This window comes from Halorubrum pallidum (assembly GCF_055380345.1).
This window is the reverse complement of sequence record NZ_AP043945.1, coordinates 1,330,729-1,386,298: the sequence shown is the minus strand read 5'-3', so window position 1 is coordinate 1,386,298 and position 55,570 is coordinate 1,330,729. Positions and strand designations below refer to the sequence as shown.

The window sequence follows — 55,570 nt, the reverse complement described above, 5'->3', positions numbered from 1 at the left end:
AAAGGTTTCGGCGGCGTCCGATATCGCAACGAGACGCCGCGACGGTGGTATTTAAGCGCAGTGACGCACAGTCGATAGTATGCGCATTGCGCTCATTGCTCACGACGAGCTGAAAGACGAGATGGTCGCGTTCGTCACCGCTCACGCAGACGTGCTCGGCGAGTGCGAGCTGGTGACGACGGGGACGACGGGGAAGCGGATCGAAGACGAGACGGGACTCGCGGTGAATCGGCAGGCCTCGGGCCCGTACGGCGGCGACCTCCAGATCGGCGGGATGATCGCGGACGAGTCCATCGACGGCGTCGTGTTCCTTCGAGATCCGCTCACCGCGCAGGCGCACGAGCCGGACATCTCGGCGCTGTTGCGCGTGTGCGACGTGAAAGACGTTCCGCTGGCGACGAACGTCGCCTCCGCCGATCTCCTCGTCGACGGACTCCTCGGCGGCGACTGAACCCGGTCGGCAGAGGACGGTCGATCGAGCGCGTTCGGTCGATACGCGAGAGTTTCGGAATCAGATCTGATACTCTGTCCGGCGGTGTTTTATCAGCGCCAGACGTACGGTCCGGTAATGAACCGCCGGAACCGGGTCCGCGTCGCGCTCGCGGTCGCGCTGGTCCTCGCGCTGGTCCTCGCGTCGAGCCTCGCCGCGAGCGGTGCGGTCCTCGCGGAGCCGACCACGGAATCCGCGGAGCGATCGGAGCCTGCCGCAGTCCCGTCGACCGCGGCCGCCCTCGACGGTGACGCCGGACCGACGCAGATCGGGGGCGATGGGGCCGGCGGCGAACCGTCCGGTGAAACAGACGGTGAATCGGCCGACGGGTCGGCGGCGCAGCGATCGTCGAACGGATCGGTCGAGCCGATGACGGCGTGTTTCACCGGTGACGGTTACCCGATATCGATCGGCGAGACGGGCGCGACGCTGGACGCGCTCGTTCACCTCTCGGTGCTGACGGATCCGTCGGTCGGCAACGAATTCGGAATCGAGGCGGCCGGCACGCTGGAAGACGACTCGATCGTGACGCTCGCGGCCGGCGTCAGACTGACCGCACGAGAGGCGCTCGCCGACGGGATCGATCCGTTCGCGGCGTTCGATATCCTGTACACCTACGAACTCCGACTCCCGATGTTCAGCGGATCGATAGACGACACCGAGTACCGCGACAGCGGCTCCCCGTTCAGGTCGAGCGCGGGCGTCGTTCCGTGCTAACGCGTCTCGCCTCGCGGTCGCTCAGGCCTCGGAATCGCCGGGCGTCACGCCACGGATGAGCCGAAGAAGGTCTCGGCGAGCGCCCGAAGCGTCGCGACCGTCCTGATACGCATCGTCGTCGAGTGAGTAGGCACCGCCAGCCAGAAGGTACCCGTCGGCGGTCAACACCGCGAGGAGCGCCTCGACGGGGACCGGACCGGACCGATCACCACCGCCCGGTTCGTCGGCTCCGTCGCGATCGACACACTGTCCTCGAAACGTCGAGAGCGTGGCTCTCGAGGCATCCGGATCGTCGATCGCGATCTCGCGGTCGCCCCGGTGTTCGATGGGGTCGACGTCGCGCTCCGCGAGGCGATCGCGGAAGCCCGACTTCGCCCGTCGTTCCACGAGCCGCGTGAGTGCGGCGTTCGGTGCCGTCTCAGGCCGGATGCGGAGGCGACTCGCGAAGACGAAGGGACGCGGTGGCGGTCCGTCTCGCTCGTACCGGACCGTGTGCGCTTCGACCGAGACCGGCCCGGCGTCGAACGGTCGTTCGACCGTCTCCGCGACGCGTCGCCACCCGTCGAGGTGCGTCCGCGGCAGCGACGGTGGACCCATACCAGCTCGTCACGGCGCACGTACCTAAAACGGCGCGCCGTCCACGCCGTCTGACGGCGATCAGTGGTCGTCTTCGCGCCACTTGTGCTCGCACTCGGTACAGACGAAAAAGCGCGTCTCGGACTCGTCGGCCGAGCGGATCTGTTGCATGTACCAGTAGGCGCGGTCGTTGCCGCACTCGGGACAGTGCGCGGTGGTCTTCGGGAGTCCCTTGTCTTCGGCGTCGCTCACGTCCACGATCTCCGATTCGACCTGCGACTCCGTGGTCCACTCGTCGTCGTCCTCCTCTCGTCCGATCTCGTAGCCGCAGGAGTCACACACCCAGTGGTCTTCGCCCTCGCCCGACTTCATCATCGAGCCGCACTCGTCGCAGAACTTCATGCCGGAAGCAACCGCGGATCGTATATAAACAGCGGGATCCGTCGAGCGCCGTGGGCGCTCCGAGACGAGACGCGGTGACGGAACGTCAGCTACCGAGTTCGATATCCAATGCGACCCGTGGCGCGTAGATCACGTCGCCCTCTGTGAGTTCCACGACGACCTCGTCGTCGCTCTCATCCGTGACGGTGAAGCCGTCAGTCCGGTCGAAGTACCGGGCCCACGCCTCGGCGTAAGTCGAATTGATCGTGAGTTCGAACGGTCCCGGATCGGTAGCGGCGTAGTTCGGACCGGTCGACGACCGCCGCGACGCGGCGACTTGAACGGTCTCATCGCCGCTCACGGACTGTGATCCGTCGGGTATGAGCATCACGATCGGGATCGTCGTCCGACTGTCGGCGACGACGAACCGCGGCTCCGAGCGCATCACCGCAGCGCCGCCGTCGCTCCGGAACCACGCGCCCGTCTCGTAGGCGATCGTCGTTTCGTCGTTTCGGTACGTCAGCGAGCGATACTCGCGTTCGAGGACCACCCCGCCAGACTCGTTAGCCAGTTCCACCCGTGTGGTCTCGGCGAGTGACAGCGTCCCGCCGCTGAGACGGATCTCCGTCGATCGGCTTGGATCGTCGTACCGCTGGATGTCTCTGACGTTGTCGTCGAACACGTTGAACGCCCGCTCGACGTTCGCGACGCGCGCCGCCTCCTGTCTGTCTTCCACGCCGGCGAGTCCGACCGTGAACACCGTTCCGATCGTGACGGTGACGAGCGAGAACACGAGCACGTACCCCACGACGTTGCTCACGCCGCGGTCGTCGGCCACGAGCCCGGCGAACCCGCCGTCGGCCACCGAAACCGTCGGGACTCGATCGCTCATCGCTCCGTCACCTCCAGCAACTCCGGTCCGGAGTCCCCGTCGGCGACGGTGTAGCTGACGCGGATCGGTCCCCCGCGAACGGTGGTCTCGGACACACTTCGGGTCGCGGCGTGTGGAATCTCGATCCGAACGTCGGGACGGTCGGTCCGGACCACGACCGCGTCCGAGTCGACGTCGATCCGGTACGATCTTCCCGCGACCCGCGACGGGAGGTCGGCCTCGACCGTGACGTTCACTACTCCCTCGCTTCCCGGACGGTCGGCCTCCGCGGCACGAGCGAGCCGGTCCGCGGCCTCCAGGTTCGCGACGGCGGTCTGGCCGGTGACGGAGAGTTCGCTCTCGACGGTCCGCTGGGTCTGTCCGTCGATCACGCCGCCCACGGCGATGACGACTCCGGAGAGCAGCAGCGCGCCGATCGCGAGCGTGAGCACGTAGCCGACGGTGACGCTCACACCCCGGTCGTCGTCAGCGAGTGACCGCCGGCCGCCGGCCGTCGATCCGTTCGAGACCGACCCGCCCTCGCTTTCGGGGCCAGCGTCACTCATCCGGCTCACCCGGGGCGACCCGAACGGTCGTCTCGAACCGGACGTCCGCGGTCCGGTATCGGAGCCGAAGCGTGGCGTCGTACACCGCCGGCGTCGACGCGTCGGCCAGCGAACCGTGCGGCTCCGTCGTCGTGAGCACGGTCGCGGTCATCTCGGCGTCGGTGTCGTTAGTGTTCACGAACTCGATGTCGTACGTGACGGAGCCGTCACGCAGATCCGCCGGCCAGATCCCGGGACACGGTTCGCCGCCGACCGTCCCAGCGGTGAGACCGACCGCCAGGCGGTCGCCGTCGACTGCGTCCAACTGACAGGTCTCCGTCGCGTCCGTGCCGTTGGTCGCGGTTGCGACCGCGGCGTCGGCCGGGCCGTCCGTCGGGTCGTACACGTACGCCTCGTGGGTCCTGTTCGAGTCGCTCTCGTTGAAGACGACAGTGATGGCGTCGCCGGGAGCCGTCGACGCGTTCGCGCTCGGAAGCGACGACGCGTCGATATCGAGGACGAACGCCCGCGTCCGTTCCGCGTCGCGGATCGCCGCCGAGTCGTCGACCGGCCCCGTGACGTACCGACCCTCTCGGAGTTCGTCGCCGGTCAGATTCAGGTGAGAGACGCCGCCCTGTCCGGCCGCGGTCCGCGCGAGCCGACCGTCGAGGTCGGCGATCCCGTCTTCGACGTCGGTCCGCGCGTCGCTGTAGCTGCCGGGCTGCCGGCGGTTCGTCGCGTCGATCAGGGTTCCGGTCCCGTCGACGGCGGCCGCCCGGATTTCGAGGGGTTCGCCGTCGGCGGCCTCGATCCCGCGGGTCGCGAGGTTCTCGCTGTAGATGCTCGCGTTCAACAGGACCACGAGCGCCACGAGCGAGACGGCCATGACCAGCCCCGCGACCAACAGGAGCTGTCCGCGATCCGCCTCACGGAACCCGTCTGCGCCGCGGAGTGCCGCCCCGTCGACGTCGGAGTCGGTACCCTCGGCGGGCGGCGCGTTCACATCCGCCATACGACGATCTGCACCTCCACGTAGTCGTACACGTCGCCGGCGACGACGTCGTCCTCGACGTAGAACGTTCCGTTCTCGGTGTCGTCGGCCAGCCGCCGGAGCGTGGTGTCCTCGTGGCCGGGGGCGGTCAGGTTCGCGTCGTCGGGGAGCGCGACGGTCCGGGTCGCCGTCACGGCGTTGTCGCTCGGCGACCCCATGTCCACCATCTGCGTTCGGTTCTCGTTGCGCTCGCCGTGATAGATAACCACGTTGAACGCGATCGTTCGGTCGAGGAACGTCCGGTTCAGCGCCTCGCCGAAGTCGTTCGGCGGGCCGCCCTCGGTGTGGCTGTCGTACGCTCCGGTTCCGACGAACGCGCCCTCCCCGGCGTCGGCGTCCGGATCCCAGTAGAGCAGCGCCGCGTCGAGATCTCCGTTCTCGGCGCTCGTCGTGAGCAGATCGCCCGCGACCGCGCGCTGCTGATTCTCGATGTGTTGGTTCGACGTGCTGGCCGAAAGCGGAGTCACGGCCGTCGCCTGGAGCGCGAACGTCAGTCCGGCCACGAGCAGGATGGCCGCCGCGAACGCTTCGAGGGTGTGCGCCTGTCCGCGGCCGTCTCGGCCACCGCCGAATCGGTCTCTGCGTCCCCGCATCGTCACCACACCCGCACCGTGAGTCGGTACTGTTCGCCGTGCAGCGAGACGAGTCGCTGTGAGACGGTGACCTCGCCTCCGGGGGTCGGCGACCCACCGGTCGTCCGATCGAGTTCGACTCCCTCGAACGTGCCGTGCCGGGTCGGTATCGTGACGTTCGCCGGGTTCTCACTGGGGGCCGATTCGTTCAGGTGATGGATCACGACCTGCACGTCGCGGTCAAGACCGAACTGCGCGGCGGGGCTCTCGGAGATGTTGTCGGCACAGCCGGCGTCGTCCGCGATTGTGTCGTCCGACTCGAAGAATGCGACGGTGCAGGCCGGCGACAGCACGCCGGGCTCCGCGGGCGAGGCGGCGAGGACGTCGTCTGCGAGCGCGGCGGCGACGCGGTCGCTCACCAGCGGCGAGGCCGTGTCGGCCGCGGCGAAGGGGTCGAAAAGCGACGGGACGAACGCGACCACGAACGCGAGCGTCAACAGGAACACCCCCGCACCGACAGCGAAGTCGATCGGCGTCTGCGCGCGGTCGGCTCGCCCACGGTGGTCACCCCACATATATCCACACCCCCAGCGCGAGTGTCAACAAGACGACAGCGAACTTGACGCCGGAAATGATGTCGGCGTTGCGGATGTACCCGCTAATGAACCCCGACAGAACCGCCTGAAGCGTCACCGCGTGGAAGAACAGAAGCGAGAGGACGTCGGGGTCGACGCCGCCACCGCCGCCGAACCCAGCGCCACCGCCTCCATCGGCCTGCGAGGAGAGCCCACCCATCACGTCGATGAACTGCGTCTGGAGGATCGCCATCACGCCGAGAAGCGTCACGTACGTCATCACGATGATCGCCACCTGCATCCGCGTTCGGGAGCGACGCTCGCGCTCGATGTCGTCCTGATTCTCCGAGGCCTGCGCCGCCGTCGTCAACACGTCTGTGATCTGTGAGGACGCTTCCTGAGCCTCAGATATGAGCTTCACTGTGCGGGCGAGCCGCGGAACCGCGTACGCGTTGTTGAACTCGACGAGGGCGTCCCGGAGGCTCATCCCGTAGTTAACCTTGGCACGGATCACCTCAAACTCCTCGGCGAGCGTCCCGCTCGACGTGTCCGCGACGGTCTCGACCGATTCGAGCAGGGTCTGTCCCGTGTCGTTCGCGGAGGAGAGCTTTCGAAGGCTCTCCGAGAGCTTCCCCGTGATCGCCCGCTTCGACCGCTGGCTCCACTCGTGGAAGACGCCGAGCGGGACCAACACGAAGTACGCGGGGACGTACACCCAGACGAACGTCGCCCACACCGGGCTGGCGACCCACCCGTCGAACGTCGTCGGTGCGCCCCCTGATACCGCCGCGAAGGAGACGATGACGAGAGCGGTCGGCACCGTCAACGCGAGGGTGTACAGCGGGTTGTCACGCAAGAACAGATGGGGCGCGGCGAGGATCTGTTTCGTCTTGTACGTCCCCTCCCGCTCCCGGATTCTATCGAAGACCCCGAAGCGGCCGACGAAGGCCTCGACGAGGCCGAAGTGGAACAGCCCCTCCTTGCTCGTCTGTTGGAGCCGCTCGCTGCCGCCGTCCGGCCGGAGGTAGCCGTCGCCCGGCTCGTCCTGTTTCACGGTCGAGACGAGCACGAGGAATCCCGCACCCGTCAACGGGATGAGCACGTACACAGTCGCGTAGAGCAGGCGATCATCGGCCTCGCCCATCATTCCCATGATGACGAGAATGATGATGAGAAGCAGCGGGAAAAGCGAGAGCGTCATGTACATCTCGCCGAACAGCTCCAGCGTCTCAAGCGTCATCTCGCGCTCCTGTTTCGACGTTCGGAGGTGTTTCTCCTTTTTGTCCTTCAAGAAGCTCTCCATGTCGCCGCCGGAGTTGACGATAGAGAGCATGTCGGCGAGGAACTGCGAGAGCTCGTCGGAGGGGGTCTCCATCGACTGCTGGCGGATCGCGTTCCGGTAGTCCGTGCCGAAGTATTCCGTCTCGTTGACGATGCTCTGGAACTCGCGGGAGACCTCGCCGTAGGTGTCCTCGGCCGTGGCCATCGACTGCAGGATCTCCAGTTGGTTGAGCCCGCCGACCGACAGCGCGTACATGAACGAGACGGAATCGGCCAGCAAGAGGTTTATCTCGCGCTCTCTGGCCGAGGCCCGTGAGTACGGGATCGCGATGAGCCCGCCGAACCCCGTCGCGAATCCCAACGATCCGAAGATGAGTCCGCTGAGGAGGATCGCGGTCGGAACGACGAGCGACAGCAACAACTCCTGAACCGCCGGGTTGGGTGCCGGAACGCCGAGAGAGAGCGCGTTCGGGTCGACGAGCCCCAGCGAGAAGAGCCCGTACCCGACGAGGGTCCCGACGAGCCACAGGACGCCGCCGACCACGACGCCCGCCCCGAGCGAGCGCGAGACGTACATCTCGACCTGGTCCGGCATGCGAGCCTTCGCGAGCGTTCGCTCCACGTCGCCGACGAAGTCTCCGTCAGCGTCGAAGAGGAGTTCGAACGCCGGGTAAAACAGCTCTGCGAGGAGGTCGCCGTCGACGGAGCCGTCGCCGACGCCCGTGTCAACGCTCATCGCGTCCGCCTCGCGGACCACATCGGTTCAGTCCTCCTCCGGGGGATCGACGGTTCCGAACCCCCAGTCGCGGTCCGTCTCCCCGTCGCCGCTATCCTCCCGATCGACGTCTGCGTCCTCGTCGGTGTCTGCGTCTTTGTCGGCATCTGCATCCTTGTCGGCGTCCCCGTCGTCGTCGGCTGCGTCTGCGTCTTTGTCGGCGTCCCCGTCGTCGGCTGCGTCTGCATCCTTGTCGTCGTCTCCGTCCTCGTCGACCCTCGCGTCATCGGCATCCGTGTCCGCGGTATGGTCTGGCACCCCGTCACCTCCGGCCGACGCCGGACCCAGTACGTCTATCCCCTCCTCGAAGGGCTCGTCGAAATCGATCCCGTCGCCTCCGAGGTCACCGTCGCCGTCGCCCTCGATACCGTCTTCGGCGCGGCTACCGTTCGCCGATCGAGGTGTCGCGTCTGCGACGCCTTCGAAGGCGTCGTGATCTGGCGCTTTTGTCGGTCGCGGTGGCGTCGGCGAGCGCTCAGACGAGCGGTCCGCCTCGGGGTCGAGTTCCGCGGACGCGACCGAGTCCGCCCCGCTGACGGAGTCTGCCCCATCGAGGCGGTCCGCATCGAGCGCGTCGGAGTCGACGCCGATGGCGTCGACCGCCTCGGTGTCGAGCGTCGCCGCCTTCCGCGCGGTCGACGCGATCGTCTCGTGGTCCGCGTCCGGGTCGGCCTCCACGTCGCGAGCGGGCGCGACGTCGAGCAGCGCGTCCGCGACGGAGTCGGGTAGCCGGCCACGATACTCGGCGAACAGGGCCTCTGCCTCGTCGAGGATGGTCGTGACCTCCTCGCGGCCCGCCTCGTCCGGCTCCGGCCGCGGGACCATCGCTTCCTTGTCGCGGTCGACGTTGATCAGCACGGACTCCATCTCGCGGAGGTCCTCGAGCGAGCGCTCCAGCTCCTCGTTGGCCATCAGCGCCAGCACCGTCTCGGGGTCGTTGATGAACGCCTGAAACGTCGCGGCCACCTGCGCGTAGCTGTTGAGGCCGCGATCGATCAGATACGCCAACACGATCCGGCGCTTCCGGAGTTCCTCATCGAGCGTCTCGCGACTCCACCCGCGGTCGAACATGATGTCTTCGAGCGTGTTCGAGTCGCCCATCTGGAGGAACTCGTCGGTCTCCGCCTGCCACTGGAACACGTCTTGGACGTTGATCTCGTCGTTCTCGGCGTCGTAGTGGTTGATCTCGGTGAGAGACTTGTTGCGGCGCACCTTTCGTCCCTGCACCCGCGTCGACGTCTGCACGGAGACGAGATCGAGGGCGGTGAACATCGTCTTCGAGACGTTGATCGGGTCGGTGGTGAACCGCTTGAGCACCTCGCCGACGGTGTCCGCGTGGAAGGTCGTGTACGTGGTGTGTCCGGTCGACATCACCTGGAAGGCGGTCCGTCCCTCCTCGCCGCGGATCTCGCCCATCACGATGTAGTCCGGGCGCTGACGGAGCGCGGCCTCGAGCAGGTCGAACTCGTCGATGTCCCCCTTGTCGTCGTCCGAGAAGGAGGGACGAGTAACGGAGGCGATCCAGTTGCGCTGGGGGAGTTCGACCTCTCGGGTGTCTTCGATGGAGACGATCTTGGCGTTCGAAGGAATGAAAAGCGAGACCGCGTTCAGGCTCGTCGTCTTGCCGGAGGCGGTGCCGCCGGCGAAGATCAGGCTCTTGTGGTTCTCGATAGCGAGCCACAGGAAGGCCATCTCGTCGAGCGAGAACGTCTTCCAGTTGATCAGGTCGATCGGGGTGAACGGCACGTCGTTGAACTGCCGGATCGTGTAGTTGGTCCCGTGGTCCGAGACCTCCCGACCGAGCGTAAGCTGCGCGCGAGAACCGTCTGGGAGCGTGGCGTCGACCTGCGGCCGGCGCTTCGAGATCCCCTTGCCGGAGCGCTGGGCGAGCTTCACGACGAAGTCGTCGAGCTCGTCGGTACCGTGGTAGATGTTGGTGATGATCTGCTCGTAGTCGGAGTGGTAGACGAAGACGGGCGAGTCGTAGCCGTCACAGGATATGTCCTCGACGTTGATGTCGTATTTTATCGGGTCGATCCGCTCGTAGCCGATGAAGTCGCGCTTGAGGTAGTACAGCAGCTTCTCGACCTGGTGATCGGTGAGCGTCTCCGGGTCCTCCGCCAGCACCGCGGGCTCGGGACGCGCGAGCACCGGCGTCGCCTCGGCGCTTCCCCCTCTCGGCGGCTCGTAGCCGAGAGACTCCGTGATCCGACCGGCGATCCCGGCCGTGACGTCGAGACCGAACCGGTCGGCGAGGCCGTCGATCAGATCGTCGACGGCTCCGCGACCGCCGTCGGCGCGATCGTAGAGGCCGTACCGATCGAGCAGCGTCAGCGTCTCGTCGACGATGACGCCCTCGCGGAACGGTTCGTCGCCGCCGGCGATCGCCTCGTCCGCGTACTTGATCGACGTGCGGAGCTTCCCGGTGAGGAACTCGACGAGGTCGGTCTCGATCTCGGTCCGATACGGCTGGACGGCGTAGTACTTCACCTCGTTCTCCTTCGTGGACCGGAAGACCATCACGAACGCGTACGGCTTGTTCACCCAGTACCGCTCGATCTCACGGAAGTGCGTCTTCTTCGGCAGCGGGACCGCCTTCTCCAGATCGTATCGGTTCGCGAGGGTGGCCAGACCGTCGTCGGTCGAGAAGAACGCGTCCTCGTCGACATCGGGGTTCACGTTCACCGTACGCTCGTCGACCAGATCCGCGAGATCTTCGGCCGCGCTCTCGCCGGCCCCGAGGAGGGGTTCGGTCCGGTCGGGATCGAACCCGAGCGCCGCCGTCTTGTCGGCGTGCGTGAACTCTCGGGGCGTTCCGTCATCGTCGGTCGGTGGGTCTCCGTCTTCGTCGAGAAAGAACTCCGCCGCGTAGTCGTCCCACGTGTAGCGCCCTTTCGCCACCGGCGTTCCCTCGTCGCCGTCGCCGAGGCCGCCGCGGTCTCGAAGGCGGCGGGCGGCGGTCGCGCCGGCGGCCAGTCGCTCGGTCGTCGCACCGGGATCGAACCCGAGAAGCTCGCTCGGGTCGACGCCCGCGCGCGCCCACTCGTCGGGCGTCGGGGAGCGTCGCGGGGCGAGTTTCACGTCGTCGCCGGCGACGACGACCGTCCCGTCGAAGTCGTCGTGGACGTCCGGAACGACCGCCGCGGCGCTGTAGAGTACGTCGTCCGCCCCGACGACGAGCGTTCCCGGTTCGACGCTCTCGTGTCCGGGGGCCGAGGTCTCACCGTCGCTCGTAACCGGCTCGTCGACGTCGGCATCGCGAATCACGCGGTCGACTCCCTCCGGAACGCGGGCGCGGACGGCGCTCGCCGGAACGACGGGCTCGTCGCCGATATCTGCGTACAGCGTCGCTGCGGCGTCCGCTCTCCCCGTGTCGGTCAGAAACGACCGCCACGAGTACCGCCCGGCCGCGACGGGCGGATCGAACGCCGGCGATCCCGCCGCACCGTCCGGCGACGGAGGTGAGCGCTCGGCGTCCCCTGTGGTCATAGCTTCGAGATCGCTACGAGCATTGAAAAAGGTGTCTCGCAAAACTCCGCGAGTGATAATCTACGCATCAACGGCTAGACACGTGTCGCTACGCGAGGGCGTCACGGCGAACCGTCCTGGAATGCACGCCGAAGAGGGCCGGTTTTAGGTCAGGGGCGCACGGACTTCCCGGTGTGTCACGCCCCGACCGCGACCGTCTAACGGCGATCGGAAAACTGCTCGGACGGCTCCGAGACGCCGCCGTCCGCCGTCGTGTCCGTGCAGTCATCGCGGAGGAGCTTCTGGGGACGCCGCGGAGCCTCGGGGTCGTGCTCGGTTTCACGGCGTTCATGTTCGTCGTGGGCGTCGGCTACTACGCCCCGACGGCCGGGTCGGTCCCCGTCTGGCTGTGGCCGCTGTACGCGGACTCGGCCGTGGCCGTGGCCCTCGGAGGCTCGGTCCTCGTGAGCGTCGTACCGACGGTTCGGGCCGGCGGGAACGTGATTGAAGACGCGCCGACGTCGCGGCCGCTGGCGTACCTCCACACCGTCGGGTTCGTCTGGCTCGTCCAGTTCGGACTCTGGCCGCTCGTCTCGTTGAACCTCGCGGTCGGCGCGTACGTCTCCGCCCCCGACGCGCTGATCTACTACTGGGGCGTGATCGGGACGCACCTCTGTTTCGTCGGGCTCGCGCTGCTGTTCCCGGCGTTCGGTCGGACGACGCGCGGCGCGCTCGCGACGGCGCTCGCGCTCGCCGGTATCAACGCCGTCGTCGACTACGGGTTCGGGTACCACCCGCCGCTGCTGTACGAGCCCGGACCGGTGTTGGCCGGCGCGACGCTCGCGCTCGCGGTTGGCGCCGTCGCGCTCGCGAGTCGGTCGTTCCGTCGGCTGTGAGCGGGTTCTCCCTGTCTCAGAGCGCCGTCAGTCCAGGACGTACGTCTCGTCGCCGTCGAGAACGATCGGCTCCGCGGCGGCCCCCGCGGCCTTCACCTCGCTGACGAACTCCCGCGTGTCGATCTCGATCGGCGGGAAGGTGTCGTAGTGCATCGGAAACACGACGTCCGCACCGATCCAGTCGGCCGCGATCCCCGCGCCGGCCGGACCCATCGTGAAGTGGTCGCCGGCGGGGAGCGCGGCGGCGTCGGGCTCGAGGTACGGCGCGATCACGTCGACCATCTCCGACATCAGCCCCGTGTCGCCGGCGTGGTAGAACGTCGTGCAATCGGAGTCGGACTCCTGTGTCGGCTTCTTGTCACCGATGACGAACCCGGCGGGCATCCCCGCGGAGGTGCCGTAGCCCGTGTCGATCCCGTTCGAGTGGTCCGCGCGCACCATCGTCACCCACGCGTCGCCGCACTCGACGGTGCCGCCGATGTTCATTCCCATCCCGCCGACCGCGCTCTCGTGGCCGAAGGTGTCCTGTACGTAGCCGGTCAGTTCCGGCGTCGCGACCACCGTCGCGCCCTCGTACCGGTCCGCGTCCGAGATATGGTCTGTGTGACCGTGTGTCAAGAGGAGGTAGTCTGGGTCGAGTTCCTCCGGATCGGTATCGGTTTTCGGATTGTCGAAGTGCGGGTCGATGAGCAGTTCCGTGTCGTCCACGACGACGTGCCACGTCGAGTGGCCGTGCCAAGTGAGATCCATGGTCCGCTCAAACCATCTCGGCGAACGCTAATAAAATACGACACCACGACAACTCCGATCGCAGCCGCGAGGCGGCCGCGCGCCGACCGAACCGGGAACGCTTTGTGCCGCGCCCGCTCAATCGCCGACCATGCACCGCGTACGGTTCCGCGACCCGGCCGGATCGATCCGCGAAGGCACGTACGACCCCGCGAGCGACACCGTCGCGTTCGCGGGCGAGGAGTACGCACTCGACGCTCCCGACATCGACGTGCTGCCGCCGACCGACCCCTCGAAGATCGTCTGCATCGGTCGCAACTACGCCGAGCACGCCGCGGAGTTGGGCAACGACGTGCCCGACCGCCCGCTGCTGTTCTTGAAGCCCCCAAACGCGCTTTCGAGCCACGGCGACACCGTGACTGTCCCGGCGGGCAAAGATCGGATCGACTGGGAGGCCGAGATCGCGGTCGTCATCGGCGAGCAGTGCAAAGACGTCGACGCCGACGACGCGATGGACGTGGTGGCGGGGTTCACCTGTATGGACGACATCTCGAACCGCGACGACCAGAACAAAGAGCAGAACTGGGTCCGCGGGAAGGCGTTCGACAACGCCGCTCCCCTCGGACCGGTCCTCGCCACTCCCGACGAGGTGCCCGAGGACGCGAGCGTCGAACTCCGCGTGAACGGCGAGACGAAGCAGTCGAGCGATCGCGCCCATCAGATCTTCGACGTGCCGACGCTGATCGAGGAGATCACGACGTACATGACGCTCGAGGCCGGCGACGTGATCGCGACCGGCACGCCCGAGGGCGTCGGCCCGCTCTCCGACGGCGACACGGTCGAGGTCGAAGTCGAGGGCGTCGGCACCCTCGAACACGACGTGCGGATCCCCTGACGGGACGAATCGCCCTCTCCGCCGTGGCCGACAGGTTTCTTGTGATGACGCGCCTCTGATGGCGTATGACAGGATGGACGGCCGATGAGATGCCGCGGTTGGACGGGAAGACGGTCGTCGTCACCGGGGCGAACAGCGGGCTCGGGTTCGAGGCGACGCGGGCGTTCGTCGCGAAGGGTGCAACGGTCGTGATGGCGTGTCGCAGCGTCGAGCGTGGGACGAACGCCGCCGCCGAGATCCGCGCGGACGCGGGCGGCGTGGACGGCGCGCTCGACGTACGCGAGTGCGACCTCGCCTCGCTGGACTCGGTGGCGTCGTTCGCCGAGGGCGCCACCGACGACTACGACGCCGTCGACGTGCTGTGCAACAACGCGGGCGTGATGGCTATCCCGCGGCGCGAGACCGTCGACGGTTTCGAGACGCAACTCGGCGTCAACCACCTCGGTCACTTCGCGCTCACCTGTCGGCTGTTCCCGCTGCTGGCGGCCGCGGACGGTATCGAAGACGGCGGCGCGGACGAGGTCGGAAGCGAACCCGCCGAACGCTCCGGATCCGGCGACGCTCGCGTCGTTACGCAGTCGTCGGGCGCACACGAGCGCGGCGAGATGGACTTTTCGGATCTCAACTGGGAGGAGTCGTACGACAAGTGGGGCGCGTACGGCCGGAGCAAGCTCGCGAACCTGCTTTTCGCTTACGAACTGCAGCGCCGGATCGACGCGACCGACGACGCAGTCGGGGTCCGCAGCGTTGCCTGTCACCCGGGATACGCCGCCACGAACCTCCAGATGCGGACCGCAGAGGAGAGCGGAACTCCCCTCGCAGCCGCCGTGATGCGCGTCGCGAACTCCGTCTTCGGTCAGGACGCCGCGACCGGCGCGCTTCCGTTGCTGTACGCCGCGACGGCCGACGTGAACGGTGGCGCGTACGTCGAGCCCGACGGCGTCCTGAACATGCGCGGGTCACCGACCGTCGGCCGCTCGAACGACGCGTCTTACGACCTCGACGACGCCCGCCGCCTCTGGGACTACTCCGCGGAGGCGACCGGTGTGGACCTGTCGCTCTGAGACGAGATCCGACGGTCCCGAGCGGCGTGGCTAGCGCTCGCGCCGTAATATACCCGAGACGCGGTTTGCGTGCTGTGCGGTGTCGTCGATCCGGCGTCGCCGTCGGAGAATCTCGAACGTCGCGGCCGGACGAGACGAGCTACAGCCGGGTGAGGTTCGTCGCTCGCGGCCCCTTTTCGGCCTCCTCTATCTCGAATTCTACCTCCTGTCCCTCCTCGAGGTCCGGGCCGCCGACGTCTTCCATGTGGAAGAATACGTCCTCGTCAGCGTCGTCAGTCTCGATGAATCCGTAACCGCCGGTGTCGTTGAAGAAGTCGACCTTGCCTGTCGCCATCGCACGTCGAGAGACACCGGACTGCGTGATAAGTGTTGTGTACCCACAGATGAGTGCCGCGCCGTCCAGCCGACGTCACCGGCTCTGTTTTGCCATCTCGACAGAGATGAAGAAGCCGAAGTACGCCGGGATACCGGCCAGCATGAACATGTACAGGACCCACCGCGGTGCAGTCGGGAACGCGAAGTCGTACAACAGCGACGCGAACGTCACCCAAATGATGGCGAACACCAGATCGCCGACCATACCGGTTCGGTTCTCGCGGACCTGCGATCGCAGGCGGTCGGCGAAGCTCTGATCCGTCTCTGCGTCGTCGGGCGAGTCCGTGTCGGTCATGCGTGTTCGTGGGTGTCGGTGTACGTCGGTGTTGCGGAAGCGAGTCGCGAACGAATGATCCGGGAAGCGGGCGGACCGCCCGCTCGTCGGGCGGTTCAGTCCTCGTCGAGGTAGTCGACGACGAGGACGGGAACGTGCGTCGAGCGCAGAGTGCGCTCGGTGACGCTCCCGAGCAGCGCGCGGCGGACGCCGGCGCGACCGTGGCTCCCCATCACGATCAGGTCCACGTCGTGGTCCTCGGCGTACTCGCCGATCAGCTTGTGCGGTCGGCCGCCCGAGATGTGCTCGACGACCTCGATACCGCGCTCCTCGCCGCGTTCGGCGACAGTCCCCGTCGCCTCGTCCGCCCGCTCTTTCAGCTCTTCCATCTCGCCGAACCGACCCTGTCGCAGCCGGTCGACCTGCTCCGTGCCGAGGCTGAGGTTGACCGAGTCGATGTCGACCACGTACAGCGCGTGGACCTCGGCGTCGTACTTCTCGGCGAGATCGAGCGCGTGATCGACTGCGGCCTCGGCGACGTCGCTTCCGTCCGTCGGGATCAGGATGCGTTCGTACATGATTACTCCTCCGTGGCGTCGTCCGTCGTGCGGTCACCGTCGTCGGTCGCGTCGTCCGCTGTGTGGCCGCCGTCGGTCGCCATCTCCTCGCCGCCGTCGGCGGCGACGACGTCCTCTGCGGTCTGCTGTTGTCCCATCGGTTCGGGGCTGTGACACTGCCTGACGATCTGCTTCGTCTCCATCGGCGGTTCGTCGGTCGCCATCGAGACGACGATGGTGACGGCGAAGACGATTGGCACCGCGACGAGCGCGGAGCCGATCGCGGGAAGCCACGTCGCGAGCGTCGCGTTGAGCGGTGCTTCGAGTCCGCCGACGTAGCCGGGGACGACCTCGTTGACCATCGAAACGCCCCAGATGGCGAGGCCGGTCGTCATGCCGGCGAGCGCGCCCTCGCGGTTCGTGTTCTCCCACCACATGCCGAGGAAGAACATCGGGAACAGCACGGCGCCCGCGAGCGAGAACGCGTACGACACGAGCGCGGCGATGGGTGCCGCGGGGTCGAGCGCGGCCAACGTCGTGATGACGCCGAGCAGGATGATGCTCAGTCGTCCGACGAGCACCTGCTGACGCTGGGTCGCGTCGGGGTTGATGATGGTGGTGTAGATGTCGTGTGAAATCGCCGAGGAACCGGCGATGAACAGCCCGGCGGTGGTCGCGATCGCGGCCGCGATACCGCCCGCGGCGACGAAGCCGACGAACCACGGCGGAAGGTTCGAGAGCTGGGCGGCCAACACGACGATCACGTCAGCCGCGGAACTCGTCATGCCGGGATCGCCGTACACCGCACCGATGTTCTCTCCGTACAGGTCGGTCCCGAACGCCGCGAACGCCGGCGCGCTGAGGTAGAGGATGCAGATGAACCCGAGCCCCCACACGGTCGACCAGCGGGCGGTCCGCTCGTTTTCGACCGTGTAGAAGCGCACAAGCACGTGCGGGAGCCCGCAGGTCCCCACGATCAGCGAGAACGTCGTCGCGATCCAGAGGTAGAAACTGGAGTTCGCGAACGGCTCAGAGAACTCGGAGCTGAGCGAGCTGATGAGCATCCCGTACTCGATCTGCGGGAGCACCGTCGAGTAGCCGTTCGTGAGTCCGACCGCGTACAGGCCGGCGACGAACGCCACGATGAGGATGACGTACTGCGCGACCATGTTCTTCGTCGCCCCCAGCATGCCCGAGAGCGTCAGGTAGCCGACGGTGATAGTCATCATGATCACGACCATCGCCTGGTAGCCGCTCAGGCCGAGGAAGCCGAGATCGCCGAAGATGTACAGCCCGACGAGAGCCATCCCGCGAGCCTGTCCGATCGCGTAGACGAACCCGATGAGGAACGTCGTGATCGCGCCAATCGCGCGAGCGGTGTCGGAGTTGAATCGGTCGCCCACGAAGTCGGCGGCGGTGTACTTCCCGAACCGGCGCAACTGCGCTGCGAGGAAGATGAGCAGGATGAAGTACCCCGTCGTCCAGCCGACGACGAACACGAGCCCGTAGAAACCGGACAGCGCGATCGACGCGGCCATGCCGAGGTACGACGCCGCGGACATCCAGTTGGCACCGATCGCCATTCCGTTCTCGATGTTACCGATCGAGCGGCCGGCGACCCACATGTTCTCCGCGTCCGCGACGCGGAAGATGAAGCCGATGGCGATGAACACCAGCAGCATCCCGATGACGAGGATCGCTGGAAGCGTCTTGAACGAGACGTTGAGTCCCTCCGGGAGCAGTTCGCTCTGGAGCAGCGTCGCGGCGGTAGCGCTCATGCGTCACCCCCTGTGCCGTCGTGGTCGATGCCAAACTCGTCGTCGAGCGCGTCCCGACGCTTCGCGTACCAGCCCGAGAGGATCAGCGCGCCACCGGGCGCACCGATCGCGACGAGGAAGTAATGGAGCGGGAAGCCGATGACCGGCATCTGCTGTGTCATCACACCCGGCGCGAAATACGTCGCGGTCACCGGTCCGAAGACGACGAGCGCCCAGATGATGAACCCGGTCCAAACGACCCTGAGATGCTTTCGCATGTATGCGGTGCTTGGACTGAGGATGTTCACCTCCGAACTGAGATAATCTGTCTGACGGTGCTGCTGAGCCGCGCCGGTCGCGACGCCGCCGTCGGTGGCCGCGTCGTCCGTGTCATGTGAGTTAGTATCTGTCATGTGTCGTGGTGTGCTGTGTCGTGGTCGATTTGTAGTCGTTTTTCGTGATGGTTTGTCGCGGTGTCGTCGTTTCGTTTCGGTTGCGTCTCTCGAAAACGGTGCCGCGGCCGCTACTCGTTCGCTTTCTGCTGGATCTCCTCGACGATCTCCGGGTTCCGCAGCGTGCTGGTGTTACCCAGCTCCTTGCCGTCGGCGATGTTCTCCAGCAGACGGCGCATGATCTTCCCCGAACGGGTCTTCGGGAGGTCGGGAGTGAACACGACCTGCTCGGGACGAGCGATCGGTCCGATGGCGTCCTCGACGCCCGCGACGATCGCGTCGCGAAGTTCGTCGGTGCCCTCGTAGCCGTCTTCGGTCGTCACGTACGCGTAGACCGCCTCGCCTTTGATGTCGTGGTCGCCGCCGACGACGGCGGCCTCGGCGACCCCCTCGACGCCGACGATGGCGGACTCGATCTCCATGGTTCCGAGCCGGTGTCCGGAGACGTTGAGCACGTCGTCGACGCGACCGAGCACGGTGATGTAGCCGTCGTCGTCGATCTTCGCGCCGTCCTCGGGGAAGTACACCCAGTCGTCGGGGTCGTCGCTGTCCGTGTCCGAATATTCCGCCCAGTACTCCTCGATGTACCGCTCGTCGTTGTTGTAGAGCGTCCGGAGCATGCCCGGCCACGGCTTCTGAACCGTGAGATAGCCGGCCTTCCCCGGCTCCACCTCGTCGCCGAGCGTGTCGAGGATCTGCACGTCGAGTCCCGGCAGCGGCGGTCCGGCCGCTCCCGGCTTCATGTCCTTGACGCCTGGGAGCGTGGTAACCATCATCCCGCCGGTCTCGGTCTGCCACCACGTGTCGACGACGGGGCATTCCTCGTCGCCGATGTGCTTGTAGTACCACTTCCACGCCCGCGGGTTGATCGGTTCTCCGACCGTGCCGAGCAGCCGCAGGCTGGAGAGGTCGTGGCGGTCGGGGTACTCCTCGCCCCACTTCATGAACGCGCGGATCGCGGTCGGTGCGGTGTACAGTTGGGTCGCGTCGTATTCCTCGACTATCTCCCAGAGACGGTCGCGCTCCGGGTGGTCCGGCGTCCCCTCGTACATCATCGTCGTCGTCCCGAGCGCCAGCGGCCCGTAGACGATGTACGAGTGACCCGTGATCCAGCCGATGTCGGCCGAACAGAAGTACGTGTCCTCCGGCTTGACGTCGAGGACGGCCTGTGACGTCCAGGAAACCCATGACAGATACCCGCCGGTCGTGTGTTTCACGCCCTTCGGCTTGCCGGTGGTACCCGAGGTGTACATCAGGAAGAGCATGTCTTCCGCGTCTCGGGTGACCGGCTCTACTTCCGCGCCCGCGTGGGCGTCGACGAGTTCGTCGTAGTCGACCTGGTCGTCGCCGAGGTCGTGACCGAAGTCGTCGCCGTTCGGGCCGAGTCGGTCGACGACGACCGTGGTGGTGTCGTGGTCGACGTCCGCGAGCCCCTCGTTGGCCTTCGAGAGGTGATCGAGGGGGTCACCGCGCCGGTAGTAGCCGTCGCAGGTGACGAGGTGCTCGGAGTCCGCCGAGTTCATCCGCGTAGCGAGCGCGTCGGCCGAGAATCCCGCGAAGACGACGCTGTGGGGCGCGCCGATTCGGGCGCACGCCAGCATCGCAATCGGCAGTTCCGGGATCATCGGCATGTACATCGTCACCACGTCGTCCTCCTCTACGCCCTGCTCGCGCAGCGCGGCCGCGAACTCGTTTACCTCCCGGTGGAGTTCCTCGTAGGTGTACGTGCGGTCGTCCTCGTCGACGGGTTCGCCGACCCACTCGATCGCGGCCTCGTCGCCGCGTTCGTCGAGGTGTCGGTCGAGACAGTTCGCCGACGCGTTCAGCTCACCGCCCGTGAACCACTCGTAGAATGGCGGGTTACTGTCGTCGAGAACCCGGTCGTAGTCGGACTCCCAGTCGAGCAGGTCGGCCGCCGCCTCCCAGCACTCCGGCCAGTTCTCCTCGAACTCGTCGTAGATCTCGGGATCGGAGACGTTCGCCTGCTCGACGAACGACTCCGACGGTTCGAACACCGCCTGCTCTGCCAGCCTCGCTTCCAGTTGACCGTCACCCTCTGTCATGGTACGATCCTATCCAACCGACATCACCATATAAACGCTCACGCTAAATACGAAAAATCGTGATAGTCTAGGGTGTCCCTACCGACCCCGCATCGGTCACGAACGCTCCAGTCGCCGCTCGTCCTCGAAAAGGCCGTCCAAGAGCGCCCGTTGGGCCTTCCGGAGGTGATTGTGGAACGTCGGCGAGGAGACATCCATCGCGTCGGCGACTTCCTCGGCGGTGCTCCCCCGCGGCCAGTCGAAATACCCGCCGTGGTAGGCGGTTGATAGCGCGGTCCACTGCCGGTCGGTGAACCGGTCTTTGACCCCTTCACGGAGAGACGATTCGGTGCGGGGCGACCTCGCGACCGACTCCTTGCTCGCGAGTCGCGCGTCTTCGAACTCCCGGCGGAAGCCGTCGGCGACCGGGCGGACGTCGGTCCCCTCGGGGAGGTCGGCGACGACCCTGACGCGACCGTCCCGCGCTGTCGCGTCGCGGACCGTGGCTCCGTAGTCGGTGAGCGTCTGCACGGCCGATCCCGCCGTCACCTGTACCGAGACCGAACAGCTGTCCTCGTCGGTTTCGATCAGCCGGAGGTCGGAGATGCCGGACAGCCCGTCGACGACGTCTGCGAGTCCCTGCGGTCTGGCACCGGTCACGGACAGGTAGAGTCGGGAGATTTCGTCGGTGACGGTGACCGTCGACGAGAGGTCGATCTGACAGTCGAGCGTCGCGCTCGCGCGTGCAAGAAACGCGCTCTCGTCGCTCGTCTGAAACTCCACCTCGGTCACCGCGTCGGAGTGGAGCAGTTCCCGCCAACGCCTCGCGGTCACCGCCCAGCCGAGAGACTGCCCGAGGACCTCGATCGTCCGTCGCTCGGCCGCGTCGACCGGTCGACCGCCGTCGGCGACGACACACAGCGAGCCGTGCGTCACGTTCTCGTAGCTCACCGGAACCGCGATCGCGGGCCGCCCGGCAGTCGTCGGATGACCGTCGGTGGTCACCGACGTGCCGGTCAGTGCGTCCCGCCAGGGTCCGCCGTCCGCGAGTCCGCGCTCGCGGATCGCGTCTGATCCGACACCCGCGGCGCTCGCGATATCGACGCGGCCCCCATCCGTGGGCTCGCGCACCACCCACGCCTCTGCCCACCGATCGATCGCCGCGAGCCGCCGCGGCACCGCCGATATGGGGCGTTCTCCGCTGTCGTCGTTTCCGGCGGCGAGCCCCTCGAAGCCGCCGAGGCCGGCCGGTGCGGTCCGGTCGCCGCCTGCCGCGCCGGCCGCGTCGAGCACCCGATCGTGTCCGCCTCTGCCGGCCGACGAGTCGGCGACGGCCCCGGCGATCGCTTTCCCGTCGAGACTGTCGAGGTACTGGTCGAGCGCCGCGGTCGTCTCCCACCCGCCGGCCTCGCGAACGGCGTGCGGATCGACGCCGCGGTCGACGAGGAGCCGCCGCGCGAAGGTGTGCCTCAGATCGCTCGCGGTCACGTCCGGACCGACGGTCCCGTCGGTCCGTTTCGCCGCGCGCGTCGCGGTCTCGCGTACGATCATCTGAATACGCCGTGTTGACACGTCTACGAACGGATCGTCATCACCGATCCCCTCACTGTCGGCGTATCGCCGAATGTCCCCGGCGAGCGACGCCGGAACCACGGTCTCACGGTCGATCGACTCCGCGCCGTCCGGCGAACTGCTCGCCGCTTCCGACGCCGCTCCGTCGCCCGGAGACGGGACCGCGAGCAGGACGTGTCCGGACGCGATGCCCGACTCCCGGAGGTGTCCCGGCGTGACGCGTCCGATCTCGTCGGCTCGAAGCCCGGCTTCACCGGCCAGCCGAACCGTCAGCGCCGCGCGGTACGTCTCCGCGGCGGTCACGAGCGCGTCGTACGCCTCCGTGTCGAGTGCGTCCGGCATCCGTTTCGAATTACCGGCCTAATACGAAATAAAACGATCGGTCACAACGGGGATGAACTGCCACACTGCGGGGAAGTCACGCTCAGACGACTCACAAGAGGCCGATAGCGGGCTCGCTGGCCGCTATCGATTGTCTCTCCGACGACAAAAGTTCGCATTCGATCTGTAATTCGAAATTTGATCGGCGACATCACCCGCCGACGACGCCCCACGACACGTGGTCCCATAGCCGTTCGTAACCGTAGTAGGTTGCCGTCTTCACCACGTTGGTCACGAGCCCGATATTGAGGGCCGCGCGGACGTCGCCGACGACCGCCCACGCGACGATGACGGTTATCGTGACCATGAGCACCCGATAACACAGGGTCTTCGCGATCGCGCGCTTGCGAGCGTGTACCGCCGTACGCGAGAGGAACGCAGCCATGCGAATCCGGTACGGCCGGACACATAAAGAAACTATTTGACGTTTCGAATTCTGAAAAAGAAACTAAATGGAGTTACGTCTCACGGACCGTTGACTCGATTTCGCCGACGACTTCCGGGTTACGGAGCGCGCTGATGTCGCCGAACTCCTCACCGCGGGCGATGTCCTCTAACAGTCGACGCATGATCTTCCCCGAGCGGGTCTTCGGCAGCTCCGGCGTGAAGACGATCCGGTCCGGACGAGCGACGTCGCCGACGGACCGCGCGAGATGTTCGCCTATCGCCTCGCGGAGCGGATCGTCGGTGTCGACGTCGCTCCGCGTCGTGACGTACGCCACGATCCGGCCGTCGGCGTCGCCGACGACTGCGGCCTCCGTCACGCCGTCGGTCTCGACTATCGCCGACTCCAGTTCGGCGGTGTTGAACCGGTGTGCACGGACGTTGATCACGTCGTCGACGCGACCGAGGATCGTGATGTAGCCGTCCTCGTCGATCGTCGCGCCGTCGCCGGTGCGGTACCGCCAGCCGTCGTCGCCTTCCAGCCAATACTCGCGGCGATAGCGTTCGTCGCCCTCGCGGAGCCCGCGCAACATGCCGGGCCACGGCGCGGCGATCGTGAGATACCCGGGCTCGCCGGGCTCGACGGGCTCGCCGTCCTCGTCGACGACGCGGGCGTCGATCCCGGGCAGCGGCGGGCCGACCTTCCCGGGCTTCATCGGTGAGATGCCCGGCAGCGTCGCGAGCGCGATCGCGCCCGTTTCGGTCTGCCACCACGTGTCGACCACCGGGGCCTCGCCGCCGCCGACGTGCTCGTGGTACCACCGCCACGCCTTCGGCGTGATCGACTCGCCGACCGTGCCGAGCAGTCGGATCGACGAGAGGTCGTGCGCCTCCGGGTACTCCGACCCCCACTTCATGAACGACCGGATAGCGGTGGGAGAGGTATAGAAGACGCTGACCGCGTTGCGCTCGATCAGATCCCAGACGCGGTCGCGATCGGGATAGTCTGGCGACCCCTCGTACAGGACCGTCGTCGTGCCGAGCGCGAGCGGCCCGTACACGACGTAAGAGTGGCCCGTGATCCAGCCGATATCGGCGGCACACCAGTAGGTGTCGTCCGGGCGGACGTCGAGGACGTTCCGCGTGGTCCACGCGACCTGCGCGAGGTACCCGCCCGTGGCGTGCTCGACGCCCTTCGGCCGGCCGGTCGTCCCCGAGGTGTACATCACGAAGAGCAGGTCGGTGGCGTCGCGAGCGACCGGTTCGACCGTCTCGCCGTCGTGTGCGTCGACGACCGTCTCGTACGCGTGCTCGTCGTCGCCGAGCGACACGTCGAGCGCGTCGCCGAGGCGGTCGACGACGACCGTCTCCCGCAGGTCGCCGTCGATCCGGAGCCGCGCGTTGTCGGCCTTCGACTTCTGATTGAACGCGTCCTCGCGGCGGTAGTAGCCGTCGCAGGTGATCAGGTACTCGGAGTCGGCGGCGTCGATCCGCGTCGCCAGCGCCTCCGCCGACAGCCCCGCGAAGACGACGTTGTGCGGCGCGCCGATCCGGGCGCACGCCAGCATCGCGATCGGCAGTTCCGGGATCATCGGGAGGTACAGCGTCACCACGTCGTCCTCTCCGACCCCGAGGTCGCGGAGCCCGGCCGCGAGCGCGTTCACTTCGCGGTGTAAGTCGAGGTAGGTGTACGACCGGCGCTCGCCGCGCTTGCCGAACCATCGGATCGCGAGCTGATTCCGCCGGTCGTCGAGGTGCCTGTCGACGCAGTTCGCGGCGGCGTTGAGCCGCCCCTCCGGAAACCACTCGTAAAACGGCGGGTCGTCGTCGTCGAGGACGGCCTCGTACGCTCGCTCCCAGTCGAGCAGGTCGGCGGCCCTGCGCCACGCGTCGGGACCTTCCCGCTCGAACGCCTCGTACACCTCGGCGTTGCTCGCGACCGCCCGATCGCGGAACGACTCCGGCGGGTCGACCGCGTCGTCGCCGGTCACGGTCGCACCGTCGTCGCCGATCGAGCGCCGGCCGTCCGCTCCGGCGTCATCCATGATACGTGTTCGCAATCGGAGCCATGTATACTTTGTCCGAAACCCCGGCCGATGAGAGAGGGGACGTGATCTCCGCGCGACCGCGCCGACGAGACCGGGGACCCCTCGACGCGATCAGGCCGACTCCGCCGAGGCGAGCGCGGCCGCCTTCGACCGCGCGCGCGCCACTATCGACGGTTTCGCCTCGAAATCGACCGTGACCTGATCGCTGGCGTACGTCTCGTCTGCGACGTGACCGTGGTCGTGGATCCACGAGACGAGGCTCATCGCGTCGTCCGAGACGGGCAACACGAGCCGCTCGCGTTCCCACTCCGGGAGTTCCGCTTCGACGCGGTCGCGGAGTTCCGCGACGCCCGCCCCCGTCTTCGCCGAGACGGCGACCGGGTCCGGTGCCACGCCGGAGAGTGCGGCCCGCTTGTCCGCCAGCTCACCGGGCGCGAGCCGGTCGACCTTGTTGAACACGGTGACGATCGGGGCCTCGTTGCGCTCGTACAGCGTGTCGTGGCTGGTGACGAGCCTCTCGCGCATCGCCTCCACCGGCTCGCTCGCGTCGACGACGAGGAGGACGAGGTCCGCGCGGTAGACGGAGTCGAGCGTCGATTCGAACGACTCGACGAGCCAGTGCGGGAGGTCGGCGATGAACCCGACCGTGTCGGTGAGGAGGACGTCGCGCTTCTCCATCTCGGCGCGGCGCGTTGTCGTACCGAGCGTGGTGAAGAGCATGTCCTGTGACTCGGCCGTCGTGTCGAGGTCGGGGTGGCGATCGGCGTTCTCGTCCACGTCGATCTCGGCCGCGAGCCGCCGCATCAGCGTGGACTTGCCCGCGTTGGTGTACCCGGCGAGCGCGACCAGATCGAACCCGGAGTCGCGGCGCTGCTCGCGGCGCGCCTGTTCCTTCTCCGCGATGGAGTCCAGCTCGTCGCGTATCTCGGATATCTGGCGTTTGATGTCGCGTTCGACGCTCTCGTCGTACTCGCCGAGCCCCATGAACCCCGGCCGCTCGTCGCGCTTGGCGAGACTCGCTTTCGCCTCCGCGCGCGGCAGTTCGTACCGCAGCTGCGCGAGTTCGACCTGCAGTTGGGCCTTCCGCGTGTTCGCGCGCTGACCGAAGATCTCGAGGATGAGCGTGAACCGGTCGATCACCTCGACGCCCTCGGGGAGCTCTCCGCCGATGTTGAACGTCTGGTACGGCCCCACGTCGTTGTCGAGTATCACCGCGTCGGCGTCGGTACGGAGGACCCGGTCGCGCAGCTCCGCGACCTTCCCCTCGCCGAACATGAACGCGGCGTCTTCGGTCCGAGTCTGCGTGAGTTCGTCGACGACCTCGTAGCCGGCGGCGGCGGCGAGCTGACTGATCTCCGTCAGATCGGCGTCGCCGCTGTCGACGCGCTTCGCGACGACCGCGTGACGCTCGGTCGGCGTGGATTCGGTCTCGGCGCGTTCTCCCCCGGCGTTCGTGCCCTCGATGTCCCCCGTCATAACAGGAGGTCGCGAGCGGCGTATGCGGCGTGATGTGCTGCCTGCACGGTTTCGCGCTCGCCTATGCTCTCGACGTATTTAAACTCGGGTCGGAAGCTCAGTCCGACTCGGTCGGCCGGTTCCTCGTAGAACTCGCCGTCCTCGGCGACGACCGGCCCGTCCGGCGGTTTCGGCAGATCACCGACGGCATCGACGGCGAGCGCGATCGTCGCGTCGAGCGTCGGTCCCTCTCGGGCGAGCGCGAATCCCATCCCCTCGACGGTGCGGATCCGGGTCGGATCGATGCGCGCGTGAACCGCGGCCGCCACCATCAGGTACTCGCCGTTCTCCTCGTGGCGGCCGCTGATGTCCACGCCGACGACCTCAGGGACGGGCGACCGTCACCCCGATTCGTGCGTCGCGCGGCGCGGCTGCGCGCGTCCGCGTGCGTCCGTGTTCCGATTCCATGACGATACGTCGGCGTTGGTCGCCCGCCGAATTGAACGTTTCCGTCGCTCGGTTCCAGCGCCCTGCCTTCTCGCGTTACGCGTCGGGTCGTCGCTTCGTCTTGTCGACGACCTCGACGTTCGCGATCCGGGTGTCGGGGTACCCGCCGTCGGCGTCCTTCTCCGCCGCCTTCACCATGTCCCAGACCACGTTGAGTCCGGTCGTGACCCCCTCTAGCGCCTCCATCTCGCAGCCGGTCTTTCCGGTCGTCTCGACGGCGACAGTCAGTTCGATCCGATCGTCGCCGACCGCGAAGTCGGTGTCGACGTTCGTGATCGGAATCTGGTGGCACATCGGGATCGTCTCCCAGGTGTGTTTGACCGCCTGTACCGCGCCGATTCGAGCGGTCGCCAGCACGTCGCCTTTCCCGACCTCGTCCGCCTCGACGGCCGCGATGGTCGAGGGGGTCAGCCGGATCTCACCGCGCGCGACCGCGCGCCGGTTCGTGTCCGGCTTCGAGCCCACGTCGACCATCCGGACCTCGCCGGACTCGGTCGTGTGCGTCAGCTCGTCGGCGGTTCGGGGCTCGCCTTCGGTCTCGCTTTCGTCCTCACGCATCACGCATCGCCTCCGGTAGCCGGTCGAGTACGTCCGTCGCCACGAGTCCGTATCCCCGCTCGGCGGCGACGAGGTCGCCGGCTGTGCCGGTGACGTACGCGCCGACGGCCGCCGCGTCGAACGCGTCGGTCTGCGCCGCGAGCGCGCCCACCGCCCCGGCGAGCACGTCGCCGGTCCCGCCGACGGTCATCCCCGGGTTGCCGGTCCGGTTCAGTCGGAGTTCGTCGCCGTCGGTTATCACGTCGTACGCGCCCTTCACGAGCAGCGTGTGGCCGATCTCGGCCGCGAACGTCCGGACGAGTTCACCCCGCTCGTCGGGATCGTCTGCGGTCTCGCCGCCCATGTCGACGAGTTCGCCCTGATGCGGCGTACAGATCACGTCGGCGTCCGTGTCTATGTCCGGGACGACCTGAAGCGCGTCGGCGTCGACGACGACGCGCCCGTCGTACGCGGCGAGGAACGACCGGACGAACGCGGCCGTTCCGTCGCCGTCTCCGAGTCCCGGACCGAGCACGACGGCGTCGGTTCCGGCGGCCAGATCGCGGACGCGGTCGAGGTGGTTCGGCCCGATCCTGTCGCCCGGCAGGTCGCGAACGATCAGGTCGGCCGAGAAGCCCTGGACCTCTCGCGCGACGGTCTCGGGACAGGCGACGCGGACGAGGTCGGCACCGGCTCGGAGCGCGGACCGGGCGGCGAGCGAGGGCGCGCCGGTGTAGGGACCGCCGCCCACGACCAGCACCTCGCCGTTGTCTCCCTTGTGCGAGGCCGGGTCGCGCGTGATACCGAGCAGGTCGCCGGGGCCGGTGAACCGCTCCGCGGCCGCCGGGATGCCGATGTCAGCGACGGTGACCGCGGCGTCGAGCTCGTCGAGGCCCGGCTTGCTGTCGTGAAACGTGACGACGCGGTCGGCGTCGACCGCGAGGGACTCGCCGTCGGTCGCATCGAGCGAGCCGGTGGGATCGCCCGTGTCCGCGTCGATTCCGGAGGGGACGTCGACGGCGACGACCGTCGCGTCGCTCGCGTTGATCGACCGCGCCGCGCTCTGTTCCGGTTCGCGCAGGGCCCCCGTAACCCCGGATCCGAGCATCGCGTCGACGACCACGTCCGGGTCCCCGAGCGACAGGTCGGACGAGTCGACAACCGTCTCGGTCGGAATCTCGGCGTCTTCGAGCGCCGCCCAGTTCTCTCGAGCGATGTCGGTCCGGACCGACTCCGGCCGACCGAGCAGCGAGACGGTGACGTCGTACGCCGAGAGGAACCGCGCGGCCGCGAACGCGTCGCCACCGTTGTTTCCGCGCCCGCAGACCAGCGTGACGGTCGCGCCGGGGTCGGCCGCGGCTCGTACCTCGCTCGCGACGGCGTTGGCCGACGACTCCATGAGCTGTTTTCGGGGGACTCCGAGGGCGGCGGCGTTGGCGTCGACCGCCGCCATCCGGTCGGTCGTGATCATGCGTCGAGATGCGCGCGCCGACTGATAAGGATGAGGGCCACGGTCGGCTCCGAATGTGGCGAGTCACCGAGTCACATGTCCGTCGGCGGCGCGTCGTCACTGAATGAAAATCTTGATGCGGGTCGGAGGGAAATCGCCCATCGAGAAGCCGTGTCTTCCGACGCACACCCCGCCGTCTCGCCCCGGTTCCGGCCCGTTCCGCCGCAGAGCGGACGCGCTCTCCTCCGAGCGGCGCGTGCGGTTGATTCAGTGTCCACCGAGAGACGCCTCCAGCGGACCGACGCTCGCAGACGGATCTTCGCATGAATATCGGATTCTTCACCGACAGCTACTTCCCCGGCATCGACGGCGTCACCTACACCATCAGCGCGTGGCGCGATCGGCTCCGAGACCGCGGCCACGACGTGTACGTCGTCTATCCCGAGAGCAGCCACGACCCCGACGAGAACGAACTCCCCGTCCCGTCCCTGCCGAACCCCCTGTACAAGCAGTACCGCGTGCCGATCTACCGACGTATTTCCACGCTTCCGGACTTCGACGTGGTCCACTGCCACGGTCCGGCGGCGACCGGACTGATGGGGCGTCGATACGCGAACCGCCGGGGCGTGAAGTCTGTCTACACGCACCACACCCCGGTCGAGGACTACTTCGTGCAAGGGCTCAAATCGGAGACCCTCGCGCGTGCCGCAGGGCGACTGTACGTCGCCTACGAGAACCGGCTCCTCCGGTCGTTCGACTGCGTGACCGCCTCGACCGATCGGATACGCCGCGACGTGACTCCCCGAACGCTCCCCGTCGGTATCGAGATGGACACGTTCCGCCCGACCGATCCGCTCTTCGAGTCCGACGATCCCGTGATCGGTTACAGCGGCCGAATGACTCGAAAGAAACACGTCGACGAGATCCTCCGTCTGGCCGAGCGGCGGCCCGACCTCCGGTTCGAACTCGTCGGGGAGGGACCGGTTCGAGACTCGCTCGACCGCGCGGCCCCGGACAACGTGCGGCTCCGAGATTTCCTGCCCCGCGAGGATCTCCCGGCGTTTTACGCCGCGCTCGACGTGTTCGTCACGGCCTCGACGTGTGACACGCTCGGCCTCTCGACGCTCGAAGCGAACGCCTGCGGCACGCCCGTCGCGGCCGCCGACGTGTCGCCGTTCGACGAGACGATCGGTCGAGACAACGGCGCGCGGTTCGCCCACGGCGACCTCGACGACATGGAGCGCGCGGTGGCCGACTGTCTCGATCGCAACCGACCGACGCGCGACGCCGTCGAGAAGTACTCCATCGAGCGGACGGTAGACGAACTCGAAGCGATCTACGGGGTGACGTAGATGGGCGCAGACAACGTCGACGTCTTCCAGCGGCTGGTGTTCAGCGTCCCGTCCCTTTCGGTACAAATTCCGGCGCTCGCGGGACTTAGCCTCGTGTACAGCGCGATCGCGTTCGCCGCCATCACGGCGTTCACCCCGATCGATTCCGCGCCAGCGAGCGTGCTTCCGGTCGCGATCCTGCTGTTTTTGCTCCCGTTCGCGTTCGCCGCCGAACTGTTCCCCCGGACACTATCGCGGTACCCCCGCACCTGGAGTTACTTTCTGGCCCTGACGAGCCAGTTCGTCATGTTCGTCTACGCGCTTGTGCTCTCCGGCGCGAACGACATCGGGAACGCGTGGAGCATCATCTGGCTGTGTTTCATCACACTGTACCTGCTCAACATCCTGGTGCTCGTGATCTCGACGGGGATCGACCGATACAAGCGGATACTCCTCGTCTCGCTGGCCGAGCCGGCCGCGCTCATCGTCGCCTTCTACGCGGTCGGGGGCGGCGGCGACCTCGGCTTCTCGACGTACCGGCACGTCTTCGCGTTCGCGTCGCTGCTCATCGCGGCGGCGTTTCTGGTGTTCGTGCTGCTCGTCGTCGACTACCTGATCCGGAGCAACACCGACGTGTCGGCGTTCGAACTCACCTCGGGAATCCTACGGAACGACCGGGCCTCTCTCGACCTCGGCGTCGAGGCCCGCCCCGCCGTCGAGACTCTGGTCATAGACAACGGCGACCGGCTCAGACTGGTCGCGCCGTGGGTGCATCCCGGACCGCTCGGCGGGTTCGGCGGCGGACAGCTCAGCGGGAACGTGATCGACGCGCTGAACGAGGACGGCGAGAGCGGCTTCTTCGTGCACGTCCCGTGTACTCACAAAGAGGACCTCTCGAACCCCGAGGACGCGACGAAGATCTTGGAGGCCGTCAGCGAGCCGACCGGCGTCACGCAGGCGTCGCGACTCGTGCACGAGGACTACGGCGAAATAGAGTTCTACGGCCGCCGCATCGGTGACAAGCAGGTCGTCTTCCTCCACGGCGAGGGCATCGACGACTACGACACGGGGGTGTTCATGCGCGACGTCGACGAGGACGAGGTGCTCCTCGTGGACCTGCACAAACACGACCTGCAGGACGGCCCCGAAAAGGAGGTGCTGTACGGCTCCGCCGAAGCCGACCGACTGAAGGCGCACTTCGACGACTTCCGCGACGGACTCGCCGAGGTGCCGGTTCACGACTACGCCGCCGGCTTCGAGGTCGTCCGGTCGACGCAGGACGTGGTGGCGATCGTCGAACGCGTGGACGGCGAGTCGGTCCTGCTCATGGGGATCGACACGAACGGGATCACTCCGGACGTGCGGGCGTTGGCGGCGGAGTACGAGGCGGAGTTCGACGACGTGCTCGTCTTCTCGACGGACACGCACGCCTCCATCCACGAACTCGCGAACATGACCCGCTCGGACGTCGAGGCGCTCGAAGGGGCCGTCGAGCGCGCGGCCGCGGACGTGGCCCCCGCGACGGTCGGACTCGCCAGCCGACGGACCCGGCCGCTCAAACTGCTCAAGACCGACTACAACGGGTTGGTGTTCAGCGTCAACATCCTCATCCGGTTGACGATAATCGCGCTGTTCATCCTCTACGTGGTGCTCGTGTTGTGGCTGTTCTTCTGACGACGCCGCGATCGTCGCCGGCTCTTCGCGGCGCTTACGACCGCTTGCCGATCTCCTCGCGGAGCACGTCCGAGACCACTTCGCCGTCCGCCTTCCCGCGCAGCGCGCCCATCGCCTCGCCCATCAGGCCGGAGAACGCGGCCATCCCCTCCTCGTCGATCTGACCGGCGTTGCGCTCGACGACCTCGACGACTGCCTCGCGGACCTCGGCCTCGCTCACACCGGAGAGCCCGGCCTCTTCGACAGCTTCCGCGGCCGACAGCGTCGGGTCCTCGGCGAGCGTCGCCAGCACCTCGGGAACGCCCTCCTTCGCGAGGTCGCCGTCCTCGACGAGCGCGAAGAGGTCGAGGAAGTGCTCGTCGGAGAGGTTCTTGACGGGCGCGCCGTCGCGTCTGATCTCCGTGGTCGTCGATTCGAGCGTCGAGGCGGCGAAGGTGGGGTCGACTCCGCGCTCGACCGCCGTCTCGAACAGCGGGAAGCGCTGCCCGAACGCGACCTGCTCTGCGAGTCCCGCGTCGAGACCGAACTCCTCGACGTATCGGTCCGTCTTCTCGTCGAGGAGTTCCGGCCGGTCGACTTCCGTCGGGTCGGGCTCGACCGGCGGCACGTCCGTCTCGGGGTACATCCGCGCGGCTCCGGGGAGCGGTCTGAGGTACCGCGTCGTCCCGTCGTCGTTCGCGCCGCGGGTCTCCTCGGGGACGCCCTCGACGGCGGTCTCGGCGCGGTCGGCAGCGGCCTCGATCGCGAGGTCTGCGGTCTCGGGGTCGGCGGCGACGATGGCGACCGCGTCTCCCTCGCCCGCGTCGACCGCGTCGCGGAGGGCGTCGACCTCCTCGTCCGTGACACCATAGGCCGGCAGCTCGTCGGTGTGGAAGATGCCGCCAGCGCCGTGGCGCTTCGCGTGGTCGGAGAACTCGGTCCCGAGCCGCCGGTCCGGCTGGATCTCTCGACCCACGAGCCCGTCGAATCCGAACAGGGGAACCGCCGTCACCTTCCCGCCCGAATCGAGCGCGGCGCGGATGACGCCCGATTCGGTGTCCGAAAAGACGTCCGTCACGTCGCGTGCGTCGCCGACGTCCGCGTCGCGCTCACGGAGTTCGTCGCGGATGTCGAGCAGTTCGGCCTGTCGACCCACTTCGCCGCGGACGATCGCTTCGATCCCCGCCAGATCCTGCACGCCTTTCACCTCGACGCGCGCGCCGTCGGCGATGGAGACGTTGACGTCCTGCCGGATCGTCCCGAGGCCGCGTTTGACCGCGCCGGTCGAGCGGAGCAGCATCCCGATGCGCGCCGCGGCCTCGCGTGCGCCCTCGGGGCTCCGGATGTCCGGGCCCGTCCCGATCTCGACGAGGGGGACGCCGAGCCGGTCGAGCGAGTAGACGACGCCGTCGTCGGTCTCTTCGACCCGCTTTGCGGACTCCTCTTCCAACATGAGGTCAGCGATGGAGACGGACCCCTCGCTCGTCTCGATCTCGCCGTTCTGTCCGAGCAGGATCGACCGCTGGAATCCAGACGTGTTCGACCCGTCGATGACGAGCTTGCGCATCACGTGCGCCTGATCGACGACCGAAATGTCGAGCAAGTCGGCGATCTGGAGCGCGACCGACAGCGCCTCGTCGTCGACGCGCCGGGGCGGCTCGTCGTCCTCCTCGACGAGACACGTACTGTCGTACGCGAGGTAGGTGAACTCCCGGTCGACGCGGCTCTCCTCCACCGCGGCGTCGTCGAGTTCGCCCAGTTCGCTCTTCGTCGGGTGGAGCCGTCGGGTGATCTCTCGGTCGGACTCCGCCGGGTCGCGTTCGGTCGTGGGGGAGTCACAGAACAGCTTCGTCTCCGTGTCCAGCTGCTGGTGGATCTCCAGCCCGGCGACGAGTCCCAGCTCCTCGTGGTCGTACGCGGGGGTCGCGTCCTCGCTCATTAGGCGTTCCTCCGACGGCGCGCGACTAAAAGGGTGGCAGTTCGCGGGTGTCCGGTGAGCGCCCGCGGGAGCGCGACGGTCAGTCTCGGACAACGACGCGGTGTCTAATAGCAAGTGTGCGTGACGCGTGTCCGCGAGACCGCCCCGCGACCGAGCAGGGAGAGGTCAGAAGTCTCTCTGGCAGCCAGCTCGGAGCGCCAGAGACGGCACCGCGCGAGCGACGAGGTTAGGGAGGCCTGCGGTGCGGTTACGGTGCGAGGCGGGACTCAAAAGATGTCGTTTCTGAGTATACACGTCCAAACGGATCGGTGACGTCGGCACTCCTCGCGTAGCGGTCGAAAGGAATTGCGCGTGGGTGCTGTCGTAGAGACAACACCGTGCATCGTGGGGGTGTACCCCGTAGCGATGCGTGGGACCGGATTTGAACCGGCGGACCTCTACAGGACAGCGCCCTCAACGCTGCGCCGTTGGCCTGGCTTGGCTACCCACGCTCGCGGTGTTCTGTCGCGTTTCCCCGTACCCTTCCCCCAATTAAAAGCCCTTCCATTCGACAGTGCCGTGCCGGAGCGTCGCAGACGGTCACCAGTCTCGTCCGTGCGAGTTTCCGTCTGAGGGCGTCCGCCCCGCGTCTCGAACCGGCACGCGTTTGGGCGTCGCGTCCGTGTCACGGATCATGTCCGAGTGGGCCCGAGAGAACGTCCCGATCTTGACCGCCCTCCTGTCGACCGTCGCGCTGTCGCTCGTGTTCGGGGCCGTCGGCGGCGTGATCCCGGGTTCCGTTCTCCCTCGCGCGAGCGACGCGGTGCTCGCCGCGATCCCGCACGTCAACGCCGCGATCTCCGCGACCGCGATCGGCACCATCGCGCTCGGCTGGCGCGCGATCAGCCGCGGCGACGTGGCCCGACACCGCGCGCTCATGCTGACCTCGTTTGCATTGTTCGCGACGTTCCTCGCCGCGTACCTCTACCGACTGATCCACGTGGGGACCGCCGCGTTCTCCGGTCCCGAACTCGTCTACTCATACGTCTACCTCCCGTTCCTCGCGGTCCACATCCTGCTCGCCATCGCGTGCGTCCCGTTCGTGTTCTACGCGCTGCTTCTAGCGGCGACCCGGCCGTACGAAGAGCTGTACTACACGCGCCACGCGCAGGCGGGCTTCGTCGCCGCCGTCCTCTGGCTGATCTCGTTCGCGATGGGGATCGGGGTGTACCTCATGCTGTACCACGCGTTCTGAGGCGCTCGTCGTGGTGTCAGTCTCCGTCGTTCGCCATCTTGTGAGCCGCGTAGAACAGCGGCACGAGTAAGGCCCCGGCGAACCCGAACCCGAGCGCGAGCACGCCGAGGTCGCTCGCGGTGAGGTCGCGCCCTCCGCCGGAACCGTCTCCCCCTTCACCGTCGGACCCGTCACCGCTTCCGTCGTCCTCGCTGCCGCCGTCGGACCCGTCACCGCCGTCTCCCCCTTCGCCGGGGGTCACGAGGTCGTCGTCGACGGACCCGATCGCGATCGACCCCTTCATTCCGGCCGCCTCGTGCGGGGTACAGGAGTAATTGAACGTATCGCCCTCGGCGACGTCCTCGAAGGTGTACTCGAACGTAGTCCCCGACTCCTCGACCGGGTCGCCGCTGTCGAACGCCTCGTCGGTTGCGACGACGTTGTGCGCGCCGCCCTCGCCGGTCCACTCCCAGACGACGGTCGTCCCGGTGTCGATCAGGATCGCCGCCGGACCGAATTTGAGTCCGTCGACCGCGCCGACCTCGACGGTCACCTCGTCCTGTCCGGTGTAATCGTGAGTGCCGTCGTAGTTGTCGACGTCGTCCAACCACCCGTCGTACTGGGCCGTCACGCTCCCGGTACCGGCCGCGACGCCTGCCGCGACGGCCGCACCGGCGGCACCGACTCGGAACAGACCGCGGCGGCTCATCGTCGTGTCGTCGTCGATAGCGTCCATACCCTCACATCCAGTCGTGTACGTATGTAAGTTCCCGATACGCTCCCGTACGGATCACCGGAGTTGGGATCACCGACGCGGGGGTCACCGTTGTAGTGATCTCGGAACGCAAAGCATTGCCATGGAGATCACTCGCCTCGGCGCAGTTCGAATCGGCGCAGTTCGAATCGGCGCAGTTCGAATCGGCGCAGTTCGAATCGGCGCAGTTCGAATCGGCGCAGTTCGTCTCGACGTCAGTCGCCCGCGCGCGTCAGTCGTCGGCCGGCGTCAGATCGGACGCGGCATCGCCGATCGGTCGATCGCTCGCTTCGCCCTCCACGTCGTACGGGTACTCGCCGGTGACACAGCCGAGACAGAGGTCGGCGCGGCTCTCGCCGAGCGCGTCGGCGACGGCGTCAACGGAGAGGTACGACAGCGAGTCGGCACCGACCGCGTCGCGGATCTCCTCGGTCGACGCGTCCGCGGCGATCAGCTCGTCGCGTGTGGCCATGTCGATCCCGAAGTAACAGGGCGCGATGATGGCGGGAGCGCCGATCCGAAGGTGGACCTCCTCGGCTCCCGCCTCGCGGACGAGGTCGACGAGCTGCGTGGAGGTCGTCCCGCGAACGATCGAGTCGTCGATGATGGTGACCGACTTCCCCTCGACGGTCGATTTGATCGGGTTGAGCTTCAGCCGCACCGCGCGCTCGCGCTCGTCCTGCGTCGGCATGATGAACGTCCGCCCCACGTAGCGGTTCTTCATCAGCCCCTCCGCGAACTCGATACCGCCGTCTCCCTCGGGACGCGGGTCGCCGTCGGCGGTGGTCTCGCCCGCGGCGTCGGCGTAGCCGGAGGCGAACGCGCGCCCGGAGTCGGGAACGGGCATCACCACGTCGGACTCGACGCCCGACTCCTCCCAGAGCTTCCGCCCCAACGCTCGCCGGACCTCGTACACGAGGTTCTCGTCGATGACGGAGTCGGGACGCGCGAAGTAAACGTGTTCGAAGAAACAGTGGGCGGTGGAGTCGCGATCGACGAGCTGATACGTGTCGTATCCGCTTCCGTCGGGTTCCAAGACCACCAGTTCGCCGGGTCGAACGTCTCGGATCAGCTCCCCGTCGAGGGTGTCGATGGCGGCGGACTCGCTGGCGAGCACGTAGCCGTCGTCGAGATCGCCGAGACAGAGCGGGCGGTTCCCGAGCGGGTCGCGCACGCCCAACACGGTGTCGTCGTGGGTGATCGTGAGCGAGTACGAGCCGTGGATCCGGTTCATCGTGTGCTTGACCGCGCGCACGAGGTCTTCTTCGAGGAGGTTTCGCGCGAGATCGTGGGCGATAACCTCGGTGTCGCCGTCGGAGGTGAACGCGTGTCCGGCGGCTGCGAGTTCCTCGCGGACCTCGTCGGCGTTCACGAGGTTCCCGTTGTGCGAGAGTCCGAGTGAACCCGACTTGAAAGAGACGGAGAAGGGCTGTGCACAGCTCTTATCGAGGCTCCCCGCAGTCGGGTACCGGACGTGACCGATGCCGGTTCCGCCGGAGAGCGACTGCAGATCGCCCTCGTCGAAGGCGTCGCCGACGAGCCCGCGCTCGACGTGGCTGTGCTGTTGGAACCCGTCGTGCGTGACGATCCCCGCCGACTCTTGTCCGCGGTGTTGGAGCGCGTACAGCGCGTAGTACAGTGGCCGCGCGGCCTCTCGGTCCGCGAGCGAGACGCCGACGACGCCGCACTTCTCTCGCGGCTCGTCGGAGGTGTGGTCCCCACCGGCGTTCATACACCCACTAGTGTGTCGGGAGTCGATAAAAACCCTCGTGTTCGTGGCGTTCCCGACCCGGCTCACCGGCGTCGATATCCATATTCGTGGATCGATGTCGCGACGTCGGCGGTGTATCGCAGTCGACGACGAGGCGCAATCGGACCGTCGTCAGCGTCCGTTCCATCCGACACTGGCGGTCGGTCAGTCGTCGCCGACGAGTTCGTCGAGCCGATCGAAGTACGCCTCTCGCGGCACCTGATAGGCGTCGCGGTAGTCCACCTCCCCGGCGGCGAATCGAGTTGCGATCTCGACCGCGGCGTCCGCCCCCGCCTCGCGGGTCTCGCGGGTCTCGGTGACCAGTTCTACCTCGGGCTCCGCGAAGAGCACGACGTGCCACTCGTCGGTCGCGTACTGCCCCGATCCGGGGCGAGCCGTCCGCGCGCCGTTCGTCAGATAGATCGTCGGCAGGCACTCGGGCGGAAGGTCGTCGCCGTCGAACACGTCGGGACGGTACACGAGGATGGCCCGCCCGCTCGGCTCCTCGTTCCACACCTGCCAGCCGTCGGGCAGCGCCGCGAAGCTCATGCGCGTGCTCGGTCGCGGAGGCTTGAAAGGGTCGCGTTCCGGTGCGGCTCGCGGCGTCTCCCCCGGTCGTTCGCCGATCCCCTCAGTCGACGATATCGGAGCCGCCCGACGGCAGGAACTCTTGGAGCAGGTCCGCGCTCGCCACCTTCCGCACGAACGACTGGTCTGCGAACCGGTCTTTCAGCCGGCGATACACCATCATCGCGGCGTCGTTTTGCGCGTACATCCCGGGCTCCAGCGTGACGCTCGCCGCCGCGCGGTCGACGATCGCCGAGGGCGGCCCGCCGATCGCGCGGGTGACCGGCTCGCACTGGACGCCGACCGCGACCCGGCAGGCGACGTCCTCGAAGTAGGTGCGGTCCCCGCGGATCACGAAGCTCCCCTTCTCGATATACTCGCCGCTCTCCGGCGTCTTCGACACCTGATCGGGGTCGACCATGTAGGCGTCGCCCGCGCCGCGGCCGTCCTTCCAGTCCGAGGAGTACGACACCGCGAACTGCGCGGCCTCCCGCAGAGTCTCCTCCGAGAAGTCGACCGGATCCGCGGACTCCGAGGGACCGGCCGCCTTCAGCAGGGTCACCGGACCGCCGTGCGCCTGCGTGTGGAAGAACCGGTCGTGTTTGCCCATGTACTTTTTCACCAGCTCCTCGTTCTGGTCGGCGTTACGCCCGCCGATAACGAGGTACCCCGTCGAGGTGTGGAACCAGCGGAACCGCTCGTACCAGTCGTCGGGGTTCCGGATGGGGATCGACGAGCGCGAGAGCCAGTCGGTCTCGTATTCCTCGTCGTCTTCGGCGTCCGCCTCGCCCGCCTCGTCTCCGTCGTCGGCCGCGTCGTTCGCCACCCACTCCGCCTTGCGCTCTCTGACCGCCTCCAACTCCTCGCGGGTCGACTCGATTGCCTCCATCGCGCCCTCCTTTTTCCCCTCGATCCGCTTGGCCTCCCGATACAGCCGATCGGCGTTGACTTCGACGCCCGCGCTCGCGTCGAGTTCGATCTCGGTCGCGTTCCCGTCCTCGCCGTCGAGTTCGATCGTCACGGTCCCCTCGCCGCCGTCGACGTCGACGACGGCCTCGGCGGCGGGGATCCCGCGTTCCGCGCCCGCGGCGAGGGTGTCGGCGATATCGTCCCACGACACCTCGTTCGCGCGGGCGTCCCGTACGGTCGAGAGCACCTCGTCGACGAGGTCGTAGTTGGCGTAGAGGAGTTCGGCGCGCTCACGCTCGCGCTCGGCCTGCTCTTCGAACCCGCCGATTGCGCCCTCCTGCTGTTCGATAATCCGCTCCTGTTTGGCGATCTCCTCCTCGAAGTCGGGTCGAGACGGACTCGCGTCAGCGGGCGCGGCGTCGTCGCCGGTCTCGGCGCGTCGTTCGAGCCGATAGAAGTACTCGTCGACGGCGGCGTTGAACGAGTCGAAGCCGACGCTCGGGAGCCCCTCGTGTTCCGCGAGCGGGAACGGCGTCACGTCGACCACACGGGTTTCGGGCTCGTCGCCGTCGGTGGCGTCGCTGTCGCCGTCGAGCACCTCCTCGTACACGCGCGGGTCGACGTCTCCGGAGCGGAGCCGCTCTGCGATGTCTGCGAGCGCGTCGTGAAGCGCGCGAAGCTGGTCGTCTGTCACCTCTGCGATCGGCGTCTCCTTCTCGACGCCTGCGCGGGTACACACCTCCTCCGCGTACAGGCCGCCGAGGTTGAGTTGCGTCGCCAGCGTCCGCACCACGTCGCTGTCGGACTCGCGCATGTGCCGCTCGAACCCGCCGAAGCTCACGTCGAGCGGGTTCAACCGCGAGGCCGGGTACTCGTACTGCGCGCCGGGTGCAACCGTTCTCGACTTGAGTCTGACCGTCTCCAACGCCCCGACGACCGCGCCGGTCTCGTCGAGAACGGCGACGTTCCCCTGTCCGAACAGCTCGGCGACGAGAGTGGTGTTCTCGTCGTCGCGCTCGAACTCGAACGTGAGGATGCGGTCGAACTCGTACTGCTCGACGCCGACGAAGTCGGCCCCCGACAACCGGTTGCGCAGCATCTTCGCGAAGTTCGGCGGGCGTCCGGGTGCGTCCGCGACGTGCTCGGCGTCCGCGACGTGCGCGCGTTTCACGTCGCCCACCTCTATCATGAGTTCGACCCGACCGCGGTCGAAGTCGCGGAGCTTCAGGCGAACGAGGTCGTCGTCGTAGCGGTACGCCTTATCGACCTTCGCGCCCTCGTACCGGTTGAGTTCGGTGACGAGCGCGCCGAGGTCGACGCTCGACAGCTCCCGCTTCGGATCCATACGTGTCGAACAGGCGGACGGGAAAAAGACGTGTCGTTGTGGGGACGCGCTCAGAGGGGTCGGACCGGCCGGGGAGTGGTACAGTCACAGGAGGAGGAACGCGGCGGCGTACGCAAGCGTGAACGAAAGCCCGAACGATCCCACCCACGCCCCCACAGTCAGGAGGATCTTTCGGGCGCTCACGGCTGCCCGGCCGCCGACCGCCGCGCCGCTCCCGATGATGGCGCTGACGACGATTTCGTTGAACGAGACCGGAACGCCCAGCAACACCGCAATCTGTGCGATCAGGAACGACGGGACGAGCGCAGAGATGGAGCGCCGCGGCCCGAGAGACGAGTAGTCCTGGGCGATCGACTTGATCATCCGCGGCGCACCCGTCCACGACCCGACGAGCATTCCGAGGCCACCGCCGACGAGCACGGCGAACGTCGAAACCGTCCCCACCTCGTCGAGCAGCGGCAGCAGCGGCCCGACCGCGAGCCCGACCTGGCTCCCACCCGCGGAGAACGCCACGAGCGACCCGAGAGCCAGTAGCACCCGACGCAGGCCGCCGCGTTCGTCGCGATTGACGTCCCACCAGACGACAGCCGCGACGACTAGAGCCGCGAAGCCGGTAATACTGACTGCCGAGGCGAGCCCGTCGATTGCGAGCAGCTGCTGTCCGAAACCGCGGAGTGTTCCTGACGTGCCCCCCTCATTCAGGAAGCTGAACTGGACGTTCACGAGGACGGCTCCGACAAGGCCGGCGAGGACAGGAATGCTGTACCGCTCGGGGACATCGGGACGGGGGAGGAGGCTCGCGATTGTGAACGCGATACCACCACCGACGAACGGCGTCAACACCCAGATGGCGGCGATCTGGCGGTACTTCGGCCAGACCGGCGTGCCACCAAGGGCGAGGCCGACACCGATGACGGCGCCTGTCACGGTGAACGCCGTCGCGATCGGATAGCCGGTCGTGATACCGACCGCCATCAGCCCCGCGCCCAACACGAGCACGAGGATGACGCCGGCGATCGGCAGGCTGATGCCGCCGACGAGGCCACTCCCGACGGCTTCCGAGACGTTCCCTCCCTGCGTGACGGCGCCGGCGAAGCCGAACATGCCGACGAGAAAGGCGGCGCGCATCGTCCCGATGGCGTTCGCACCGACCGCGGGGGCGTACGGAGTTGCACCGCTCGACCCGGCGCCGATGACCCAGGCCATGAACAGGCTGGCGAGCGCTGCACCGACGAAGAGGGCGATGAGAGCGGGGTCCATAGAAGTGAGTTAGTCTGCGCCAGTTACGGCGGTGTCACGCGCCTGACTGCGGCTCCGCCAGTAGCCCTGGGCGTACGCGCCGAGGAACATCCCGGCGAGCGCCCAGAGGATCGTGATGTTGCCGACACCGAGGCTCGCGTACGCGGCGCCCGGACAGATGCCGGAGAGTCCCCAGCCGACGCCGAAGACGGCGCCGCCGACCAGGACGTTCCGGTCGAACGGTTTCAGGCGCCGCTCGTAGGGGTCACCTGTAAGGGGTGCGGCATCTCGGATCTGTGGCAGCAGCGCGAACGCGACCCCGGAGACGATAGCGGCCCCGAACATGACGAACGGGAGGCCGAGGTCGTCGAACTGGAGGAAGTTCAGCACGACCTCCGGCCGCGCCATGTGGCTGAACCCGAGCCCGAATCCGAACACGATGCCGCCGACGAAGATCAACGGCTTGAACAGCGGATGGCGGTCGTCGCTCACGTGTCTCTCCCTCCGGTCGCTCCCGGTCGCGCGTTTCGGGACTCTCGCTCCACTCGAGTTTCGCAGCTCATGGGCTCACCCCCAGCGCGGCGACGACCTGTGCGGTCCCGATGGCCACGGTCAGGAACGTCGCGACGCCGACCAACGACGTCTTCGACGCCGAGCCGACGCCGCAGACGCCGTGCCCGGACGTACAGCCCTTGCCGATTCGGGTCCCGATACCGACCAGGATGCCGCCGATAAACAGTCGCCACGGTTGGATGTCGGTCGTCCAGAGCGTCATTCCGGCGACCTCGTACAGCCGGCCGGTCGTTCCGGGTTCGTACAGCGGGCTCGTGACCAGCCCGGACTGGAACGTCGCCGCGAACGCCAGCCCGCCCAAGATGATGCCGGCCGTGAACACGAGCCGCCAGTCACGCGAGCCGACGTACCGCTGGAAGCGGGACTGGTCGGACACGTACGACAGCGTCGACTCCAGGAACGTACTCGCCCCGGCCGGAATTCCCGTCCCGATGTAGATGAGGACGGTTCCGAGACCGACGAGCAGTCCGCCGACGGCATACCGACTGATCCCGTTAGGGAACAGGTCGGCAGCCGCCTGGAGCAGTACTGGGTCAGCAACCATCGGCGTCGTTAGTCACCCGCGAGGGAGTCCTGGCTGGCTGCACAGTTGTTCGGCCCGAGTTCGAGGGTGAACGCTTCCTCGTCGTCGACGGCGTTCTGGCCGAGGTTCGTCGCGATGATGTCCTCGTAGTTGGCCGGCCGCGGCGGCATGTCCGAGAGGATGAGATCGACGAAGTCGTCCTCGTCCATCGTGAGTGCGTCCATCTCCTCGACCAACTTGCCGATCGGTGCAGTGTAAGTACCGTCCGCAGCGGGCTCGGCAGCGTCGCTGAAGTGCGCGCCACCAACGAGCGTGTCGTCGGGCAGCGTCAGCACGCGCTCTTGTAGGGACTCGTAGAGCATGCGCGCGGCGTCGGGTGCGCCGTCGTCGCCCTCTTCGAGGTCGGGGCGGGCGACGCTCTCGACGAACAGCCCGTCACCGGTCGCGAGCAGGCCGTCGTCGACGAGGTACGACGTCATCCCGGTCGTGTGGCCGGGCGTGTAGACCGCTTCGATGGTGGCGTCGCCGACCTGGAAGGTGTCGGCGTCCGCGGCCGTGATCAGCTCGTCCGCGTAGGTGACCCCGCGGTCGACGGCGGCCTCGGGGATGACGCCCTCGATGCCCTCTGCGTCGAGGTCGCGCACGCCTGAGACATGGTCGGCGTGGACGTGCGTGTCCAATGCGTACTTCAGGTCGACGCCGAGTTCGTCCGCGTCCTCGAGGTAGCGGTCGGTGAACGCCCGCAGCGGGTCGATGATGGCGGCCTCGCCCTCGTCGTAGAGGAGATATCCGAGGCAGCCGGAAGAGGGGCGCTGATACTGGAGGAGCGTGCCGGCGCCGTCGTAGCGCTCGACTTCGACGACCTCGTAGATGCTCGCCCAGCCGTTCATGCCGTCCTCGAGGTGGTTCACGTCGTAATCACGCTCGGCGAGCGTGCCCGCGACGAACTCGCTGGATCCCCCCTTCGCACACAGGACGGTCACCTTGCGGTCGTCGGGGATCTGCTCGAGAATCCCCTCGTCGATGTCGTCCTCGAGGAACTCGAAGTACGGGATGTTGATCGACGTGACGTTCTCGCCGTCGATGCGCCACTCCCCGTAGTCTGATTGCATGCGCGCGTCGAGGAGTGTGACGTCCTCGCCGGCGTCGATACGGTCTTTGAGCGATTCCGGGTCGACAGTTTCGACGTCGACGTCCGGAGTCGGGAAGTCATCGGCGTTCATGTTGTGCAGTCGTTTGTACTTGGTGGACATACAAAAGCATTTGCATAGATGTTCCTAAACTACACAATACTAATTCGGAGAATAGACGGCCTGTCTTCCCCAGATATTCGAAATCAAGTATATAAGCCAGTATCTGGAGGGTATCTCGCTGATTGGATTATTGTAGTATTCCCAAGAACCGACAATCTTTTACTTGGGTGGAGGGTATTGTGCGATAGCTCCAATATAGACAAACGGAGCAGATAACCAATGAGTGCTGAATTCGACATTACGGAGACGCTAGACGTGAAAGGTGCATCGTGTCCAATGCCGGTTGTGAAGACGAAGTCCGCCATCGACGAGTTCGCCGAGGGTGAGGTCCTCGAAGTACTGGCGACCGACCCCGGAAGCATGAGCGACATCGACGGCTGGGCGTCCGGCACCGAGGGCGTCGAGCTCGTCGACCAGGAGGAAGGCGACGGCGTGTACAAACACTACGTCCGCAAGACGGAGTGACAATGAGCACGGATACGCCCGACGCGTCGGCCGACGACGTTCCCTCGCGTGCGGAGCTGGCCGCGCGCGTCGACGAACTCGAGGACGCGATCGCCGAATCCACGGGCGACGACGGCAAGAAGATGAGCATCATCGCGACGAAGGGAACGCTGGACATGGCGTACCCGCCGCTCATCCTCGCCAGTACCGCCGCCGCGTTCGGCTACGACGTGACCGTCTTCCACACGTTCTGGGGGCTCGATATCCTCCACGAGGAGCGATCGAAGAACCTCAAGCTCAGCTCCGTCGGCAACCCCAACATGCCCGTCCCGAACGCCGTCGCGGCGCTCCCGGGTATGGACCGCGTGACGACGAGAATGATGGAGAAGAAGATCGCGGACAACGACACCGCCACCATCGAGGAACTCATCGAGACGAGCCTGGACATGGGCGTGGAGTTCCAGGCCTGTCAGATGACCGTCGACCTGATGGACTACGACGAGGACGACTTCTACGACGGCGTCACCACGGGCGTCGGCGCGGCGACAGCCCTCCAAGACATGTCCGACGCCGACATCCAGCTTCTCGTGTAAACTACCCACCCTACTCCCTCGGCGCTCCGCGCCTCGGTCCTTGTGGGTGTCGTCAGAAGCTCCGCTTCTGACCAACCCCACGCCCAGAAATTCTATATCGCGATATACGATATATTTGTTCAGTCGCGATCAGTATCGTGTCGACGCAACTCAGGCGGATCGTTCGCGAACTCCGGAACGGTTACCCGACACGCACCCGCACAGTGGGGTATGACTGACTCCGACTGGGGCGACTGGCTGCCGCGAGCGGTGGCAGACGCCGACCCCGACACCGTAGCGCTGTGGTACTTGGGCTGTAACGGATTCGCGATCAAGGGAAGCGACGGAACAGTCCTCTGGATCGACCCGTACGTCGGGATCGGAGACCCTCCCAGAACCGTGCGGATGATCCCGGTCCCGTTCGATCCCGCCGACGTCGACGTCGCCGACGCGGTGTTGGCGACCCACGAGCACACCGACCACGTCCACGGCCCGTCGCAGGCTCCGATCCTCGAACGCACCGACGCGGACTTCATCGCTCCGGACGATTCGCTCGCGGTCGCCCGCGTAGAGGAGCGCTGGACGGACGAGTGGGACATCGACGAGGAGGCGTTCACCGAAGTCACCGAGGGCGACGAGGTGCGGATCGGCGAGTTCACCGTTCACGTCGTCGAGACGACGGACGCGGACGCAACGCATCCGGTCGGCTACGTGATCGAACACGACGCGGGCACGCTGTTCCACGCCGGCGACAGCAAACCGTCCGACTCGTTTTCGGACCTCGCGGGTCGGTTCGACATCGACCTCGGCATCCTCGCGTTCGGATCCGTCGGGACCGTTCCGGACAAGGAGACGGGCGAGCCCGTTCGGACGAAGTGGTACAGCGACGAGAACCAGATCGCGGCGGCGGCGAACGACCTCGAACTCGACCGGCTCGTTCCGACTCACTGGGACATGTGGAAGGGCCTGACCGCGGACCCAACGGCGCTCCACGAACACGTCCGAAGCTTCCCGCACCCGAACAGGCTCGAAATCGTCGAGATCGGCGACAGAATCGATCTCTGAGACGGCCAGTCGGGTGGGCGCCGCAACCGCGCCGCCGCGGAACCGAGAATCCTCCCGAACCTGGCGTTATCACGACCGACACCCGGCCCGTGGAATTTAAGCCCCTGCTCCGGGACAGATTTGTATGAGCGAACGGACGGAAGACGGGGCGACCGTCAACGAAGACGGCGTCCGCGTCGAGAAGTCTTTCACCGAGGACGCGTTCCCCGTACCGGCGGTGAGGTATGACCTCACCTCCAACCGCGAGGACGCCGTACGGGTGCGTATCGTCGATCAGATACCCGAGTCGTTCCCGATGGATCGGATCGGGTTCCACCCCGAGTACGAGAGCGACAACTGGACCGCGTACAAGGACCACCGCGTCGAATTCGAGCGCGTGTTGGAGCCGGGCGAGGCGGTTGAGACGGTGTTCGGGATCCGCGACGACGACCCCGACCTCGACGGCTTCCTCGAGACGCCGGTGATCGAGCACGTCCCGGTCGGCGAGGAGATCGAAGACGTGCTCGGGGCTGGCGACACCGACGCCGTCAGAGAGGTGTTGGCGGGCGATCGGACGACGCTACCCGGGATGGAAGAACCGATCGAGAGCGAGCCGGAACCGGCGGATGAAGACGCGTCGGAGCCGACCGGCGCGGACGCGCCAGACGCGGACGACGAGCACGACGAGCATGACGAGCATGACGACGTCGACCGCGAAGAGCCCGCAGAGCGAGACTCGCCCGCGCCCCGGACGGTCGACGACGACAACGTTGCCGCGGTCACGCCCCGCGACGACGCGGACGACGAGCGAGACGACGATCCCAAGCCGGACGTCGGGCCTGAAACACAAGGCGAACCCGAGCCGGACGACGATCCCGGTCCGGACGACGGTCCGGAAACACAAGTCGAACCCGAGCCGAGTGCGGGCCTCGACGGCGGAATCGCCGCCGCGCTCGCCGCGGAGATCCGATCGGGCGAGGCCGACGCCGAGGACATCCGAACGATCGAGTCCGAACTCGACGCCGGCGTCCCGCGAAGTGTTGACGTTCGAATCGGCCGCCTGCAGTCGAGCGTCGCCGACATCGAGGCGTACGCCGACTCGCTCGCGGAGTTCATCGACGGCGAGGGGACTGCTCGCGAGATCCTCGACGATCTGAACGACAAGGTCGATTCGGTCGAATCGGCGGTCGCGGCCCTCGACGACCGGGCCGACGAGGCCGACGCGGCCCGCACCGAACTGCGCGAGGAGCTGTCGCGCGTCGACGACGTCGTGACAGACGCCACGGAGGACGTCTCCGCGATCGACGAGCGCGTCGACGGAGTGGAGGCGTCCGTCGAGTCGGTGGAAACGGACGTGGACGCGGTCGAATCGTCCGTCGGGTCGGTCGAGGCGTCCGTGGAATCCGTCGAGGCGTCGGTCGACGCCGCGACGACGGACATCGCTCGCATCGACGAGGAGACGGACGATGTCGCTGAGTCCGTGGACCGACTCGACGACGACGTGGAGACGTTGTCCGAGGAACTCTCTGCCGTCGAAACCGACCTGGACGCCACCGGAGATCAGGTCGACGACATCGAGTCGCGGCTCGGCCGGTTCGACGAGGAGTTCGACGACCTGTGGGACGACCTCGCAGAGGTCGACACGCGCCTGACCGACGTCGAGGGCCGGCTCGGCGACGATCTGGACGACATCGAAGCCGAACTCGACGCGATCGACGATCACCTCGAAGAACTCGAAGCGTTCAGAGAGCGTCTCAACGAGGCGTTCGGTCCGTAAGAACGTACACAGGAGCCGTTCCGGTGTGCACGGATTGACACGCAGAGACAAAACGCAACCCGTTTTACCCGCGGCGACGGACCTCCGGCAATGAGCGACCCGGTTCCGGTCGCGGTCCCCCGGAAGGGGCGGCCGCTCGAAGCGGTCCTCGAACGGATCGCCCGCGTTGGGGACGACGACCGGCTGGACCGACTCGCGGACCGCGTCAGCAACACGCTTCGGTACGAAAAATCGATCACGAAGGGCCGAACGGAAGCCGACGACGGCCCCTACGAGCGGCTCGCGGACTACTCGCACCCCGGCGAGCCGAACAGCCCAGAGTTCACGCTGATGCGCGACGACCGCGACGGGAAGCCGCGACGGATCGTCTTCGACGCGGCGACGGTCGATCTCGGTGACACGCGACTGAAGCTCGTCGGGCGCGAGGAGCCGTTTCGCGCCCTTCGGACCCACGAGTTCGCGCTGGGGTTCGACTCGGCGGACCTCGTGTTAGAGGAGGTCGTCGGTATCCGACCCGACGGACTGGGGACCATCGCAGACGTCAACCAGCGGATCGATCCGGTCGACACAGACGTGCGTGTCGTTAACGGCCTCGGTGACACGGTGTATCACACACTCATGGGACACCCGTCGGAACTCGACCTCGGAACCGACCTCGACCGCGAGTTCCTCACGTCGTACACCGGACCGCTGTGCATCTCGCCGCGGTACGAGCGGCTGGTCACGGCTGTGTTGGGTACCGACGCACTGGAGGGCGTCGAGTTCGTGTATCCTGCTCACGATGAGGAGGAAGAAGCCGCGGTCGCGCGGACCGGTCTCGGCGTGTATCTCACGGTGACCGGCTCGACCGCCCGCGACCACGGGCTCGTCGTCGGCGAGCACCTCTTCCCCAGCGAGACGGTGCTGATGCGTAACACCGCCGAGAGCGACGACGAAGTCGACCGTGCGGCCGATCTCGTCACCGTCGACGAGGCCGCCTCCGATATCCGGGTCTGAGAAGGACAGGCGTCCGAGCCTCGTCAGGAGATCGTTAGAGGTCCCTCAGAGGTCTCTCAGAGGGATGCGCTCCTACCCCAGTTCGTCTACGAGGTGTCGCCGCGCCGCGGCAACGGTCAACGGGATTTCGTCGCCGTCGAGAATACCCTCGAACAGTTGCACGGCGGCCGGCGGCCGGAGACCGTTCGCCCGCAACAGATCGCTATCGGTCAGGATCTCCCTGGCCGGTCCGTCCGCGGCTATCGAACCAGATTCACCGACGACGACCACGCGCTCGGCGAGTTCGGCCGCGAGGTCCAGCGACGGTGTGAACACCACCACGGTCCCCTCGTGGTCGGTCACCAGTTCGCGGACGCGTTCGCGGTAGTGGGCATCGACGGCTCCGAACGGCTCGTCGAGCAGCAGCACGTCCGGGTCGAAGGCGAGGACGCTCGCCACCGCGGCCCGTTGTTTCTCCCCTCCCGACAGCCGGAACGGCGGCCGATCGAGCAGATCACGCAGTCCGAGGTGGGCGGCGAGCCGGGCGATCCGTTCATCTGCCGCTCGCCGCGACATCCCGAGCTGTGCCGGTCCGTATTCGATGTCCTCGCGGACGGTCGTGTTGAAGAGGTAGTCGTCCGGATCCTGCAACAAGACGCCGAGCCGATCCCTGACCCTGTCGGCGTCCGTCGTCTGATCGAAGTACCGGACCGTCCCCGCTGACGGCTCGACGAGGCCGCCAAGTGCGAGCTGCAGCGTGCTCTTTCCCGACCCGTTCGCGCCAACGACCGCGATCCGTTCGCCCCGTCCGATGGAGAGCGTCACGTCCCGGAGCGCCGTCGTTCCGTCCGGGTACTCGTGTGTCAGCGCGCGCGCGTCGATCACGGGCTCCATCGGATCACCACCGAAGCGGCGACCGCCGAAGCAGACAGGAGGGCCAACGCGAAGTCGTACCGATCGATCGCCCGGGAACGGCCGTACGGCGACGGCGGTCGGGCACCGCCGCGGGCCCGCATCCCGCGTCCGACGCGCTCGCCGCGGTCGAGCGTTCGCAGCAGGAACGTCCCCGCGATCCGCCTCGCGTCGCGCCATCCGCCCTCGATTCCCGATCGCCCGGTCGTCCGGCTGTTGCGCGCGAGGACCAGTCGCTGTAGCTCGTCGAAAAACAGGAACAGGTACCGGTAGGTGACGGCGATCACCCACACGAGCGCGACCGGGACTCGAAGCTCGCGCATCGCGGCGACCACGGCCGAAAACGGCGTCGTCAACACGACGAGCGACAGGAGCGCGACGCCGACGCCGACTCGAAGCGTGAAGGCCACGACGTACGTGACGCCGGCGTCGGTGACGGTGACGCCGAACAGCTGCACGAGGGCGTCTCCGGGGATCAACGCCGCCTGCGGAAGGACGACGAACGCGGACGCGAGCGGGACGACGGCCGACCGCGCGAACAGCCGTCGGAGCGGAACGACCGACAGCCTCGCCAGCGCGACCGACACGACGCCGAAGGCGAGCGTCACCGCGAGCGTTCGCGTGATCATCACCGCGAGCGCGAGCCCGGCCAGCGAACACAGCGACACCCGCGGGTCGCGCCGCTGTAGGAACCCGTCGCTTTCGGCGACTCGCTCGGCCGTGAAGACCGACCGGAGCGCCCCCGTGACGGACGCTATCGAGCGACCGAGAACGCCGGTCACCGTTCTAACAGCTTTCCGACCGCGAGCGCGAGTGCGAGCGTGAGCGCCGTCCCGACGACGGCCGACGCGAGCGTGCCGGCCGGAGCGCCGAGGCCCGGCACGGAGTAGTCGGGGAACACGCCGGTGACAACGGGGGCGGCCGCGCCGGTAGCGCCGGTCGCCTCGGCGGCGTTTTCGAGTGGCTCGGCGTAGCCGACGACGCCGGACGCCCAACCGAACACGGGAGCGAGAACGACGAGGGCGAGGAGGCCGAGGAGCGCCCGTCGTCCCCACGAATCCCACGCGAGCGCGTTCACAGGCCAACCTCCGGAGAGAGCGTCTCGTCGGTGGTCCGACCGAGGACGAGGTCCGGTCGGGCGTCCGCGACGTAGCCGTACACGGCGGCCGTGATCGCACCCTCGACTGTCCCCAACAGCGCGTGTCCGGCGACCATGATCGGCACGGTTACGCCCAGTTCGTACGCGAACGCTGACGATGCCCCGACGCCGACGCCGACTGCGAGCGCGCTCGCGGTGATCGCTCCCCACCCCGCGATGAAGGCGGCACCGGTCTCGTGGATGCCCCTGAGCGCGCGAAAGATAGCGTAGCCGACGAGCACGTCGACGATGGCCATCGCGAAGAGGTTCGCGCCGAGCGCGATGATCCCGCCGTCGCCGAACACGAGGGCCTGAATCGTCACGACGGCGGTCATCGCCAGGACCCCGAGAGCGGGACCGAGGAGGATTCCGGCGAACGCGCCGCCGACGAAGTGAGCGCTCGTTCCGCCCGGAATCGGCCAGTTCAACATCTGCGCGGCGAACAGTCCCGCCGCGACCACGCCGAGGAGCGGCGTGCGCTCGTCGCCCAACTCGTGGCGGGCCCGCCGCACGGCGATGCCGATCACGACGCCGGAGCCGAGCCAGAAGAGCCCCGCCACAAGCGGATCGAGGAATCCGTCCGGAATATGCATATACGCCTATTGATATCCAACACAGCCATAATACTTCTCCTCTTAATCGTAATACTATATGAGGTGCCGGAGCGCCGGCACCGCGGCTACTATTACCCGACTGCCGGAACAACACCGCATGAGCGAAGACGTCGACCGGATGAGCGTCACGCTGCCGCCGACCCTCCTCAACGAGCTTGACGGCGTCGTCGACGTCGGCGAGTACGACAGCCGATCCGAGGCGACAAGAGACGCGCTTCGGGCGTTCGTCACGGACTTCAACCGTCAGACGGGTCTCTCCGGAACTCTCCGGGGAACGGTGGTCGTGCTCTACGACCACGACCACGGCGGCGTGACAGACGAGATGACCGAACTCCAACACGAGTTCACCGAGACGATCATCGCGGTGCACCACGTCCACCTCAGCGGTGACCTCTGTTTGGAGTCGATCGCCGTCGACGGAACGGGCGAGCGGATCGAGGAGTTGCTCTCCAGAATCCGCCCGCTCAAGGGCGTTCATCGGGTGGAACTCACCGTTGTCGACGCCAATTGAGATCCCCGCCGAAGGGGCGGAGCGTTCTCTGGGTTTTGTAAAATCGAGCCTTGGAATGAGCCCGCAGAAATTGAGTCGCACCGACCCGTATCGAACGATATAGCACTATGAAGTTTATCTGTCGCGGAGAGATCGCTGCATGAGCGACGACGAGGACGTTTTCGAGACGAAGATCGTCGTTATCCGCGGGACCGGCAACAACGACCGAGACAAGTTCACGACGAAGATCACCGCTCGCGACGCTCACGGACCGCGTCGAGCGCGTCCGCGAGCAAACGGCCAACTGGGCGGACGAGTTTCGATCGATCCAACCGACCGAGGACGGGGACTGCATGACGATCAGTCGAGTCTCGGAGGTGTCGAGAGTTGAGTAGCACTGTTACCGGCGGCCGGATAGGTGAATTCTGGTGCCCGCGGTGTCAGCGGCGTTGCACGCGAGCAGCCGACGGAACGGAGTACGGCCACCAACGTGGCCACAGAGTCGGTGAAGAACGGTGTCCGCGCCGACCAGAGAGGTGGACCAAACTCGAGGACTGAAAGGATGAGCGCAAGCGTCGACGATCCGCGAGACATCGAACTCCCGGTTCGCTGGCGGAACTGGCCGTACGGTGCTCGGTCCGAGTACCTGACGGTCACCCTCTCGCGCGCCGACCTGTTCCGCGCGATCGTGCTCGAAGTTGAGCCCGATGACGTCGACCCCGAGGACGTCGACGATCAGAGCCGGTTTAGCAAAACCGACCCGCCCGAATCGCCCTGAAACTCGGCCTGTACCGACCATGATTATTCCCGAATTCTGTACCCACACCGCTATGACCGCTAATCCCGAAATCCCGTACCGTGAATCGGCTTATCTAGAAAATATGGGCCGCCGTTACCGTCAAGAGGCGGGACCACAAGACGAGATAAACTTACTTATCCGTAACTATGGGATACATTGAAGTCGACGGCGAGAAAACGGGCAAGCGAGATGAGCGACGACCGCCGTTCGGTGAAAACGTACGTCCCCGCCGAACAAAAGGATCGGTGGCAGGCCCACGCGGACGAACTGGATATGTCTCAAAGCGAGTTCGTTAGAACGATGGTACAGGCCGGGAGACGAGGGTTTTCTCTCCCTGAATCGTCGAGAACCGCGGAGACTCCTTCTGCGGACGAAACCCCTAGGAGTCACGACCTCGAAGCGCAGGTGGAACGGGTTCTCGCCGAGGGGGTGCACTCGTGGGAGGAACTGGTCGACGCCTTGCTCGGCGACTTCGAGGACCAACTGGAGGATACGCTCGACGCGCTGCAGGATCGAAACCGCGTTCGATACAACGGTCGGCGAGGGGGGTACGCACTCGTCGATGAGTAGCACCCGCGCCCCGGCCGACATCGACGATCCGATCGGCTACTTCATCGAGGACCTGACCTACCACGGGAAGACGTCTCGAACACGCGAGTCGTACGAGCGCGTTCTCCGGCAGTTCGAGGTGTTTCTCGACGACGCATCGGCTCCTGAAACGGCCACACACCGCGACTGTATGGCGTTCATTCACTCGCTCCGGGGAGATGTAGCCGACAGCACTGTGGCCACGTACGCGGCGTATCTGCACCGATTCTACGGGTATATGACAGAGGTCGGCGCGTTCGACGGGAACCCGATGACGCTGGTCGTCGAGGAGATGGACGAGACGATCGACACGGATCCGGCCCGGCGAGACATCTCGATCCCCGCGATGCGGACGTTCGTGTCCGATATCACCCACCCGCTTCACCGCGCTCTCGTCGTAACGCTGTTGAAGACCGGGATGCGAGTCGGCGAGTGTTGCAACCTCGATCTCCGAGACATCGCTATCGACGATGACGAACTGAACGAGGCGTACGATATCGGAGACAGGGCGGTACTCTCTGATCGTCCGAATTCGGCATACGTGACGCCTAACGCGACCGTCGGTGAGGAGTTGAACGGCGAGATCCGCTCGGCGTCGAACAAGCGCAAGCGCAGTACCGTGATCCCCGTCGACGACGAGCTGGCACGGGTTCTCAAGGCGTGGCTCGCGATTCGACCGGATTGCTCTTCATCGGCCAATCCGCTTTTCGTCGGTACTACGGAAAGGTGGGGATCGCGACTCGATCCGCAAGCGGTACGACACATCGTCGAACGATACGCCCGAGAAGCGGGCTGGTACCGAACCGGGGGCGGTGCCGCGGAAAACGTCACGCCACACTACTTTCGACACTTCTTCACCACGCATCTACGAGATCGGACCGGTGACCGCGGCGTGGTCAAGTATCTCCGCGGCGACGTCGCCGACGACGTGATAGATACGTACACCCACGATTGGGGGAACCAAGTTCGCGAGACGTACGAAGCGAACATATACTCGTTGCTTGAGTGAGATGTCACGGGGAATTGTGACTGTGCAGTGAGACAGAATTCCGATCAGGATGGAACAAATAAATTGTATATCGCTATATCAACATGGGGTGCGGTCGACTCGCGTCTCACTCAGTCACCCACAGTCCCACCGCTCCGATAGTAGCGATCACGAGCACAGCCGCGAGCAGTCCGAAGGCGACGCGGAAACTGAACGCGTCGACGACGAGTCCGACGGCGCTCGGAGCGAGGGCGGTCACGCCCATCAACAGCGACCGAAAGACGCCGAGTCCGCCACCGGTGATCCGGTCAGGGAGCAGTTCCGTCAGATACGCTCCTCGGACGGGGTTGAATCCGTGTGCGCCGAGACCGAAGAGAGCGATCAGGGCGCAGAGCGCGAGCAGACCGGCGTCGGGCACGAAGACGATTGCCCACAACGCGGCCGAGGCGACGCCGGCCGTGATGACAAACACCGGAAATCGACCGATCCGGTCGGAGATGTCGCCAGAGACGAGTTGAACGAACGCCATCCAGAAGAACAGCGAGTACAGGAGGCTCGCAGTCGTGGTCGACAAACCGGACACCCGAGAGAGGTACAACGGGAGGAATGCAAGCATCCCGTTGTTCGCGAACGCCACGCCGATGGAGACGCACACGAACACGCCGAAGCGCGCGTCCCGAAGCAGTCCGAGGTACGCACTGATACCCGGATTCGTACCGGCTGGCTCTGCGCGTTCGCGGGCGTCCTCCGAGAATCCGCCGCGGAACCGAAGGCCGAACAGCACCGCCAGCGTGAGCGCCGCGAGGCCGGTGCTCAGGAACACCGCGCGCCAGTCGGCTCCGGGCAGTACGTCGAGGAGTCGCGCGATCACGGGTGGTGCGGACAGAAACACCACCACGGCCGTCGGCGCGACCACACCACCGAACGTACCGAGCGTATCGTGTATCCCGAGCGCGCATCCCGTCCGTTCGGGATACGAGCGGGCGATGAGTCGCACGGCGACGGTCTTGTGAACGCCCGTACCGGCACCGGTGACGAGCATCGCCGCCACGAGTACCGGAAACGGTGAATCGACGACCAACGCCAGCGCGCCGGCACCGGCGACCGTCACGCCGCCGACGACGAAGCGAACCGAGCCGATCCGGTCCGCCACTATCCCGCTGGGAAACTGCATGAGCGCGTACGATCATGAATCCGGTGAACGCGCTTCCGATGGTCGCGTTGCTGATCCCGTACATCATCTGCAGTGGCTCGAACAGCGGCGGAAACACGTACCGCACGAATTTCGCGAGAAACCAGATGATTGAAACGAATACGAGCACGTCATAGTCGCCGAGTCGCTCGTCCGGTAGTCGGTCCATTGGTGTCTGTGAGGATAGGCGTCAGTTGACTCCACGGGTTTCGGGCTGCCGCCGGCTCGGCGCCGGTCAATATCCGTCGACGGAAGTCGGTGTCGTCGCGCGCTCGCCCTGCAGGTACCGCGCCCCGAGCGCCGCCATCGCT

General features: G+C 66.8%; 55 protein-coding genes, 1 tRNA gene and 1 pseudogene (1 of these 57 cut by a window edge). 18 read left to right on the top strand and 39 right to left on the bottom strand.

All coding sequences use genetic code 11. From position 1 onward, the window contains the following. Positions 1–79: 79 nt before the first annotated feature. Complete coding sequence (locus tag ACZ45C_RS08755) at positions 80–451, top strand: methylglyoxal synthase (RefSeq protein ID WP_460558528.1); 372 nt, start codon at positions 80–82, stop codon at positions 449–451. A 117-nt stretch (positions 452–568) separates the two neighbouring features. Beyond that, the gene (locus ACZ45C_RS08750; RefSeq protein ID WP_460558526.1) at positions 569–1,207 is read left to right on the top strand and encodes a DUF7332 family protein; all 639 of its coding nucleotides are present in this window, start codon (positions 569–571) and stop codon (positions 1,205–1,207) included. A gap of 21 nt (positions 1,208–1,228) precedes the next feature. Here ACZ45C_RS08750 and ACZ45C_RS08745 read toward each other — a convergent pair whose 3' ends face one another. From ACZ45C_RS08745 to ACZ45C_RS08705, 9 genes are all read right to left on the bottom strand, one after another. Further along, entirely contained in the window at positions 1,229–1,804 is a 576-nt protein-coding gene (locus ACZ45C_RS08745) for a hypothetical protein (RefSeq protein WP_460558524.1), read from the bottom strand. A 60-nt stretch (positions 1,805–1,864) separates the two neighbouring features. Beyond that, positions 1,865–2,185 (bottom strand): transcription factor S, encoded by a 321-nt coding sequence (locus tag ACZ45C_RS08740; protein WP_460558522.1) that lies wholly within the window; start codon positions 2,183–2,185, stop codon positions 1,865–1,867. An 85-nt stretch (positions 2,186–2,270) separates the two neighbouring features. Continuing rightward, a complete protein-coding gene (locus tag ACZ45C_RS08735) occupies positions 2,271–3,056 on the bottom strand; it encodes a DUF7289 family protein (RefSeq protein WP_460558520.1) in 786 nt (261 codons plus the stop codon). Continuing rightward, positions 3,053–3,601, bottom strand: coding sequence for a DUF7266 family protein (locus tag ACZ45C_RS08730; protein WP_460558518.1), 549 nt, complete (start codon positions 3,599–3,601; stop codon positions 3,053–3,055). The genes ACZ45C_RS08735 and ACZ45C_RS08730 overlap by 4 nt, the downstream gene beginning before the upstream one ends. Then, positions 3,594–4,592, bottom strand: a complete 999-nt coding sequence (locus tag ACZ45C_RS08725) for a DUF7261 family protein (protein WP_460558516.1) — start codon at positions 4,590–4,592, stop codon at positions 3,594–3,596. The genes ACZ45C_RS08730 and ACZ45C_RS08725 overlap by 8 nt, the downstream gene beginning before the upstream one ends. Beyond that, positions 4,580–5,224, bottom strand: coding sequence for a DUF7288 family protein (locus tag ACZ45C_RS08720; RefSeq protein WP_460558514.1), 645 nt, complete (start codon positions 5,222–5,224; stop codon positions 4,580–4,582). Before ACZ45C_RS08720 ends, ACZ45C_RS08725 begins: the two co-directional genes overlap by 13 nt. 2 nt (positions 5,225–5,226) lie before the next feature. Next, positions 5,227–5,778: a DUF7287 family protein gene (locus ACZ45C_RS08715; RefSeq protein WP_460558512.1), complete on the bottom strand. Its 552-nt coding sequence runs from the start codon at positions 5,776–5,778 to the stop codon at positions 5,227–5,229. After that, on the bottom strand, positions 5,768–7,795 hold the full coding sequence (locus tag ACZ45C_RS08710) for a type II secretion system F family protein (RefSeq protein ID WP_460558510.1): 2,028 nt from the start codon (positions 7,793–7,795) through the stop codon (positions 5,768–5,770). Before ACZ45C_RS08710 ends, ACZ45C_RS08715 begins: the two co-directional genes overlap by 11 nt. Before the next feature lie 27 nt (positions 7,796–7,822). After that, on the bottom strand, positions 7,823–11,323 hold the full coding sequence (locus ACZ45C_RS08705) for a type II/IV secretion system ATPase subunit (RefSeq protein WP_460558508.1): 3,501 nt from the start codon (positions 11,321–11,323) through the stop codon (positions 7,823–7,825). A 206-nt stretch (positions 11,324–11,529) separates the two neighbouring features. Here ACZ45C_RS08705 and ACZ45C_RS08700 point away from each other — a divergent pair, with 206 nt between their 5' ends. Next, on the top strand, positions 11,530–12,198 hold the full coding sequence (locus ACZ45C_RS08700) for a DUF1405 domain-containing protein (RefSeq protein ID WP_460558845.1): 669 nt from the start codon (positions 11,530–11,532) through the stop codon (positions 12,196–12,198). Positions 12,199–12,225: 27 nt separating this feature from the next. On the opposite strand, the gene ACZ45C_RS08695 is transcribed toward ACZ45C_RS08700, so the two are convergent. Beyond that, entirely contained in the window at positions 12,226–12,948 is a 723-nt protein-coding gene (locus ACZ45C_RS08695) for a metal-dependent hydrolase (protein ID WP_460558506.1), read from the bottom strand. 130 nt (positions 12,949–13,078) lie between these two features. Here ACZ45C_RS08695 and ACZ45C_RS08690 point away from each other — a divergent pair, with 130 nt between their 5' ends. Both ACZ45C_RS08690 and ACZ45C_RS08685 read left to right on the top strand, forming a co-directional pair. Then, the gene (locus ACZ45C_RS08690) at positions 13,079–13,822 is read left to right on the top strand and encodes a fumarylacetoacetate hydrolase family protein (RefSeq protein ID WP_460558504.1); all 744 of its coding nucleotides are present in this window, start codon (positions 13,079–13,081) and stop codon (positions 13,820–13,822) included. 65 nt (positions 13,823–13,887) lie between these two features. Next, positions 13,888–14,886 (top strand): SDR family NAD(P)-dependent oxidoreductase, encoded by a 999-nt coding sequence (locus ACZ45C_RS08685; RefSeq protein ID WP_460558502.1) that lies wholly within the window; start codon positions 13,888–13,890, stop codon positions 14,884–14,886. 139 nt (positions 14,887–15,025) lie between these two features. On the opposite strand, the gene ACZ45C_RS08680 is transcribed toward ACZ45C_RS08685, so the two are convergent. The 13 genes from ACZ45C_RS08680 to ACZ45C_RS08620 all read right to left on the bottom strand — a co-directional run bounded on the left by ACZ45C_RS08680 (position 15,026) and on the right by ACZ45C_RS08620 (position 28,698). Further along, complete coding sequence (locus ACZ45C_RS08680; RefSeq protein WP_137784680.1) at positions 15,026–15,220, bottom strand: cold-shock protein; 195 nt, start codon at positions 15,218–15,220, stop codon at positions 15,026–15,028. A gap of 75 nt (positions 15,221–15,295) precedes the next feature. Further along, a complete protein-coding gene (locus ACZ45C_RS08675) occupies positions 15,296–15,556 on the bottom strand; it encodes a hypothetical protein (RefSeq protein WP_460558500.1) in 261 nt (86 codons plus the stop codon). Between the two features lie 95 nt (positions 15,557–15,651). Continuing rightward, complete coding sequence (locus ACZ45C_RS08670) at positions 15,652–16,113, bottom strand: universal stress protein (RefSeq protein WP_460558498.1); 462 nt, start codon at positions 16,111–16,113, stop codon at positions 15,652–15,654. Positions 16,114–16,115: 2 nt separating this feature from the next. After that, complete coding sequence (locus tag ACZ45C_RS08665; protein WP_460558496.1) at positions 16,116–17,870, bottom strand: sodium:solute symporter family transporter; 1,755 nt, start codon at positions 17,868–17,870, stop codon at positions 16,116–16,118. Next, a complete protein-coding gene (locus ACZ45C_RS08660) occupies positions 17,867–18,262 on the bottom strand; it encodes a DUF4212 domain-containing protein (RefSeq protein ID WP_460558494.1) in 396 nt (131 codons plus the stop codon). Before ACZ45C_RS08660 ends, ACZ45C_RS08665 begins: the two co-directional genes overlap by 4 nt. Positions 18,263–18,372: 110 nt before the next feature. Next, positions 18,373–20,364, bottom strand: a complete 1,992-nt coding sequence (gene acs, locus ACZ45C_RS08655; RefSeq protein ID WP_460558492.1) for an acetate--CoA ligase — start codon at positions 20,362–20,364, stop codon at positions 18,373–18,375. Positions 20,365–20,460: 96 nt separating this feature from the next. Next, positions 20,461–22,257, bottom strand: coding sequence for a bacterio-opsin activator domain-containing protein (locus ACZ45C_RS08650; RefSeq protein WP_460558490.1), 1,797 nt, complete (start codon positions 22,255–22,257; stop codon positions 20,461–20,463). 190 nt (positions 22,258–22,447) lie between these two features. Next, the gene (locus ACZ45C_RS08645; protein ID WP_460558488.1) at positions 22,448–22,681 is read right to left on the bottom strand and encodes a DUF2061 domain-containing protein; all 234 of its coding nucleotides are present in this window, start codon (positions 22,679–22,681) and stop codon (positions 22,448–22,450) included. Positions 22,682–22,754: 73 nt separating this feature from the next. Beyond that, positions 22,755–24,725, bottom strand: coding sequence for an acetate--CoA ligase (gene acs / locus ACZ45C_RS08640; protein ID WP_460558486.1), 1,971 nt, complete (start codon positions 24,723–24,725; stop codon positions 22,755–22,757). A 114-nt stretch (positions 24,726–24,839) separates the two neighbouring features. Next, complete coding sequence (gene hflX, locus ACZ45C_RS08635) at positions 24,840–26,204, bottom strand: GTPase HflX (RefSeq protein WP_460558484.1); 1,365 nt, start codon at positions 26,202–26,204, stop codon at positions 24,840–24,842. After that, a complete protein-coding gene (locus ACZ45C_RS08630; RefSeq protein WP_460558483.1) occupies positions 26,201–26,557 on the bottom strand; it encodes a DUF2209 family protein in 357 nt (118 codons plus the stop codon). The genes hflX and ACZ45C_RS08630 overlap by 4 nt, the downstream gene beginning before the upstream one ends. Positions 26,558–26,726: 169 nt before the next feature. Next, complete coding sequence (gene moaC / locus ACZ45C_RS08625; protein WP_460558481.1) at positions 26,727–27,248, bottom strand: cyclic pyranopterin monophosphate synthase MoaC; 522 nt, start codon at positions 27,246–27,248, stop codon at positions 26,727–26,729. Continuing rightward, on the bottom strand, positions 27,241–28,698 hold the full coding sequence (locus tag ACZ45C_RS08620) for an NAD(P)H-hydrate dehydratase (RefSeq protein ID WP_460558479.1): 1,458 nt from the start codon (positions 28,696–28,698) through the stop codon (positions 27,241–27,243). The genes moaC and ACZ45C_RS08620 overlap by 8 nt, the downstream gene beginning before the upstream one ends. 302 nt (positions 28,699–29,000) lie before the next feature. Here ACZ45C_RS08620 and ACZ45C_RS08615 point away from each other — a divergent pair, with 302 nt between their 5' ends. Both ACZ45C_RS08615 and ACZ45C_RS08610 read left to right on the top strand, forming a co-directional pair. Beyond that, positions 29,001–30,029: a glycosyltransferase gene (locus tag ACZ45C_RS08615; protein WP_460558477.1), complete on the top strand. Its 1,029-nt coding sequence runs from the start codon at positions 29,001–29,003 to the stop codon at positions 30,027–30,029. Beyond that, a complete protein-coding gene (locus ACZ45C_RS08610; protein ID WP_460558475.1) occupies positions 30,030–31,682 on the top strand; it encodes a DUF2070 family protein in 1,653 nt (550 codons plus the stop codon). Positions 31,683–31,716: 34 nt separating this feature from the next. Here ACZ45C_RS08610 and gatE read toward each other — a convergent pair whose 3' ends face one another. Both gatE and ACZ45C_RS08600 read right to left on the bottom strand, forming a co-directional pair. Beyond that, positions 31,717–33,600, bottom strand: coding sequence for a Glu-tRNA(Gln) amidotransferase subunit GatE (gene gatE, locus ACZ45C_RS08605; protein WP_460558473.1), 1,884 nt, complete (start codon positions 33,598–33,600; stop codon positions 31,717–31,719). A 406-nt stretch (positions 33,601–34,006) separates the two neighbouring features. Beyond that, positions 34,007–34,091 (bottom strand) — tRNA-Leu (locus ACZ45C_RS08600). Positions 34,092–34,273: 182 nt separating this feature from the next. Between ACZ45C_RS08600 and ACZ45C_RS08595 the strand changes: the two genes are divergently transcribed. After that, positions 34,274–34,834 carry a DUF420 domain-containing protein gene (locus tag ACZ45C_RS08595; protein ID WP_460558471.1) on the top strand — a complete coding sequence of 187 codons (561 nt, stop codon included), beginning with the start codon at positions 34,274–34,276 and terminating at the stop codon, positions 34,832–34,834. 16 nt (positions 34,835–34,850) lie between these two features. On the opposite strand, the gene ACZ45C_RS08590 is transcribed toward ACZ45C_RS08595, so the two are convergent. The 8 genes from ACZ45C_RS08590 to ACZ45C_RS08555 form a co-directional block, all read right to left on the bottom strand. Next, positions 34,851–35,549, bottom strand: a complete 699-nt coding sequence (locus ACZ45C_RS08590) for a halocyanin domain-containing protein (RefSeq protein ID WP_460558469.1) — start codon at positions 35,547–35,549, stop codon at positions 34,851–34,853. 250 nt (positions 35,550–35,799) lie between these two features. Further along, positions 35,800–37,299, bottom strand: a complete 1,500-nt coding sequence (gene purF / locus ACZ45C_RS08585) for an amidophosphoribosyltransferase (protein WP_460558467.1) — start codon at positions 37,297–37,299, stop codon at positions 35,800–35,802. Between the two features lie 183 nt (positions 37,300–37,482). Further along, on the bottom strand, positions 37,483–37,866 hold the full coding sequence (locus tag ACZ45C_RS08580) for a DUF5820 family protein (RefSeq protein WP_460558465.1): 384 nt from the start codon (positions 37,864–37,866) through the stop codon (positions 37,483–37,485). 82 nt (positions 37,867–37,948) lie between these two features. Continuing rightward, positions 37,949–40,138 carry a ribosome rescue protein RqcH gene (gene rqcH / locus ACZ45C_RS08575; protein ID WP_460558463.1) on the bottom strand — a complete coding sequence of 730 codons (2,190 nt, stop codon included), beginning with the start codon at positions 40,136–40,138 and terminating at the stop codon, positions 37,949–37,951. Positions 40,139–40,222: 84 nt separating this feature from the next. Further along, positions 40,223–41,398 (bottom strand): inorganic phosphate transporter, encoded by a 1,176-nt coding sequence (locus ACZ45C_RS08570; protein ID WP_460558461.1) that lies wholly within the window; start codon positions 41,396–41,398, stop codon positions 40,223–40,225. Positions 41,399–41,407: 9 nt separating this feature from the next. After that, the gene (locus ACZ45C_RS08565; RefSeq protein WP_460558459.1) at positions 41,408–41,869 is read right to left on the bottom strand and encodes a YeeE/YedE family protein; all 462 of its coding nucleotides are present in this window, start codon (positions 41,867–41,869) and stop codon (positions 41,408–41,410) included. 67 nt (positions 41,870–41,936) lie between these two features. Further along, entirely contained in the window at positions 41,937–42,494 is a 558-nt protein-coding gene (locus ACZ45C_RS08560; RefSeq protein WP_460558457.1) for a YeeE/YedE family protein, read from the bottom strand. A gap of 8 nt (positions 42,495–42,502) precedes the next feature. Beyond that, positions 42,503–43,696 carry an MBL fold metallo-hydrolase gene (locus ACZ45C_RS08555; RefSeq protein ID WP_460558843.1) on the bottom strand — a complete coding sequence of 398 codons (1,194 nt, stop codon included), beginning with the start codon at positions 43,694–43,696 and terminating at the stop codon, positions 42,503–42,505. A 249-nt stretch (positions 43,697–43,945) separates the two neighbouring features. Here ACZ45C_RS08555 and ACZ45C_RS08550 point away from each other — a divergent pair, with 249 nt between their 5' ends. From ACZ45C_RS08550 to ACZ45C_RS08530, 5 genes are all read left to right on the top strand, one after another. Beyond that, entirely contained in the window at positions 43,946–44,191 is a 246-nt protein-coding gene (locus ACZ45C_RS08550) for a sulfurtransferase TusA family protein (protein ID WP_460558455.1), read from the top strand. A 2-nt stretch (positions 44,192–44,193) separates the two neighbouring features. After that, on the top strand, positions 44,194–44,763 hold the full coding sequence (locus ACZ45C_RS08545) for a DsrE/DsrF/DrsH-like family protein (protein WP_460558453.1): 570 nt from the start codon (positions 44,194–44,196) through the stop codon (positions 44,761–44,763). A 210-nt stretch (positions 44,764–44,973) separates the two neighbouring features. Further along, positions 44,974–45,807: an MBL fold metallo-hydrolase gene (locus tag ACZ45C_RS08540; protein ID WP_460558451.1), complete on the top strand. Its 834-nt coding sequence runs from the start codon at positions 44,974–44,976 to the stop codon at positions 45,805–45,807. A 124-nt stretch (positions 45,808–45,931) separates the two neighbouring features. Then, a complete protein-coding gene (locus ACZ45C_RS08535) occupies positions 45,932–47,563 on the top strand; it encodes a hypothetical protein (protein ID WP_460558449.1) in 1,632 nt (543 codons plus the stop codon). 90 nt (positions 47,564–47,653) lie between these two features. Then, complete coding sequence (locus ACZ45C_RS08530; RefSeq protein ID WP_460558447.1) at positions 47,654–48,559, top strand: hypothetical protein; 906 nt, start codon at positions 47,654–47,656, stop codon at positions 48,557–48,559. 72 nt (positions 48,560–48,631) lie between these two features. Here the strand turns inward: ACZ45C_RS08530 and ACZ45C_RS08525 are convergent, their stop codons facing one another. Genes ACZ45C_RS08525 through ACZ45C_RS08510 form a run of 4 tightly spaced genes read right to left on the bottom strand, consistent with a single transcriptional unit; the run spans position 48,632 to position 51,181 of the window. Further along, the gene (locus ACZ45C_RS08525; RefSeq protein ID WP_460558445.1) at positions 48,632–49,432 is read right to left on the bottom strand and encodes an energy-coupling factor ABC transporter ATP-binding protein; all 801 of its coding nucleotides are present in this window, start codon (positions 49,430–49,432) and stop codon (positions 48,632–48,634) included. Continuing rightward, a complete protein-coding gene (cbiQ, locus tag ACZ45C_RS08520; RefSeq protein ID WP_460558443.1) occupies positions 49,420–50,232 on the bottom strand; it encodes a cobalt ECF transporter T component CbiQ in 813 nt (270 codons plus the stop codon). The genes ACZ45C_RS08525 and cbiQ overlap by 13 nt, the downstream gene beginning before the upstream one ends. Next, positions 50,229–50,528 (bottom strand): PDGLE domain-containing protein, encoded by a 300-nt coding sequence (locus ACZ45C_RS08515; protein WP_460558441.1) that lies wholly within the window; start codon positions 50,526–50,528, stop codon positions 50,229–50,231. Before ACZ45C_RS08515 ends, cbiQ begins: the two co-directional genes overlap by 4 nt. Then, entirely contained in the window at positions 50,525–51,181 is a 657-nt protein-coding gene (locus tag ACZ45C_RS08510) for an energy-coupling factor ABC transporter permease (protein WP_460558439.1), read from the bottom strand. Before ACZ45C_RS08510 ends, ACZ45C_RS08515 begins: the two co-directional genes overlap by 4 nt. Before the next feature lie 118 nt (positions 51,182–51,299). On the opposite strand from ACZ45C_RS08510, the gene ACZ45C_RS08505 reads away from it, so the two are divergent. From ACZ45C_RS08505 to ACZ45C_RS08485, 5 genes are all read left to right on the top strand, one after another. After that, entirely contained in the window at positions 51,300–51,713 is a 414-nt protein-coding gene (locus ACZ45C_RS08505) for a CopG family ribbon-helix-helix protein (protein WP_460558437.1), read from the top strand. Between the two features lie 139 nt (positions 51,714–51,852). Beyond that, a complete protein-coding gene (locus ACZ45C_RS08500; protein ID WP_460558435.1) occupies positions 51,853–52,083 on the top strand; it encodes a hypothetical protein in 231 nt (76 codons plus the stop codon). 171 nt (positions 52,084–52,254) lie between these two features. After that, positions 52,255–52,470, top strand: coding sequence for a hypothetical protein (locus ACZ45C_RS08495; RefSeq protein ID WP_460558433.1), 216 nt, complete (start codon positions 52,255–52,257; stop codon positions 52,468–52,470). 210 nt (positions 52,471–52,680) lie between these two features. Beyond that, positions 52,681–53,061 carry a DUF5805 domain-containing protein gene (locus ACZ45C_RS08490; protein WP_460558431.1) on the top strand — a complete coding sequence of 127 codons (381 nt, stop codon included), beginning with the start codon at positions 52,681–52,683 and terminating at the stop codon, positions 53,059–53,061. Continuing rightward, entirely contained in the window at positions 53,054–54,088 is a 1,035-nt protein-coding gene (locus tag ACZ45C_RS08485) for a tyrosine-type recombinase/integrase (RefSeq protein WP_460558429.1), read from the top strand. Before ACZ45C_RS08490 ends, ACZ45C_RS08485 begins: the two co-directional genes overlap by 8 nt. Positions 54,089–54,194: 106 nt before the next feature. Here the strand turns inward: ACZ45C_RS08485 and ACZ45C_RS08480 are convergent. Together ACZ45C_RS08480 and ACZ45C_RS08475 are read right to left on the bottom strand one after the other, a co-directional pair. After that, positions 54,195–55,428 (bottom strand): annotated as a pseudogene (locus ACZ45C_RS08480) (MFS transporter). A 66-nt stretch (positions 55,429–55,494) separates the two neighbouring features. Continuing rightward, positions 55,495–55,570 carry the 3' portion of a Rossmann-fold NAD(P)-binding domain-containing protein gene (locus ACZ45C_RS08475; protein ID WP_460558427.1) on the bottom strand. 422 nt of this gene lie beyond the right edge of the window, so only the last 76 of its 498 coding nucleotides appear in the window; its start codon lies beyond the right edge, outside the window — the gene reads right to left on this strand; it ends in the stop codon at positions 55,495–55,497.

Coding starts and splice junctions, on each gene's coding strand:
- acs (WP_460558492.1), bottom strand. CDS start 20,364: ATGACAGAGGGTGACGGTCAACTGGAAGCGAGGCTGGCAGAGCAGGCG.
- ACZ45C_RS08500 (WP_460558435.1), top strand. CDS start 51,853: ATGAGCGACGACGAGGACGTTTTCGAGACGAAGATCGTCGTTATCCGC.
- ACZ45C_RS08540 (WP_460558451.1), top strand. CDS start 44,974: ATGACTGACTCCGACTGGGGCGACTGGCTGCCGCGAGCGGTGGCAGAC.
- ACZ45C_RS08485 (WP_460558429.1), top strand. CDS start 53,054: ATGAGTAGCACCCGCGCCCCGGCCGACATCGACGATCCGATCGGCTAC.
- ACZ45C_RS08650 (WP_460558490.1), bottom strand. CDS start 22,257: ATGCCGGACGCACTCGACACGGAGGCGTACGACGCGCTCGTGACCGCC.
- ACZ45C_RS08685 (WP_460558502.1), top strand. CDS start 13,888: ATGACAGGATGGACGGCCGATGAGATGCCGCGGTTGGACGGGAAGACG.
- ACZ45C_RS08580 (WP_460558465.1), bottom strand. CDS start 37,866: ATGAGCTTCGCGGCGCTGCCCGACGGCTGGCAGGTGTGGAACGAGGAG.
- ACZ45C_RS08665 (WP_460558496.1), bottom strand. CDS start 17,870: ATGAGCGCTACCGCCGCGACGCTGCTCCAGAGCGAACTGCTCCCGGAG.
- ACZ45C_RS08680 (WP_137784680.1), bottom strand. CDS start 15,220: ATGGCGACAGGCAAGGTCGACTTCTTCAACGACACCGGCGGTTACGGA.
- ACZ45C_RS08695 (WP_460558506.1), bottom strand. CDS start 12,948: ATGGATCTCACTTGGCACGGCCACTCGACGTGGCACGTCGTCGTGGAC.
- ACZ45C_RS08555 (WP_460558843.1), bottom strand. CDS start 43,696: ATGAACGCCGATGACTTCCCGACTCCGGACGTCGACGTCGAAACTGTC.
- ACZ45C_RS08670 (WP_460558498.1), bottom strand. CDS start 16,113: ATGTACGAACGCATCCTGATCCCGACGGACGGAAGCGACGTCGCCGAG.
- ACZ45C_RS08490 (WP_460558431.1), top strand. CDS start 52,681: ATGAGCGACGACCGCCGTTCGGTGAAAACGTACGTCCCCGCCGAACAA.
- ACZ45C_RS08740 (WP_460558522.1), bottom strand. CDS start 2,185: ATGAAGTTCTGCGACGAGTGCGGCTCGATGATGAAGTCGGGCGAGGGC.
- ACZ45C_RS08720 (WP_460558514.1), bottom strand. CDS start 5,224: ATGCGGGGACGCAGAGACCGATTCGGCGGTGGCCGAGACGGCCGCGGA.
- ACZ45C_RS08730 (WP_460558518.1), bottom strand. CDS start 3,601: ATGAGTGACGCTGGCCCCGAAAGCGAGGGCGGGTCGGTCTCGAACGGA.
- rqcH (WP_460558463.1), bottom strand. CDS start 40,138: ATGGATCCGAAGCGGGAGCTGTCGAGCGTCGACCTCGGCGCGCTCGTC.
- ACZ45C_RS08660 (WP_460558494.1), bottom strand. CDS start 18,262: ATGACAGATACTAACTCACATGACACGGACGACGCGGCCACCGACGGC.
- ACZ45C_RS08645 (WP_460558488.1), bottom strand. CDS start 22,681: ATGGCTGCGTTCCTCTCGCGTACGGCGGTACACGCTCGCAAGCGCGCG.
- ACZ45C_RS08590 (WP_460558469.1), bottom strand. CDS start 35,549: ATGGACGCTATCGACGACGACACGACGATGAGCCGCCGCGGTCTGTTC.
- ACZ45C_RS08570 (WP_460558461.1), bottom strand. CDS start 41,398: ATGGACCCCGCTCTCATCGCCCTCTTCGTCGGTGCAGCGCTCGCCAGC.
- ACZ45C_RS08610 (WP_460558475.1), top strand. CDS start 30,030: ATGGGCGCAGACAACGTCGACGTCTTCCAGCGGCTGGTGTTCAGCGTC.
- ACZ45C_RS08675 (WP_460558500.1), bottom strand. CDS start 15,556: ATGACCGACACGGACTCGCCCGACGACGCAGAGACGGATCAGAGCTTC.
- ACZ45C_RS08535 (WP_460558449.1), top strand. CDS start 45,932: ATGAGCGAACGGACGGAAGACGGGGCGACCGTCAACGAAGACGGCGTC.
- ACZ45C_RS08510 (WP_460558439.1), bottom strand. CDS start 51,181: ATGCATATTCCGGACGGATTCCTCGATCCGCTTGTGGCGGGGCTCTTC.
- ACZ45C_RS08745 (WP_460558524.1), bottom strand. CDS start 1,804: ATGGGTCCACCGTCGCTGCCGCGGACGCACCTCGACGGGTGGCGACGC.
- ACZ45C_RS08560 (WP_460558457.1), bottom strand. CDS start 42,494: ATGGTTGCTGACCCAGTACTGCTCCAGGCGGCTGCCGACCTGTTCCCT.
- purF (WP_460558467.1), bottom strand. CDS start 37,299: ATGAACGCCGGTGGGGACCACACCTCCGACGAGCCGCGAGAGAAGTGC.
- ACZ45C_RS08710 (WP_460558510.1), bottom strand. CDS start 7,795: ATGAGCGTTGACACGGGCGTCGGCGACGGCTCCGTCGACGGCGACCTC.
- moaC (WP_460558481.1), bottom strand. CDS start 27,248: ATGCGTGAGGACGAAAGCGAGACCGAAGGCGAGCCCCGAACCGCCGAC.
- ACZ45C_RS08750 (WP_460558526.1), top strand. CDS start 569: ATGAACCGCCGGAACCGGGTCCGCGTCGCGCTCGCGGTCGCGCTGGTC.
- ACZ45C_RS08595 (WP_460558471.1), top strand. CDS start 34,274: ATGTCCGAGTGGGCCCGAGAGAACGTCCCGATCTTGACCGCCCTCCTG.
- ACZ45C_RS08550 (WP_460558455.1), top strand. CDS start 43,946: ATGAGTGCTGAATTCGACATTACGGAGACGCTAGACGTGAAAGGTGCA.
- ACZ45C_RS08545 (WP_460558453.1), top strand. CDS start 44,194: ATGAGCACGGATACGCCCGACGCGTCGGCCGACGACGTTCCCTCGCGT.
- ACZ45C_RS08755 (WP_460558528.1), top strand. CDS start 80: ATGCGCATTGCGCTCATTGCTCACGACGAGCTGAAAGACGAGATGGTC.
- gatE (WP_460558473.1), bottom strand. CDS start 33,600: ATGAGCGAGGACGCGACCCCCGCGTACGACCACGAGGAGCTGGGACTC.
- ACZ45C_RS08505 (WP_460558437.1), top strand. CDS start 51,300: ATGAGCGAAGACGTCGACCGGATGAGCGTCACGCTGCCGCCGACCCTC.
- ACZ45C_RS08525 (WP_460558445.1), bottom strand. CDS start 49,432: ATGGAGCCCGTGATCGACGCGCGCGCGCTGACACACGAGTACCCGGAC.
- ACZ45C_RS08735 (WP_460558520.1), bottom strand. CDS start 3,056: ATGAGCGATCGAGTCCCGACGGTTTCGGTGGCCGACGGCGGGTTCGCC.
- ACZ45C_RS08705 (WP_460558508.1), bottom strand. CDS start 11,323: ATGACCACAGGGGACGCCGAGCGCTCACCTCCGTCGCCGGACGGTGCG.
- ACZ45C_RS08615 (WP_460558477.1), top strand. CDS start 29,001: ATGAATATCGGATTCTTCACCGACAGCTACTTCCCCGGCATCGACGGC.
- ACZ45C_RS08725 (WP_460558516.1), bottom strand. CDS start 4,592: ATGGCGGATGTGAACGCGCCGCCCGCCGAGGGTACCGACTCCGACGTC.
- ACZ45C_RS08495 (WP_460558433.1), top strand. CDS start 52,255: ATGAGCGCAAGCGTCGACGATCCGCGAGACATCGAACTCCCGGTTCGC.
- ACZ45C_RS08620 (WP_460558479.1), bottom strand. CDS start 28,698: ATGATCACGACCGACCGGATGGCGGCGGTCGACGCCAACGCCGCCGCC.
- ACZ45C_RS08690 (WP_460558504.1), top strand. CDS start 13,079: ATGCACCGCGTACGGTTCCGCGACCCGGCCGGATCGATCCGCGAAGGC.
- ACZ45C_RS08715 (WP_460558512.1), bottom strand. CDS start 5,778: ATGTGGGGTGACCACCGTGGGCGAGCCGACCGCGCGCAGACGCCGATC.
- hflX (WP_460558484.1), bottom strand. CDS start 26,204: ATGACGGGGGACATCGAGGGCACGAACGCCGGGGGAGAACGCGCCGAG.
- ACZ45C_RS08530 (WP_460558447.1), top strand. CDS start 47,654: ATGAGCGACCCGGTTCCGGTCGCGGTCCCCCGGAAGGGGCGGCCGCTC.
- acs (WP_460558486.1), bottom strand. CDS start 24,725: ATGGATGACGCCGGAGCGGACGGCCGGCGCTCGATCGGCGACGACGGT.